The sequence below is a fragment of the Mangrovivirga halotolerans genome, assembly GCF_026241165.1.
In the GTDB taxonomy this organism is placed as follows: Bacteria; Bacteroidota; Bacteroidia; order Cytophagales; family Cyclobacteriaceae; genus Mangrovivirga; species Mangrovivirga halotolerans.
Genome location: NZ_JAPFQN010000009.1, coordinates 1 through 57,671, shown reverse-complemented (window position 1 = coordinate 57,671; position 57,671 = coordinate 1). Strand labels below are relative to the sequence as shown.

The 57,671-nt window shown below is 34.0% G+C and carries 49 protein-coding genes (1 of these 49 running past the window's edge); 11 read left to right on the top strand and 38 right to left on the bottom strand.

What is annotated here, in order from left to right; all coding sequences use genetic code 11:
• From OO013_RS15190 to dapA, 4 genes are all read left to right on the top strand, one after another.
• Positions 1-1,771, top strand: partial view of a M1 family metallopeptidase gene (locus OO013_RS15190; RefSeq protein ID WP_266057778.1) — the 3' portion only. It extends 11 nt beyond the left edge of the window; 1,771 of the gene's 1,782 nt are visible here — the last part of the coding sequence; the start codon falls outside the window, past its left edge; its stop codon occupies positions 1,769-1,771.
• A 136-nt stretch (positions 1,772-1,907) separates the two neighbouring features.
• Entirely contained in the window at positions 1,908-3,920 is a 2,013-nt protein-coding gene (gene ligA / locus OO013_RS15185) for an NAD-dependent DNA ligase LigA (RefSeq protein WP_266057777.1), read from the top strand.
• Between the two features lie 3 nt (positions 3,921-3,923).
• Entirely contained in the window at positions 3,924-4,448 is a 525-nt protein-coding gene (locus tag OO013_RS15180; RefSeq protein ID WP_266057776.1) for a DUF6913 domain-containing protein, read from the top strand.
• Positions 4,445-5,332 (top strand): 4-hydroxy-tetrahydrodipicolinate synthase, encoded by an 888-nt coding sequence (gene dapA / locus OO013_RS15175; protein WP_266057775.1) that lies wholly within the window; start codon positions 4,445-4,447, stop codon positions 5,330-5,332. Before OO013_RS15180 ends, dapA begins: the two co-directional genes overlap by 4 nt.
• 79 nt (positions 5,333-5,411) lie before the next feature.
• On the opposite strand, the gene OO013_RS15170 is transcribed toward dapA, so the two are convergent.
• The 8 genes from OO013_RS15170 to OO013_RS15135 form a co-directional block, all read right to left on the bottom strand.
• Entirely contained in the window at positions 5,412-7,355 is a 1,944-nt protein-coding gene (locus OO013_RS15170; protein ID WP_266057774.1) for a polysaccharide biosynthesis protein, read from the bottom strand.
• 24 nt (positions 7,356-7,379) lie between these two features.
• Positions 7,380-7,592 (bottom strand): hypothetical protein, encoded by a 213-nt coding sequence (locus tag OO013_RS15165; RefSeq protein ID WP_266057773.1) that lies wholly within the window; start codon positions 7,590-7,592, stop codon positions 7,380-7,382.
• A gap of 79 nt (positions 7,593-7,671) precedes the next feature.
• Complete coding sequence (locus tag OO013_RS15160; protein ID WP_266057771.1) at positions 7,672-12,423, bottom strand: T9SS type A sorting domain-containing protein; 4,752 nt, start codon at positions 12,421-12,423, stop codon at positions 7,672-7,674.
• Positions 12,424-12,516: 93 nt separating this feature from the next.
• On the bottom strand, positions 12,517-13,638 hold the full coding sequence (locus OO013_RS15155) for a DegT/DnrJ/EryC1/StrS family aminotransferase (RefSeq protein WP_266057770.1): 1,122 nt from the start codon (positions 13,636-13,638) through the stop codon (positions 12,517-12,519).
• Entirely contained in the window at positions 13,625-14,071 is a 447-nt protein-coding gene (locus OO013_RS15150) for an exosortase F system-associated membrane protein (protein ID WP_266057769.1), read from the bottom strand. The genes OO013_RS15155 and OO013_RS15150 overlap by 14 nt, the downstream gene beginning before the upstream one ends.
• A complete protein-coding gene (xrtF, locus tag OO013_RS15145; RefSeq protein WP_266057768.1) occupies positions 14,068-14,625 on the bottom strand; it encodes an exosortase family protein XrtF in 558 nt (185 codons plus the stop codon). Before xrtF ends, OO013_RS15150 begins: the two co-directional genes overlap by 4 nt.
• Before the next feature lies 1 nt (position 14,626).
• Positions 14,627-15,265, bottom strand: a complete 639-nt coding sequence (locus tag OO013_RS15140; protein WP_266057767.1) for an acetyltransferase — start codon at positions 15,263-15,265, stop codon at positions 14,627-14,629.
• Complete coding sequence (locus tag OO013_RS15135) at positions 15,262-15,870, bottom strand: sugar transferase (RefSeq protein ID WP_266057765.1); 609 nt, start codon at positions 15,868-15,870, stop codon at positions 15,262-15,264. The genes OO013_RS15140 and OO013_RS15135 overlap by 4 nt, the downstream gene beginning before the upstream one ends.
• A 1,096-nt stretch (positions 15,871-16,966) precedes the next feature.
• Between OO013_RS15135 and OO013_RS15130 the strand changes: the two genes are divergently transcribed.
• Complete coding sequence (locus OO013_RS15130) at positions 16,967-18,172, top strand: glycosyltransferase family 4 protein (protein WP_266057764.1); 1,206 nt, start codon at positions 16,967-16,969, stop codon at positions 18,170-18,172.
• Here the strand turns inward: OO013_RS15130 and OO013_RS15125 are convergent.
• The 4 genes from OO013_RS15125 to OO013_RS15110 all read right to left on the bottom strand — a co-directional run bounded on the left by OO013_RS15125 (position 18,164) and on the right by OO013_RS15110 (position 22,352).
• A complete protein-coding gene (locus OO013_RS15125; RefSeq protein ID WP_266057763.1) occupies positions 18,164-19,165 on the bottom strand; it encodes a polysaccharide deacetylase family protein in 1,002 nt (333 codons plus the stop codon). The two genes, OO013_RS15130 and OO013_RS15125, sit on opposite strands and share 9 nt — an antisense overlap.
• Positions 19,166-19,370: 205 nt before the next feature.
• The gene (locus OO013_RS15120) at positions 19,371-19,781 is read right to left on the bottom strand and encodes a hypothetical protein (RefSeq protein ID WP_266057762.1); all 411 of its coding nucleotides are present in this window, start codon (positions 19,779-19,781) and stop codon (positions 19,371-19,373) included.
• 366 nt (positions 19,782-20,147) lie between these two features.
• Positions 20,148-21,365, bottom strand: a complete 1,218-nt coding sequence (locus OO013_RS15115; protein WP_266057761.1) for a hypothetical protein — start codon at positions 21,363-21,365, stop codon at positions 20,148-20,150.
• Entirely contained in the window at positions 21,366-22,352 is a 987-nt protein-coding gene (locus OO013_RS15110; RefSeq protein ID WP_266057760.1) for a GNAT family N-acetyltransferase, read from the bottom strand.
• Between the two features lie 311 nt (positions 22,353-22,663).
• Here OO013_RS15110 and OO013_RS15105 point away from each other — a divergent pair, with 311 nt between their 5' ends.
• On the top strand, positions 22,664-23,041 hold the full coding sequence (locus tag OO013_RS15105) for a GxxExxY protein (RefSeq protein WP_266057759.1): 378 nt from the start codon (positions 22,664-22,666) through the stop codon (positions 23,039-23,041).
• Positions 23,042-23,480: 439 nt separating this feature from the next.
• Here OO013_RS15105 and OO013_RS15100 read toward each other — a convergent pair whose 3' ends face one another.
• Positions 23,481-24,596 (bottom strand): glycosyltransferase, encoded by a 1,116-nt coding sequence (locus OO013_RS15100; protein ID WP_266057758.1) that lies wholly within the window; start codon positions 24,594-24,596, stop codon positions 23,481-23,483.
• A gap of 149 nt (positions 24,597-24,745) precedes the next feature.
• Between OO013_RS15100 and OO013_RS15095 the strand changes: the two genes are divergently transcribed.
• The 3 genes from OO013_RS15095 (at position 24,746) to OO013_RS15085 (ending at position 28,266) form a co-directional block, all read left to right on the top strand.
• Positions 24,746-26,182 (top strand): MBOAT family O-acyltransferase, encoded by a 1,437-nt coding sequence (locus OO013_RS15095; protein WP_266057757.1) that lies wholly within the window; start codon positions 24,746-24,748, stop codon positions 26,180-26,182.
• A 6-nt stretch (positions 26,183-26,188) separates the two neighbouring features.
• Positions 26,189-27,064 (top strand): LB_356 family protein, encoded by an 876-nt coding sequence (locus OO013_RS15090; RefSeq protein ID WP_266057756.1) that lies wholly within the window; start codon positions 26,189-26,191, stop codon positions 27,062-27,064.
• Between the two features lie 152 nt (positions 27,065-27,216).
• The gene (locus OO013_RS15085) at positions 27,217-28,266 is read left to right on the top strand and encodes a right-handed parallel beta-helix repeat-containing protein (RefSeq protein WP_266057755.1); all 1,050 of its coding nucleotides are present in this window, start codon (positions 27,217-27,219) and stop codon (positions 28,264-28,266) included.
• 199 nt (positions 28,267-28,465) lie between these two features.
• On the opposite strand, the gene OO013_RS15080 is transcribed toward OO013_RS15085, so the two are convergent.
• The 21 genes from OO013_RS15080 to OO013_RS14980 form a co-directional block, all read right to left on the bottom strand.
• Positions 28,466-29,566, bottom strand: coding sequence for a glycosyltransferase (locus OO013_RS15080; protein ID WP_266057754.1), 1,101 nt, complete (start codon positions 29,564-29,566; stop codon positions 28,466-28,468).
• Positions 29,563-30,720, bottom strand: a complete 1,158-nt coding sequence (locus OO013_RS15075; protein WP_266057753.1) for a glycosyltransferase family 4 protein — start codon at positions 30,718-30,720, stop codon at positions 29,563-29,565. The genes OO013_RS15080 and OO013_RS15075 overlap by 4 nt, the downstream gene beginning before the upstream one ends.
• Before the next feature lies 1 nt (position 30,721).
• Positions 30,722-31,582 (bottom strand): sulfotransferase family protein, encoded by an 861-nt coding sequence (locus OO013_RS15070; RefSeq protein ID WP_266057752.1) that lies wholly within the window; start codon positions 31,580-31,582, stop codon positions 30,722-30,724.
• Positions 31,582-32,361 (bottom strand): polysaccharide deacetylase family protein, encoded by a 780-nt coding sequence (locus OO013_RS15065; RefSeq protein ID WP_266057751.1) that lies wholly within the window; start codon positions 32,359-32,361, stop codon positions 31,582-31,584. Before OO013_RS15065 ends, OO013_RS15070 begins: the two co-directional genes overlap by 1 nt.
• Entirely contained in the window at positions 32,358-33,224 is an 867-nt protein-coding gene (locus OO013_RS15060; protein WP_266057750.1) for a glycosyltransferase, read from the bottom strand. The genes OO013_RS15065 and OO013_RS15060 overlap by 4 nt, the downstream gene beginning before the upstream one ends.
• A complete protein-coding gene (locus tag OO013_RS15055) occupies positions 33,217-34,080 on the bottom strand; it encodes a sulfotransferase domain-containing protein (RefSeq protein ID WP_266057749.1) in 864 nt (287 codons plus the stop codon). Before OO013_RS15055 ends, OO013_RS15060 begins: the two co-directional genes overlap by 8 nt.
• A gap of 1 nt (position 34,081) precedes the next feature.
• Positions 34,082-34,954, bottom strand: a complete 873-nt coding sequence (locus OO013_RS15050; RefSeq protein ID WP_266057748.1) for a glycosyltransferase family 2 protein — start codon at positions 34,952-34,954, stop codon at positions 34,082-34,084.
• A 26-nt stretch (positions 34,955-34,980) separates the two neighbouring features.
• Positions 34,981-35,676 (bottom strand): CatB-related O-acetyltransferase, encoded by a 696-nt coding sequence (locus OO013_RS15045; protein ID WP_266057747.1) that lies wholly within the window; start codon positions 35,674-35,676, stop codon positions 34,981-34,983.
• Positions 35,660-36,763: a glycosyltransferase family protein gene (locus tag OO013_RS15040; protein ID WP_266057746.1), complete on the bottom strand. Its 1,104-nt coding sequence runs from the start codon at positions 36,761-36,763 to the stop codon at positions 35,660-35,662. The genes OO013_RS15045 and OO013_RS15040 overlap by 17 nt, the downstream gene beginning before the upstream one ends.
• Before the next feature lie 340 nt (positions 36,764-37,103).
• Positions 37,104-38,513: a lipopolysaccharide biosynthesis protein gene (locus OO013_RS15035; protein WP_266057745.1), complete on the bottom strand. Its 1,410-nt coding sequence runs from the start codon at positions 38,511-38,513 to the stop codon at positions 37,104-37,106.
• A complete protein-coding gene (locus OO013_RS15030) occupies positions 38,506-39,150 on the bottom strand; it encodes an SGNH/GDSL hydrolase family protein (protein ID WP_266057744.1) in 645 nt (214 codons plus the stop codon). The genes OO013_RS15035 and OO013_RS15030 overlap by 8 nt, the downstream gene beginning before the upstream one ends.
• A 10-nt stretch (positions 39,151-39,160) precedes the next feature.
• Positions 39,161-39,970 (bottom strand): cytidylyltransferase domain-containing protein, encoded by an 810-nt coding sequence (locus OO013_RS15025; RefSeq protein WP_266057743.1) that lies wholly within the window; start codon positions 39,968-39,970, stop codon positions 39,161-39,163.
• Positions 39,967-41,034 (bottom strand): N-acetylneuraminate synthase family protein, encoded by a 1,068-nt coding sequence (locus OO013_RS15020; RefSeq protein ID WP_266057742.1) that lies wholly within the window; start codon positions 41,032-41,034, stop codon positions 39,967-39,969. Before OO013_RS15020 ends, OO013_RS15025 begins: the two co-directional genes overlap by 4 nt.
• Entirely contained in the window at positions 41,035-42,081 is a 1,047-nt protein-coding gene (locus OO013_RS15015) for a nucleotidyltransferase family protein (protein WP_266057741.1), read from the bottom strand.
• The gene (neuC, locus tag OO013_RS15010; protein ID WP_266057740.1) at positions 42,068-43,171 is read right to left on the bottom strand and encodes a UDP-N-acetylglucosamine 2-epimerase; all 1,104 of its coding nucleotides are present in this window, start codon (positions 43,169-43,171) and stop codon (positions 42,068-42,070) included. The genes OO013_RS15015 and neuC overlap by 14 nt, the downstream gene beginning before the upstream one ends.
• Before the next feature lie 18 nt (positions 43,172-43,189).
• Positions 43,190-44,212, bottom strand: coding sequence for an N-acetylneuraminate synthase (neuB, locus tag OO013_RS15005; RefSeq protein WP_266057739.1), 1,023 nt, complete (start codon positions 44,210-44,212; stop codon positions 43,190-43,192).
• A 7-nt stretch (positions 44,213-44,219) separates the two neighbouring features.
• Positions 44,220-45,212: an NAD-dependent 4,6-dehydratase LegB gene (locus tag OO013_RS15000; protein ID WP_266057738.1), complete on the bottom strand. Its 993-nt coding sequence runs from the start codon at positions 45,210-45,212 to the stop codon at positions 44,220-44,222.
• A gap of 5 nt (positions 45,213-45,217) precedes the next feature.
• Positions 45,218-47,620: a GumC family protein gene (locus OO013_RS20305; RefSeq protein ID WP_266057737.1), complete on the bottom strand. Its 2,403-nt coding sequence runs from the start codon at positions 47,618-47,620 to the stop codon at positions 45,218-45,220.
• Between the two features lie 7 nt (positions 47,621-47,627).
• On the bottom strand, positions 47,628-48,419 hold the full coding sequence (locus OO013_RS14990) for a polysaccharide biosynthesis/export family protein (RefSeq protein WP_266057736.1): 792 nt from the start codon (positions 48,417-48,419) through the stop codon (positions 47,628-47,630).
• Positions 48,420-48,427: 8 nt separating this feature from the next.
• The gene (gene kdsA, locus OO013_RS14985; protein WP_266057735.1) at positions 48,428-49,255 is read right to left on the bottom strand and encodes a 3-deoxy-8-phosphooctulonate synthase; all 828 of its coding nucleotides are present in this window, start codon (positions 49,253-49,255) and stop codon (positions 48,428-48,430) included.
• 127 nt (positions 49,256-49,382) lie between these two features.
• Entirely contained in the window at positions 49,383-50,345 is a 963-nt protein-coding gene (locus tag OO013_RS14980) for an SDR family oxidoreductase (protein WP_266057734.1), read from the bottom strand.
• 616 nt (positions 50,346-50,961) lie between these two features.
• On the opposite strand from OO013_RS14980, the gene OO013_RS14975 reads away from it, so the two are divergent.
• The gene (locus tag OO013_RS14975; RefSeq protein WP_266057733.1) at positions 50,962-51,090 is read left to right on the top strand and encodes a hypothetical protein; all 129 of its coding nucleotides are present in this window, start codon (positions 50,962-50,964) and stop codon (positions 51,088-51,090) included.
• A 766-nt stretch (positions 51,091-51,856) separates the two neighbouring features.
• On the opposite strand, the gene OO013_RS14970 is transcribed toward OO013_RS14975, so the two are convergent.
• The 4 genes from OO013_RS14970 to OO013_RS14955 all read right to left on the bottom strand — a co-directional run bounded on the left by OO013_RS14970 (position 51,857) and on the right by OO013_RS14955 (position 56,359).
• Positions 51,857-52,657, bottom strand: a complete 801-nt coding sequence (locus tag OO013_RS14970; protein WP_266057732.1) for a TIGR00266 family protein — start codon at positions 52,655-52,657, stop codon at positions 51,857-51,859.
• Positions 52,658-53,067: 410 nt separating this feature from the next.
• Complete coding sequence (locus OO013_RS14965) at positions 53,068-53,445, bottom strand: GxxExxY protein (protein ID WP_266057731.1); 378 nt, start codon at positions 53,443-53,445, stop codon at positions 53,068-53,070.
• 105 nt (positions 53,446-53,550) lie between these two features.
• The gene (locus tag OO013_RS14960; RefSeq protein WP_266057730.1) at positions 53,551-53,931 is read right to left on the bottom strand and encodes a hypothetical protein; all 381 of its coding nucleotides are present in this window, start codon (positions 53,929-53,931) and stop codon (positions 53,551-53,553) included.
• A 1-nt stretch (position 53,932) separates the two neighbouring features.
• Positions 53,933-56,359, bottom strand: a complete 2,427-nt coding sequence (locus OO013_RS14955) for a penicillin acylase family protein (protein ID WP_266057729.1) — start codon at positions 56,357-56,359, stop codon at positions 53,933-53,935.
• Positions 56,360-56,536: 177 nt separating this feature from the next.
• On the opposite strand from OO013_RS14955, the gene OO013_RS14950 reads away from it, so the two are divergent.
• Positions 56,537-57,073, top strand: coding sequence for a KdsC family phosphatase (locus OO013_RS14950; protein ID WP_266057728.1), 537 nt, complete (start codon positions 56,537-56,539; stop codon positions 57,071-57,073).
• The last annotated feature ends 598 nt before the right edge of the window (positions 57,074-57,671 follow it).

Genomic DNA, 57,671 nt, shown 5'->3' with positions numbered 1-57,671 from the left:
ACCAGGATACTGGCAGCAAGAAGCTGATTATTCCATGGAAATTGATATGGATGTTAAAAAAAATCAGTTTACTGGAAATCAGACTCTAAAATATACAAACAACTCTCCCGATACGCTAACCAGGGTATTTTACCATCTATATTTTAATGCATTTCAACCTGGAAGCCAGATGGATGTGCGTTCAAGAAATATTAAGGATCCTGACCGTAGAGTTCAGGACAGAATTTCTATGTTATCAGAAACAGAAATTGGTTATCATAAAATCAATGAATTAAAACAAGACGGGAATAATCTTAAATTCCAAATTGAAGGCACCGTTCTTGAGGTAGTTCTTGATAAACCCATTTTACCTGGCCAATCAAGCACTTTTAAAATGCAATTCGAATCCCAGGTTCCTCTTCAGATAAGAAGGTCAGGAAGAGACAGCAAAGAAGGTATTAGATATAGTATGTCTCAATGGTATCCTAAAATGGCTGAGTATGACCAGGATGGCTGGCACCCTGATCCCTATATAGGCCGCGAATTTCATGGAGTATGGTCTGATTTTGATGTGAAAATCACTATCGACAAAGATTATGTACTGGGAGGATCAGGAAACGTTGTTAATGGCAATGAAGTTGGATTTGGCTACCAGGATGAAGGAAAGAAAGTAACTTCAAAAGGCAAAACCAAAACCTGGCATTTTAAAGCTGAAAAAGTTCATGATTTCATGTGGGCAGCTGACCCGGACTACGTTCATAAAACATTAACTACTGATTTCGGATTAACTCTTCATTTCCTTTACCAGGATGAAATCGATAGTGTTAAAAATAATTGGGAAAGGCTTCCTGAATATACTGCCAAGGCTTTTGAAATAATGAACAAAAACTTCGGGGTTTACCCATATGATGTATTCAGTGTCATACAAGGAGGCGACGGAGGAATGGAATATGCAACTTCTACTTTGATCACTGGTCGTCGTACTTTCGGTTCGCTTGTAGGAGTAACTGTTCATGAATTGGTTCATAGCTGGTACCAGGGTGTTTTAGCCACAAACGAAAGTCTTTATCCATGGATGGACGAAGGGTTTACTACTTTTGCTTCTGACCTTGTGATGTCTGAATTATTTAATAAAAACGGTCAGCCTTTGGCAGCAAGCTACCGAGGTTATTTATACCTTGCTAACTCGGAAGCTAACGAACCCATGTCAACTCATAGTGATCATTATGAAACCAACATGGCATATGGTATAAACTCGTATAGCAAAGGAGCGGTATTTTTAAATCAACTAAAATATATCGTTGGGGAAAAGAATTTCTGGAATGGTATGAAGAGATATTTTAATACCTGGAAATTTAAGCATCCCACACCATGGGATTTCATTAGGATCATGGAAAAAGAATCAGATCTTGTTCTTGACTGGTATCTTCAAGATATGCTTTTCACTACTAAAATCATTGATTATGCTGTAGAAGGTGTAACTGAGAAAAATGGAAATGCTGAAGTAATTCTTACCAGGAAAGGAACTTCAATCATGCCGGTTGAATTCACCGTAACATTAAAAGATGGTAAAAAATCTAAGTATTACATTCCTCTGGCAGTAATGCGTGGAACGAAAGATTTTAAGAATAAAGATGTGACTATATTAACCGATTGGGGATGGACCCATCCAACCTATACGGTTGAACTGGATATAGATCCGGAAAGTATACAGAAAATTGAGATCGATATTGATAATTACATGGCCGATATTAATCGGAATAACAATACTTTCACAAAATCAAATCAATAATTTAAAGGCGTCATAAAGGCGCCTTTTTTAGTATGCTTTAAATTTATAAACACGAATCAAATAATTCATACCACCAATATTTAGTGTAAACTAATTTTAAGTTAGATTTGTTGCTTTACAGAATTAGACGACAATTATGACGAAACAAGAAGCTCAGGGTAAAATTCAGGAACTGACTAAGGAACTCAACTATCATAATCATTTATATTATGTTGAGCATAACACTGAAATATCTGATCGGGAGTTCGACATAAAAATGAAAGAACTTGAAGAACTTGAAGAAAAGTTTCCTGAGCTCAAACAACCGGATTCTCCTACTCAACGGGTAGGTGGGGAAGTTACCAAGGAATTTGAAACTGTAAAACACCGATTCCCCATGTTATCTCTAAGCAATACTTATAGCAAAGAGGAAATAGTTGAATGGGAAAATCGGATCAAAAAGCTGATTGACCATCCATTAACCTATGTTTGTGAATTAAAATATGATGGGGTTGCTATTTCTGTAAGGTATGAAAATGGGATTATCAGCCAGGCCATAACACGCGGAGATGGTGTACAAGGCGAAGATGTAACAACCAATGTTAAAACGATCCGAACTATACCTTTGAAATTAAAAGATAATCCTCCGACAGATTTTGAAATTCGGGGAGAGATCTTTTTTCCTCTGGATAGATTCCGCAAATTAAATGAGGAAAGAGAGGAAGCTGGAGAAGAAACTTACGCTAATCCAAGAAATACTGCTTCCGGAACTTTAAAATTACAAAATAGTAGTGTGGTTTCAGAAAGAGGACTGGATTGCTATTTATACAGTGTAACCGGTGAAAATCTCGATATTGACAATCATTTCCAGAGTCTTACCAAAGCCCTTGAATGGGGCTTTAAAGCACCAAAAGAATCTGATAATATGATCAGAAAAGTAAACTCTATTGATGAAATTATGGAGTTTGTTGATTATTGGGATTCTGAAAGAAATAAATTGAATTTTGAGATCGATGGAATCGTTATCAAAGTTAACAACTATGACATTCAGTCTGAGCTTGGCAGTACCGCTAAATCACCCAGGTGGGCAATAGCTTATAAATTTAAAGCAGAACAGGTAACTACCGAATTAAAAAATATTGTATACCAGGTTGGAAGAACTGGTGCTGTAACACCGGTTGCAGTTCTTGACCCTGTCCTTTTAGCAGGAACCACAGTAAAAAGAGCCTCACTTCACAATTCTGACCAGATTGAAAAATTAGATGTCAGGATTGGTGATACTGTAAAAGTAGAAAAGGGAGGAGAAATCATACCAAAGATAGTTGAGGTCGAAATGTCCAAACGACCAGATAGTAGCCAAAAAGTTGAGTTCATAAAAAACTGTCCTGAATGTGGTAGTGAACTTACCCGAAAAGAAGGTGAAGCACAGCATTATTGCCCTAATGTTCATGGTTGTCCACCTCAGATAAAAGGAAAAATGGAACATTTCATTTCAAGAAAAGCTATGGATATCGATGGAATGGGCCCGGAAACCGTAGAACTTTTATACAGACATGATCTGGCAAAAAATATCGCTGATCTTTACACTTTAAAAAAAGAGGATGTTTTACCTTTAGACCGAATGGCGGAAAAGTCTGCAGATAAATTAATCAAGGGGATTAATGAATCTAAGCTAGTACCTTTTGAAAGAGTTCTATATGCTATCGGAATTCGTTATGTTGGAGAAACTGTGGCAAAAAAACTGGCTCGAGCATTCAAATCATTCGACAACTTATCTAAAGCCAGTTATGATGAATTAATTGAAGTTGAAGAAATAGGCGGTAAAATTGCAGAAAGTGTAATCGAATTTTTTGGTGAAGAAGACAATAATAAAATAATTGACCGGTTGAAATCCTATGGATTACAAATGAGTCTTTCTGAAGAAGAATTAGAGGGACAAACAGACAAACTTAAAGGAATGAATTTTGTGGTTTCCGGTGTTTTCCATATGTATTCCCGTAACGAATTGAAAGAGACTATTGAAAAAAACGGGGGTAAAGTAACAGGATCTATTTCTTCCAAAACTAATTATATTGTTGCCGGTGAAAATATGGGACCAAGCAAACTGGAAAAGGCTAAAAAACTAGATATCCCTGTAATTACTGAAGAGGATTTCAATGAAATGATATAAATAATGTTAGGCATAAATGTAAAATTACTTCAATTAAGAAATTCCCAACTGGTTAAATCACAATATTCTAACCGGCCAAATCCTTCATTTAGAAGCGCGAAAAACATTGGTGTAATATTCACAATGGAGGGAAAAGATAAGTTCAATGCCGTAAAATCATTTGTAAAGCGGTTGAAGGAAATGGATAAAAATGTTGAAGTATTGACTTTCGTTCCTAAAAATGAAGAGAATTACGAATTTAAATACGACTATTTTTCTGAAAACCACTTGTCTTTAACTGGTATAATTGAAGCTGAAGAGGTTAAAAAATTTGAAAAACAACCCTTTGATTATTTATATTTGCTTGATTTTAGTACTAACCCCTTCGTTAAAAATGTGGTATTAAAATCAAATGCAGTTTCAAGAGTTGGTTTTTATACAGATGAGAATAGTCAGATACTTGATTTTATGATCAATGCATCTGATAACAATTATCCCGGGGAATTCGAAGAATTATTAAAGTACACAAAAGACTTAAATCATCAATGAGCGATCAATTAAAAGGGACAGGTGTTGCTTTGGTAACACCAATGACCAGTGAGAAAAAAGTAGATTTTGAAGGGTTGGGTAAATTGCTTGAATATACTCATAAAAGAGGTGTTGATTATTGGGTAGTAATGGGTACGACCGGTGAAACGGCTACACTTAATTCAGAAGAAAAAGCATCTATCCTTTCTTTTGTTAAAGAAAATAATCCTGACAACGTTCCCATAGTGTATGGTATTGGTGGTAACAATACAGCAGATGTATTAGAAGAGATAAAAGAGACTGATCTTAAAGGAGTTGATGCAATTCTGTCTGTTAGTCCTTATTACAACAAACCATCACAGGAAGGCATATACCAGCATTATATAGCAATCGCAGAAACAAGCCCTGTACCTGTAATTTTATACAATGTACCTGGCAGGACATCTTCTAACCTTACGTCTGACACCACTCTAAGATTAGCTAAACATGAAAACATCATTGGAGTAAAAGAAGCCTCCGGAGATCTTTTTCAATGCATAAGAATAGCAAAACACAAGCCAAAAGACTTTTTACTTATATCAGGTGATGATGGTCTTACTCTTCCCATTTACAGTATTGGAGGAGTTGGAGTAATTAGTGTTTTAGCAAACGCCTATCCTGGAGTTTTTAAAAGGATGAAGGATGCTTATTGGAATTGTAACTTTGAAGCAGCTCAAAATGAAGTTTACAAATTAACAGAGGTTAGCCCGTTAATGTATGTAGAAGGAAATCCTGTAGGCGTTAAGCAGGCATTGAAAATATTGGGTGTTTGTGACAACTTTGTCAGATTACCCCTGGTCAAATCTTCTGATGAACTTTCAGAAAAAATAGAACAAGCAATGAGAGATGCAGGATTACTTGAGTAATAATTAAAAAAAAATAATAATAATTAAAAAAGGACATCATCTGATGTCCTTTTTTAATATCTATTAATCTGAATAATAATCAATTAATATTCAATCGATAGGAAATGTCTTTTTTATCGAGAATCTCAAATTTGGAAGAATTACTCTTGTATTCAGGAACAATAGCTTTCATCATACTCACTACAAGCATGTCATTTCTTTGGTCCACCGCCATTTGAAGTTTTTTGAATTGTGATTCAATCTTGTGAAAATCATATTCACGAACCTTTGCGATCATAATTTTATCATGATGAGTTGGCAGTGTGTTTTCCTTCGTATTTAACAATTCTTCATATAGCTTCTCTCCTTCTCTTAATCCCGTGTAAACAATTTCTATATCCACATTCGGCTCAAATCCTGAGAGTTTAATCATTTTTTTAGCAAGGTCTACGATCTTAACTGATTCGCCCATGTCAAAGAGATAAATTTCACCCCCATGTCCCATTACACCTGCTTCAAGTACCAACTGGCATGCTTCAGGTATTGTCATAAAAAAACGGGTGATATCTGGATGAGTTACAGTTACCGGACCACCTTCTTTAATCTGATTTTTAAAAAACGGAATAACAGATCCATTTGAACCTAGTACATTACCAAATCTTGTGGTAATAAAAGCCGTATCAGAAATCCCTTCACCATGAACATAGTTGCTCAATGACTGAACATATATCTCGGCTAAACGTTTGCTAGCACCCATCACGGATGTTGGGTTAACCGCTTTATCCGTAGAAACCATCACGAACTTTTCAGCCTTATATTTAACTGCCAGATCGGCTAAATTCTTAGTTCCAAATACATTTGTAATTATTGCCTCTACAGGATTATTCTCCATTAAAGGGACATGCTTGTATGCTGCAGCGTGAAAGATGATCTGAGGATTATGTTCATCAATTATATCTTCCAGTCTATCAAGATTGGAAATATCACAAATCACAGAACAGGCATTATTAAATTTATTTTTCTCCTTTACCTCTCTTTCAATTTCATAAAGTGGCGATTCGGCCTGATCTAATAGAATTATCTCTTTTGGAGCTAACCTTGTTAATTGTCTGACTATCTCAGAACCTATACTTCCGGCAGCTCCTGTTACCATTATTCTTTTACCAAAAATAGATTCAGCTACCTTACCATTATTTAATTTGATACTGGCTCTTCCTAACAGATCTTCGATCTTAACTTCTTTGATCTGTTTTACCGTTAATTCTCCTTTCACCCATCTTTCAACAGGTGGGATGGTCATTACCTTAATACCGTTTTTAAGAGCCAGATCAACTATATGGTTTTTCCTTTGTAAGGGAAGGTGTTGAATAGCAATGATTAATTGATCATACTTATTGGCTTTAAATTCGGGAGATTCAAAAAATTTATCAGGGCAGTATACACCTACTCCGTTGATTACTTTATTCCACATGTAAGAATCATCATCAAGGAAGGCCCCTACCCGTGTATTTTGTTTCTTATCATTGATCAATAAATCCTTCGTTGTACGTCCAAGCTGTCCGGCACCAAAGATTATTACATTTCTGATGGAAGATTGCTTGGTAGAAAGAATCGTAAAAATATTTTTTACCAATAAACGGTAAAAAAACAATAACAGAAATGAATTTAGAAATGTGATAATTATTACCGAAACGGGAATCACATTGGTTGCTTTGCCTAAAAACTTCTGGTAAAAGAAGTTGAAAAGAAAAGATATCCCCAGATTAATTAAAACTGCATAGAATATCCTTAAGCCATCATGTAAACCTGTATACCGAACAATACCAGCATAGCTTCGGGTTACAATAATAGCAACACATGCTCCAGCAACGGACACTAAAAGCCCAATGGTGAAATCGTGTGTGAGTAGTTGTTCAAAATAAAAATTGAACCTTAATAAGTAAGCTGAAAATGCGGCGATGGCTACAAGAGTCAAATCTATGACCAATATAATCCACCTAGGCAATATTCTCAGCCTGTCAAACAGAGTATATACGTTTCGCATAGCATGCGTTTTATAAGAAAAGAACTAATCTTTCTTTCTGGAGTCGACAAATTTCTTAATTCCTAAAGCTGCTCCCGCCGCCAGCAATAATTCCAACCCTCCAAAAGGTACTGCAGTAGGTGGTGGTGGTGGAGGTGGTGGTCCACCGCCCGGTTGTGCTGAAACAACATACACCGAAAAAACCATCATGAAAATCATGATAGTGATTATAAAATATTTGTTCGACCCTTTTTTCATGCACTATATCTTTGGTTGCAAGTTATGAAAATCACCCATATAAGCCAAACGGGTGATTTTCATTTATGCATTATACCAATTAATTTTTAATAAACCTGAAAGAAACTGACTCAGAACCTAGGTCTATGTTTAAAATATAGGTTCCGGCTTCGAATTCAGCTACATTAAGCTGAGTACTCCAAGACCCGTTCTGAAGATCAAGTTTAGATTTTCTTATTCTTTTTCCATCTATTGTAATAATCTCAGCCTTTACATTATAGAAAGACTCATGATCATTTATATTAACATTCAAGATATCAGAAGTTGGTACAGGATACAGATTAAATTCCAGATTTAATGCTTCATCATTAATACCAGTAATTACAAATACCTCTTCAATTTCACCGGCACACGTACCATTGCTCACAACGAGCTTGTAAGTGCCACTTTCTGTAAATTCAAGATATTTACCTGTTTCACCAGTCAACAACTCTCCGTTAAAGTACCATTGGTTTCCTTCTTCATAGTTAGACACCAGGTATCTGTCTTCAACAGTAATAACCGGTTCTATTTGATTATTTGAAACTGTGACAGTTTCTAATTGCACCCATTGATCACATCCAGGTCTTCGACCTTTAATAACAAATTGATTTTCTCCGGTTGCGAGATCACTTCCATTCACCGAAACAATTAACTCATTTCCAGTCCCCAGTATTTCTTCACTATATAAAGAATCAGAAGCGAATAAAGCATAGTAAGCATCAGCTTCCGAATCAAAAGAAACACTTGCTTCAGAATCATTACATGCTGATGAAACAGTATAATTAGTAGTCTCGCTAAATCTAGACGGAGCAAGTCTTATCTCAAATCGATTGTCTCCGTATGAAGTTTCATCGTCAGTCACATTAAAACTTAACGAGGTACCTTCGTTTATATTTTCCGAAGCACCAGTATAGTTGTCAACAAGCTCAACTGTATATCCGGCGGCAAAATCACTTATTCCATTGAAGGTCAACGTATATGAACCAGGATCAGCATTCCAGACTGTCAAAGGTATTGAACCATTACATCCCGGTTCTGGTGTATTATTCACTGCCAGATATTTTCCTTCAGGAGTACGGGTTGACAAATTAAAAATTGAGTTGGAAAGTTTCCATGCATCAATTGAACCATCAAATTCTGGGGTCGATTCGGGATCCAGTCTTAAAATTGTTTCATCTGAATTCTCGCCATCAGTCATGGTGATCATCAGTTGTCCGCCTATCTCAGCTTTACGTTGGAATTCACCAGATGTATTTGTTGTTTTATGAGCTTCTTTTAGAGTTAATGATGGCGTTCCTGTTCCATCGGTATACACCCAGAACCCTTGCGCTTTAGCTATATATTGCGACCCGCCATTAGTTGAGCTACCGCCAGCAGTATAGGTAGAGTAACTACCTGCTCCCGGATCCCAAACATAAATAGTATTCGCTAAATCAGTATCACCATCTGCAGCGATAAGTTCCCAATCTAATGTAGCAGGAAATGAGTTTCCTACCATATTCCATCCATCAGCATCAACATCACCGGTATTGGTATAAGTTATATTCACTGGAAGGTTTCCTGAGTGAACTGAACCTCGAGAATCTGCAATAATCGCACTTGAATTACCATAAACGAAAGTTGCATATCCAACTCCCTTTTCTAACACTTCAGTATTAGAACTTGATGGGTAAGCAATATATCCTTCTTCTTTTGGACCGGTTACAGTTTCATCATAATAGTATAAAGATGGCCTGTTATATGAAGTTCCAGCCCCTGTAAAATTTCCTGTTATTTCAAAATCATCCTGCCATTTTGCTACCGTATTATTATTGGTAAATGCAGTCATAAAATGGTAATAATCTGTACCTCCATTACCCGGTATATATCTTTCAACAGTAACTTGTCCAACGACAGATGCTCCTGTTGGAAGCGTGGATAATTCAGACTCATTGGTTCCGTCTGAAACCATTACAAAAACACCATTTCCAGCTGATCCATCTGCATCGAAACGGTCATTAGCAGATAGAGTTAATCTTCCTAATAGCTGATGAGTACCCGATTCAACAAATACATCAGTTGTTGAAGCAGTTGTGCCTCCAGCAACTTCTATATTAAAAAATGATGTTGGAGAAGTTCCTAAGATTTGTTGTCCTCCGGAAGGACTATTAAACAGAACTGTATTGCCACTGGCATTAAATGTTCCATTATTTTCAAAATTACCACTCAATTCAAGCGTTGCAGGCCCCATTACAGTTCCTTCAATTCTAATATCGTGAAAAGAAGGTAAACTTGATCCACTGAAGCTAGTGCCTCCATTAAATACTACGATACCATCTACAGGATCGAAGGTTCCATTATCAACAAAATCTCCAGCTACCTGTAATTCACCTCCGTCAGCTTCTGGAATCGCAGTTAATGAACCTGTTATTTCAAGTCTGTTTAAAGCAGCGATACCAGGACCACTCATAACCGTAGTTCCTGTAAAAGTTGTTGTACCAGCAACAGTAATGGTATTATTCACTTCAAAGTTGCCGGCAATTGTGATATCGGTATCATTTGATGGGATATTTACAGGAGAATACACATTTAGCTGGCCAAAGTTAACTGTAGCTAAACCAGTAACCGTTGAAGCTTCTGCATCGCCTCCGGCAAACTCAAAAACACCATCTATAAAGTCAGTTCCTGCTGAAATAATTAAATCACCTCTTAACCTGGCATAATTAGTTGTGATATCAAAAACACCATTGGTGATTTCCATATTACCATTTACAGAAAACGTTTTATTAGTTGATAGTCTGGCAGAGCCTCTCTTAGTCAAATTATTTAAAGCTAATGCATTTCCAGTTAATTCAGGTCCGGTTATGATATCCAGTGAATTATTATAAATAAGATTATAAACTCCAACAAATAAAGGCTCATTTGTAATAGAACCATTTTCCCATCTTTCAATATATCCCTGATCTGAAATATTATAAGTAGCGGCAGAATTGTCTACAATTCCTGCATATAAATTTAATGTATCAATAGTGATTGAAGCATTAGTGGCGAGGGTAGCACCATCTCTGCTCATAGTCAGAGTATTTAAAGATTGATTGGTTCCAAATGCCATTGTTCCTGGCAATGCTCCTGCTCCAGTTATTCTTAAGTCAGAATTTGAATTAGAAAAGAAAGTACCACCAGTTCTTGTATAGTCGCCGTTGATATTAAAGGACGCATCATTTATTACAAAATTTCCTGCTAACTGATCGAACGTGCCTAAAACAGTAAGGTCACCTCCGAGGGTTACCGACCCACTAGATGTTCTATTTACTGTGAAATTATTTAACAGGGATGTTTCAACAAAAGGAATCACTCCTAAAGCACCCGTTCCACCTATTGTCAAGTTTGAAGTAGCTCCTCCTCTTAAAGCGCCATTAGTAGTTTCTACATTTCCATTAATTTCCAGAGTATTAGGCCCAATATCAAGGATCCCACTTGTTAATGAAAGCATTCTATTTGATCCTATTGTTGTAATTGCATTTAAACTTACCTCCGTAGGATTATCAATCTCAAGATTAGAATCTGTAGGAAAGCCATTACCAATTACCTGACTAGAAGTTCCGTCATATACTATTAATGAACCTGCAGCATACGTCCTGGTGCCAGAAGTTCTAATATTACCACCAGCTGTTCCTGCTTGAAGGGCTCCAGAAGCATTTGTTGAACCTAATCTTAAAGTAGAAACGTTTAATGTGAAATCTCCCGATCCATTAAAAGCACTTTCATCTATCATAGAAACATCTGAGCCAGAGGATATAACAAAATCAGGATCATTGGTTCCATCAAAAGATCCGCCTGTAATATTAACAGATTGTGGATTAGTTCCATCAAATATCAAACTCCCTGATCCAGTTGGATCAAATATGCTCAAATTTCCAGAGGTAAAAGATAGGTTACCAGCTAAATTGATAATCCCATTTCCAACATTTGAAAAATAGGAGTTTTGAGTCGAAGAATAATCAAAATTCCCATTTACATCTAAAGTTATATTACCATCATTTGTAAGTGCTACTACGGAAGAACCCGTAATCGTTAAATTTCCTGACACTAAAATTGTAGTGGAAGCATTAGATAGAACTAATAAATCAAAGCCTGTGCTTTCTATTAAAAATTCACCTCTTACTTCCGTTGAAGAGGTCATTCCCACATCATAAAGTCCCCCTGTATTTAAGGAAGGAGTATTCCAGTTTAAATTACCAAAAGATTGTCCAAGTCCAGTTGGTCCGGCTGTTGTACTACCACTTACAATACAAGTTGAAGTGATATTCCAATTCGCTGAAGGAATAACACCGTTATTTACCTGATGATCGTAGGTAGAACCAGCGCCAAATGTCAATGTATTTAATGAAGCACCAGAAATTGTACCTTGATTATTCAATACCCCATTAACTATTACTTGTGCAGATCCTCCAAACCCACTAGCGATACTTAATGATCCTTGATTTAATAAGGTACCATTTAATAATAGGTCTGTGGAAGTACCACTTCTTCTAATTGATAAAGTATTACCAGATATTACTGTTATTTGAGCTCCTGTTTCAACTATAGTCTGATCGGTATTTCTATTAGCTGCAACAGTAACTACATCTCCATTTAATATAGAAATTTGCCCATCTGTATTATCAGGTACTTCAGATGCTGCAACCCAGCTTGTACCATTGTAAGTTTCCCAGGTGGAAACGTCACCCCAATTCCCTGACTGGGCTGAACGATAATCTCCAGCAGATTGTGCCTGAGAATATATTGCTGTAATAAAAAATAAAAATGTAAATAGTATACGTGTTATCATAAGGCCCTATTATAATAGTTCTTAATTTATATATACTTATCAGGTACTTATTGTAACCTAAATTAATATATATTACCCAATAATGTCAATTATTTATAAAAATCTTACTATTGTTTGAAATATTCGCTCTTTTTCTTCTTCATCTAACGATGAACAACTTGGCAAACATACACCTTTTTCAAACAAATACTCAGAAGTTTTATCGCCATAATACGGATACCCTTTAAAAACAGGTTGTAAATGCATAGGTTTCCACAGTGGCCGGGCTTCAATATTCTCTTTTTCAAGCTCTATCCTGAGCTCTTCTCTATCAAATGAAGTTCCATCAAGCAAAGCTGTGGTTAACCAGTAATTACTAAAATAACCTTCTGGTTCAGTTAGAAAATCAAACCCTTTATCTGAAAAGTTTTCTTTATACCATTGGTTAACACTCCTTCGTTGGTTAATTCTTTCATCCAGCACTTCCATTTGTCCTCTTCCTATCCCTGCACTAATATTGCTCAACCTGTAATTGTATCCAATTGTAGAGTGTTGATAATGCGGCGCCTGATCTCTTGCCTGAGTAGCTAAAAACTTAGCTTTTTCAACCAGGGCTATATCTTCACTCATTAAAGCTCCCCCTCCACTGGTGGTGATGATCTTGTTCCCATTAAAGCTAAATATTGCCAGATCACCAAATGTTCCTGTCTTTTTCCCTTTTATGGATGCCCCAAGTGCCTCGGCAGCATCTTCAATAACAGGGATTTCATATTCCCTGGCTATCTTCATGATTTCCGGCATATTAGCGGGCATACCATATAAATGAACCGGAATAATAGCTTTTACTTTCTTTCCTTTTCCCTGCCTGTCCTTGATCGCTTCTTCCAGGGCCTCAGGATTCATATTCCATGTATCTTTTTCGGAATCAACAAAAACCGGAGTGGCTCCCTGGTACATAATTGGATTGCAAGTACCTGAAAATGTAAAAGTAGAACAGATTACCTCATCTCCTCTTTCAACTCCTAAGAGGATCAACGCGAGGTGAATTGCTGCTGTACCACTTGACAATGCGGCTACATGATATCCTCCTCCATGGTATTTTGAAATGCTTTCCTCAAAAGCCTGCAAATTTGGCCCGACAGGTGATATCCAGTTAGTATCAAACGCTTCATTAACATATTTTTGTTCAGCTCCCCCCATGTGAGGTGCCGAAAGAAAAATTCTACTTTTCGTCATTATCTCTTTTCTGTTTTATATATAATGCCGGTATCAACAAGATCATTAGAACCGGATTTAATATTAATCGATGAATAAAATTGATCATCGGACCATTATATGTGGGATAGTAAATTTTTAATATGACATAAGGTATAAAAAATACAAATAATCCGATCAATTGAACTAAAACTGCAAACACAACAAAATCCCTTCGTCCAAACGATCCTGCAATAATTGTTATTGCAAAGATATCATTCAATACAAATCTAATTGCCCTGTTGACCAGGAAATGCGAAAGCTTACTCCATGTTTCTGTCTCAATTCCTAATGTAGTGCCTATTAAATTCACCCATCCGTATTTTTGAGTGATATAAACGATTGCCAGTCCCGATAAGCCAACTATTATCCAGACAACGCGCCATGGATAAGAAATTTGTGATTCTTTACTCATACACGTTCACTTCCCTTTCTGGTTGAAAGCTGAAACTTTTTACCTGTAACCCACCACCACCACAATCCAAAAACGGACAAATAAATTATAGCAGTAAACCCAAATTTATGCATAAAATACATTTGATCAGGATAATGCTGAGTAATAAAAAATAACAAACCTATCCTTCCTAAATTAAAAATGTGAATTACAATTAATCCCATTGGAATAAACCATATCCATTCTTTTTGAGGAGGCCTGAAAGACAATACAAACGACACAAAAACAATGAATACATTCAATCCATTGCAGCCTTCATAGACCGATAACACAGAATGATCGCCTTTATTTATGTAAACATATTGTCCTTTATCACTGCTGGATGTTTTAATTTCTTTTCCTGTATCATTAAATAATGAAATCACTTTGGCTGTTTGACGACTGACATATTCAGTCATCGGATCAGGTTTGTTTTTAAAACTCTCTACATAATATCCATAGATGATATTTAGTACAAAATAAAGGATTAAAAATTTACCCAGAAAAAGTATGACTGGCTTGAATTCTTTTATCATATCAAATTTCTTTTGCAGGAACCCCAACTACTGTCTTTCCGGACGACACATCTTTTGTAACGACAGCCCCACTACCAACTTTTGATTCAGTTTCTATTTTACAGCCATTAATTAGATTTGCTCCACTGCCGACAAGGCATCTTTCTTCAAGTGTGGTATTACCTGCTAAATTAACTCCTGGCATTATAGAGCAAAAGTGACCAATTTTAACATCGTGTCCGATAGTTGTATTTAAATTTATCAATACAAACTCACCAATTAAAACATCTGTGGTAATCCTGACCCCGGAACAAATGATCGAGCCCTCTCCTACCTGAACTTTTTCATTACTCGAAATATCGGCTTTGGGATGAATTAAATTAGGATAATATAAATTTGGCTGCCCCTTTAGGCGATCAAAAATTTTAAACTTTGTAACAGGATCACCAATAGCTAATACAACTGCCAGGGTATGATCAACTTGGTTCAATTGATCAATATCACCTAACACATGTAAACCGGCTATGTCTGTACCTTTTGAGATACCATCATCGTAAAAACCAATGACATCCCAGGTTTTACTGACCTGGTTAATATTTTCTATGAGGGAATGAATTTCTTTCCCAAGCCCTCCTGCACCGATTATTGCTAGTTTACTCAATTTTCAGATCCTTTAAATTTTTCCATTGTTACCGAGGTATCACTATTGATACCTTCTGCAACAAATACTTTTTTTATTGTTAAAATAAGAATTTTAACATCTAATGTAAAGGATAAATTATCAACGTAATACACATCGTAATCAAATTTCTTTTCCCAGCTAATCGCATTTCTTCCGTTTACCTGTGCCCATCCAGTTATTCCCGGACGAACATCATGCCTTCTTGCTTGTTTTTCATTGTATAGTGGAAGATATTCTACTAGTAGCGGACGAGGCCCTATTAACGACATATCGCCTTTTAATACATTAATCAATTGAGGCAATTCATCAAGGGAAGTTTTTCGAACAAATTTACCAAGACCATGGAGACGTTGATCATCGGGCAATAAGTCTCCATTCTTATCTTTGGCATCCGTCATGGTTTTAAATTTAACCAACTTAAAAACTTCTCCGTTTTTGCCAGGTCTGGGTTGAACGAAAAAAGCTTTGCCATTTTGATTGACGGCTAGAAGAAACCAGACGATCAAAAATATCGGTGAGGCAGTAATGAGTCCAATCAGACTCATGATAAAGTCAATTATTCTTTTGAAAAAATCCCTGTACATGTTCAGGACAAAAGTAAGGAATTGGGGGGAAAGTGTATAGTTATTGGTTATTAAGTTATTGGAGATTAGTTATAGGTTAGCTGATTAATTAATAATAAGACATTCAAACAAAAAATAAATTAAAAACACTTATAGTGATATAATTAAAAGAAACAGCAAGCTGTTACTTAATATTAACCACAGAGAACACGGAGTACACAGAGAAAATTGCTGCGCAATAAAAAAAACACCGCTAAGACGCGAAGGTCGCTAAGAAAAAACAGCAAGCTGTTTACATTTTTGATCACAGAGTTCACAGAGGCAATTGCTGCGCAATTAATAAATACACGGCAAATCCTTAGACTCTGACATCAACGTTAGGAGATCGTCACGGGATCGGAAAGTTCGCAAAGGAAATTGCTGACACAATTTATTCAGAATACGAGATTCAATAGTACAACATTTGCCACACTTAATTTAAATGTTACTTAGAAGGGCGCGGTAGGAATGACAATATCACGAGGGTGGGAAGGATTGTGGGTGAGGAGATTTGATAGTGTCTTGACTTTTTTGCTTCGTTTTTGTGTCAAGACAAAAATGAAGAGAATCTTTCACTTAATCCCAGATGACACCTAAGGTCTCTAGTACTATTAATACCATATATCCAGCTGATGATATGTTCCGCAGGGCATGTCGAACAGAAATATTTGCGAATTAAAATCGCATTTATTTTTTATTCCAGATGCGCTGCGCTAACATCTGGAACAGCAACAAATAAGTGAAAGAGATGGGTTAATAAGTGATTGGTTATTAGTACGCTTAACTCTAAAATGAAGAACCAGGATTTACAGGGATTAAAAATAGATTAACAGGATTGCTCCTGAGACAAAAAAAATACACCGCAGAGTCGCTAAGAACGCAAGGGGAAACAGCAATATTTAAATTTTGAGTCTAATTTTTATTCAGATACCACAACACTAATCAAGTATGCTAAACTAGTAACCATTAATTAATACCAATCCCTATTCACCAATCACCAATAACTATTCTCTATTTTCTAATCACTAATAACTACTATCCAATAACTATTCTCCAAATCCTTCCTTATCTTAGCACCATGAATAGAAAACCTCGTATTCTTAGAGTAACAACAGTTGCGTTATCATTAAAAACCCTTCTGAAAGGTCAGATGAAATTCATGGGTGACAATGGTTTTGAAGTGCTCATGACCAGTGCGCATGATGACGATATAGAATCCCTTGAAGAATACGAGAACACTAAGCATATTTCTATCCCTATGACCCGGGAGATCACCCCTTTTCAGGATTTGCGAGCGCTAAGAGAAATGGTTTCTCTTATAAGATCTTATAAACCGGATATTATTCATACGCATACACCTAAAGCGGGACTTATTGGAATGTTGGCCGGTAAATTTTGTGGAGTACCTATAAGGCTTCATACTGTTGCAGGAATGCCTTTAATGGAAAAGAAAGGGGTTTTAAAGTCTATTTTGGTTGCAGTAGAAAAAATTACTTATAAAGCTGCAACAAAAGTCTACCCTAATTCAAATACTCTTGCCAGGTACATTATTGATAATAATTTCACCCGAGCCTATAAGATAAATGTAATTGGAAATGGCTCCAGCAATGGAATCAATACAGATTATTTCAAACCTTCTGAAGAGATCAATACTGAAGCAAGAATCTTAAAATCAAAATATGAGCTGGATGGAAATCTCGTTATTGGTTTTGTCGGAAGATTGGTTGGGGATAAGGGAATAAATGAATTGGTAAAGGCATTTGATGAGATAAACAGGCAAAATCAAAGAACAAAATTATTATTGGTTGGTCCTTATGAAAAGGATTTGGATCCTTTAAAAGAAGAAACTGAAAAACTAATCAACAACCATCCGAATATAATTACTACAGGATTCCAAAAAGACATCAGACCTTATTTAGCATTGATGGATATTTTTGCTTTCCCTTCTTACAGGGAAGGGTTTCCGAATGTGGTGATGCAGGCAGGGTGCTTCAATCTTCCTTCTGTTGTTTCTGATATCAATGGATGTAATGAGATTGTAGTTGATGGTAAAAATGGAATTATTATCCCACCCAAAAGTATTGAAGCACTTCAGAATGCATTATTAAAACTAATAAATGATGCAGCTTTACGTGAAATGATGTCCGAAAAGTCTAGAGAGATGATTACCTCCAGGTATGATCAACAAGTTGTCTGGGATAAAATAATTCAGGAATATGACAAGGTATTATCTGAATCAGGGATCAAGAGAAATATATTAGTAGAAGATCAAACATCAAACTGATACTTTATTCATTTCTTCAAGTAAAATCGATGTTTCCTTCATATTCAGGCTAACCATTCCATACCTTTTTTTGAGATCCAGAAAATGATTTAAAATCTCCTTTAAGTCCCGCATATTTTCTTTTGGATGATGACCGAAATTATGAGGATGCCACCAAAGGTGATACACTTCATTATTCTTTGCTGCTACAGTCATTTCCTTCTTGACCTTATTGATCTTAAACCGGTTAAGCTTTTCTTCTTTTGGAGACCATGCTCTTAAAAGCCTGCTGGCAGGTAACAGGTAAGGTATATTATTAGTATCAATAGATTCTAATGAATAACTTGATTTTTTACCTAAAGGAAAAAATGCATCCAGACCTCTTACTAAGCGTTTTAATTTGGGTTCGTTATGCGTATTAATATTCCAGAACCAATCATCGGGATTCGAACGAACTGAAGTAATCCCTTCTTCTTTACATATTTTGAGATAATCTTCATTAAACTGATTACGAGGAAAAACAAGACTTTTCAATTCAATTCCAAGTTCTTTAGCAATGGCTTTATGTGCTTTCAGATCAGCTCGGAATTGTTCAGGTTGCTGCCCGGGTTCATTACAATAATAGTGAGCAAAAGTATGGGTAGCCATCTCCTGGCCGGGGACATTACTGATCAATTTGATCAGGCTTTGTGCAAAATGGATCGGATCATTCATTTCAGATTCCCCTAAATCATTTTCTTTAATATAATTGTATGCTGAAAGAGCTTGATTTTCATATCCGGGAATATTTTCCGGAGTATATTTTTTAATATCTTCAATTCCATCTGCAAACAACATTCCTACAGTAGCCCAGGTAACATGTGTTTCATGTTGCTCAAAAATCTTAAGGTAGTCAGGAATGATCCTGCGCGTTACCATGAAATATTTCTGAAGCTTATTGAGATCCCATTTCTCGAATCCACCCCAGATCAATTCAAAATCAAGGCTTATTGTAAAAATTCCATTGTTAATCATAAGGCAAAGATAGTGGTTACTGGTTGATTAAGTTATTAGTTGATTAAGTTATTGGTGATTGGTTATTAAGTTACTAGTTATTAGAGATTGGTTACTGGAAATTAAATGACTAGCGATTGGTAATTGGTTATTAGTTCGCTTGACTGGAAGGGAAGGTAATTGATGTTTTAAAATACACCACAAAGACGCTAAGATCGCAAAGTTCTTAAAACAGAGATTGATTGTCAGAAAAATCAGCAAGCTGTTTAATCCTTAACCACAGAGTTGAAAACCCTGACACCGACAATGGAAGGTCGTCATGGGAGCACAGAGGACACAGAGAAAATTGCTGACGAAATTTATTGTGGATATGGGCATCAATAGTTCTTTGTGGTTTCAATTTACAATAATAATTCTCTAATCTCACTCCCACACTCACTCTGCTTTCGGGGGTCGATATTGTCTTGATTCTTTGATCCTGACATGCGATAGCATCGTCATGGGCTTTTTGTTCTGCCCTGATATTTATCGTCATGGGTTCGTTTCTTGGATGCTGACATGCGAAAGCATCGTCAGTATTTGTATCAAGACAAAAATGAAGAAGAAAACATACTTCACATATAAATAGAGGATTCATAAAATAACTGAATAGCCCTTGACTCGAATAACAAAAAACACACCGCTAAGACGCTAAGATCACTAAGAAAACAGCTAGCTGTTTTATTTTTTAACCACAGAGATCGCAGAGAAATTAGAGAAAACAGCAAGCTGTTTAAACCATAAACCACAGAGTAAACGGAGGTTTCAGAGAAATTGCTTTGCAATTATTTAACACCTCTAAGATCGCAAAGTAAATAGAATTAATTAAGAAAAGTTTTGAACCGTGAATGACTGGGGCTTTAAAACTAATAGTCAGCATTACATTTCACTCAGTTGATTCTCGCTATTAAATGAATCTACCAATAACTTAATCTACTAATCACTAATAACAAATCACCAGCCATTACTCCACCTTCATCGCTTCCATCTGCGCCTTCATTCTGGCCTTCCGTTGTTTTTCTTTCCAGACAGCATAAGCAGCTTTCATTTTCTTATCATCCAGCATTTTAACGATAATAAAAAGAAACAAAAGCATAACCTGGCTTTTTTGCCTGATAGCTATACCAAGGTTTCCGGAGATCTGTGCGAGGGCGATAGAAACAGTAATAAAACTTAAGAAAGCAGTTTTAACGGTGAAGTCCCCGGTAAAAAGATATTTAAGACCACCTTTAGCAAAAAACATAATTGTCACAGCAAGCAGAAATACATTTTCAAAGGATACAATGAGACCAAGCATTCCCGGAGCATCAAAGAAGAGCGGTCTGTATAAAAATGTAAAAACCTGTAATGGAAGAGAATAACTCGAAATATCAATTCCAGAGGTGGCCTTTGCTAATTCCGCGGCTCTATGATCTAAGTTCAATCCCGAGGCAATTTCTTCGCCTTGTTCTATACCAACCATCGCAAGTACATCCTGGTAAATAAAAGCAAATGCCCCAGCTGCAATAATAATTACCCCTATTTTCATTCCTGTAGTCACCCCTTTATTACTAAATGTAAATCCAATTATTGCCGATATTAGCATGACAAACATAATATGAGGACGAATATGATAGATTAACAACCCTGCCAATAGCAATATTTTCCATCGTCCTTTTATATTATTCAGACCATAAAAGAAAAGCCCGATACCAAAAAAAATTATTGAACCTTTTCCAAATGATCCGGACCAGAAATGCAGGTTAGGTAATAGGAAAAATAAAGTAACCAGATCAAACCCAAAAAAAGAATGGTTAAACTTTATTCTTTCTTTAAAAAAAAGGTAAAAATAAATAAAGCCAAGCATCCCAAAAAAGGAGAAAAGAGCCATCATGGCTTCATAGCTAAAACCAAACCATTTCACAAAAGGATACCCGATCCATTCGATAAATGTAGTACTGGTTCCGTAAAAATCCATCCATTCAGGCCCTCTAAAATTATACAATATTTTTTTGTAATAATATTGCGAATCTGATGGATTAAATACTGCATACAAATAATATGCAAAAGATAGAAATAGATGATAAGGAATTAAGTTCTTTAAAAAATTAAGATCAATTTTAGGATGCTTGCTTTGATAATTATTAATAATACTCAAGCTAATCCCCCAGGTTATTGCTATGATCAGTAATCCGTATATCATTTAAAAAAGTTCAAGATCTCCAAGTGACGGACTCCATTGATTAAAATCCAGCCATTCCTTTTCATTCACCTCCTGAATATGTCTCCAGGTCACTATGGGGCCAATTGATGGATTCATCGTCGCACTAATTAGTTTTTTACCAGGATAGTGTTCTACGCTGCCAAAAGTTATCGCTACTGCTTTAATATTTTTTGCTTCTGATTTTATTGCCTTATTGATATCAGACTTGTTGACACCTTTAGCTGCAAAGATATCACAAATCCTTAACTCTTTACCCCATCTGTTTTCTTTAACTCGATAATTGATATATAACCCACTATCAGTAATCGAAAAATATTTTGCAACCGGAACCTTTGCGTATCTCCACTTAATATATTCATTTGAATAATCAGTTCTCCATATTCCTGGCAGGTATCCTGTTGAACCAATATATTTTTCAGGATTTGAATGATCGATCACATCAATCAATTCTTTATTTTCTTTACCCAGTAATTCATATCCGGATCCGGATGCTTTTTTATTCTTAAGATAATTGATGGCCATTTTAAAAGGGGAAAGAATTCTGATCCCAATAGGAAGCTTTCCTGCTTTTACCCAGCCCATTTTAATATACCCGGGCATGCTTTTTTCATTGGGAGTATTAAATACCATATTGATCCCCATTTCTTCACAATGATCAAGAGCAGCTAAAGTCAATTTTTTGAATATCCCTTTCCCCTGATGATCCGGATGTGTTGCAGTATCCACCGCCCTGATCGCTTCAACAGTTTCAATCCCATTCGTCCATCGCCATCTCATAAAGGCTCTTACTCCAACTAATTCTTCACCTTCAAAGGCAAGTAAGACAGGGGATTCACCAAAAGGATTATCTACATGCTTCCATTGCCAGTATTCCTCTGACTTAGGCATTAGCCCTTCACCAAGAGAAAGCTTAAGAAGATTGATTATAGCAGGAATATCTGAATGAGTACCGGGGCGAATTGTCATGAGTTAATAGTTATAAGTGATTTGTTAATAGTTATTAGTCTGATGACCTTTAATCTGAAAATAATATTTAAATAGGAAAAATAACCACAATAACTTTAAAATATTGAATGGCGAAATTAAACTTTAATTTACTGCTTAGCTAATTTCATTTTTCAATAAATTAGAAATCAGCATGCTGATTATTTTTTTGAACCACAGAGGGCACAGAGATCACAGAGAGTTTTCTTACGAAAACTATTAATTCGTAAAAATATTCGGACATTTGATGAATTGGAATTATCTATTATGTTTTTTAACCAAAACTAAGTGTTATGTCTGAAAATGAAATTACCAGTGAGGTTATTCGCTGTTCTATTGAGGTTCATAAAGAATTAGGCCCAGGTTTGCTGGAATCAATTTACGAAGAATGCCTGATTCAAGAATTAATTTATAATGATATAAAGGTACTGAATCAAGTATCTCTTCCTGTTTATTACAAAGGAAATCAAATTGATACCAAGTTAAGACTGGATTTATTAATTGAAGAAAGTGTAATCGTAGAGGTGAAATCGGTAAAAGAATTTGATCCTGTCCATACTGCTCAAATAATGAGTTATTTGAAATTAACAGATCTTAGGGTTGGGCTATTAATAAATTTCAATGTCTTACAATTAAAGAGTGGCTTAAAAAGAATTGTAAATGGTTTTTGATGCCCTCAAATTTTACTTTTATTAATATCAAAAAACTGCTTGCTGTTTTCTCTGTGCTCCCATGACGAAGCTATCGCTTGTCAGAATCTAAGACTCTACGTTCTTTGGGGTTAAAAATATAAAACTGCCGGCTGTTTTTCCTTCACAACGATATAAGCTTTTAGGATTCTGAGGTCAGTTTATTTAATTGCTTTAGCAATTTCTCTCTGTGTTCTCCGTGCTCTCTGTGGTTAGAAAAGAACAGCTTGCTGTCTTCTTAGCGACCCTAGAGTCTTTGCGGTGTACTTATTTTTAAATTTAAAATGCGTAAGCATTTCTTTGCGTCCTCTGCGCCTTTGCGGTGTATTTAAATTTTATAGGGAAGCTATTTTAAAAATGCGCAAGCATTTTCCTCTGTGATCTCTGTGCCCTCTGTGGTTTATGTATTTTAAGCGAAGCGTTATTTCCTATTCAGTGTTTCTAAGTATAAATCCTCTAGCTGTGAAACCATGTTTTGCAAACTAAAACTCTCCACTACCCTTTCCCTTGCTCCTTTTTGAAGTAATTTAAGTTTATCCCGATTATTCACGAGCTCATTGATTTCACCCGATAATTTCTGCCAGTCTTCAACTTTGACCATACTACCTGACTTCCCATCTTCGATCACTTCCTTAATACCTCCGGCATTGGTGGTAACCACAGCACATTCCATGCTCATTGCCTCGAGTAAGGCAATCGGAAGTCCTTCAAATTCTGAGGTCATCATAAAAACATCCATCGCTGAAAACCAATCAATTGTATTGGTTTGAAGTCCGGGCATAAATACTCTATCTTCCAGCCCTAGCCTTTGACGTTCCTGAAGAATCTCCTGTTTTAACGGGCCATCACCAACAATGACACCATAAAGGTTTTCATTTTGTTCAGACGCTTTAGCAAAAGCCTGTAACCATTCCTTTAATCTCTTTTGAAAGCGAAATACAGCTACAGTTCCTACAAGTAAACCATCGTCAGGTAATCCAAGTTTTTTTCTTATAACATTTCCAGCTTCGACATTTTTTTTAAAAGCCCTGGTATTGACTCCATTTAATATAGTTTTGACTGGAACGGATGGGCGAATATTATTTTGAATAGAATCCGAAACATCTCCTGAAACAGCTATTCCGGTATTTTGCCAATTGAAAGTTAGTTTATTTAAGAAATAGGTGATTTTATGGTATCGTTCCTGCTTGTTATGCTCGGTGTAAAGAACGGGTATACCTGAAATTTTATGAACTACCCGACCTAAAAATCCTGCCCAGGGTAAATGGCAATGGATAATATCTATATTATACTCTTTGCAATAGTCAACAACGCGCTTTGCCTGCAACATAATCTTAATATTATTAGAAGCATTAAAACAGGTTACTTTCCCCTCACCTTCCTCTATTGCGCTTACCATTTGATCTTTCCATGGCAGAAAATAGATATAATGAAATTCGAATTTTTCTGTGTTATGAATCTTCAAAGTTTCAGGAAGAAGCATTTCCGCTCCGCCCCTACCTAAAGACTTAATTATATGCAGGACTTTAATTTTCATTTAGCGAAGATAAATAATGAGTTCTTGCGCTAAAAAGAAGTTTAGCTAAATATTCTTTTTACTAAGATATTATTCCATCTATATGTTTTTCTATTTATTTTATATTCTATTTTTGCACGAGAGATAATAGCAACCCGTTCAGGAAAATAATGATTTTTAATTCTTTAGAGTTTGCAATTTTTTTACCCCTGATTTTTTTTCTTTATTGGTTTGTTTTTAACAAATCTCTAAAAGCTCAAAATATATTATTAGTTGTATCTAGCTATGTGTTTTACGGTTGGTGGGACTGGCGATTTCTTTCCTTAATTCTTTTTAGCACACTAGTTGATTACTCTATTGGATTACAACTTCGAAAAGAAGAGGTGAAGACTAAAAGAAAGGTTCTTTTATGGACAAGCATATTAGTTAACCTGGGATTTCTTGGGTTTTTCAAATATTTCAATTTCTTTCTTGACAATTTCAAACAAGCATTTACTTTTTTCGGATATCAAATTGATGGCTATAGCTTAAATATCATACTCCCCGTCGGGATTAGCTTCTATACTTTCCAAACATTAAGTTATACCATTGATGTTTATAAAAGAAAACTTGAACCTTCTAAAGACTTTATCTCTTTTACTGCATTTGTTAGTTTTTTCCCACAATTAGTAGCCGGACCTATCGAACGTGCAGTTAATTTACTTCCTCAGTTTTATAAAAAAAGAACCTTTAACTATACTAAAGCAGTAAACGGATTAAGACAAATTTTATGGGGATTATTTAAAAAAGTGGTAATCGCAGATAATTGTGCAGTGGTTGTAAACAAAATATTTGCTAATTATGAAAACTATAATGGCAGTACTCTTATTTTAGGAGCTGTATTTTTTGCTTTTCAAATTTACGGAGATTTCTCTGGTTATTCAGATATTGCTATAGGCACTTCCAGATTATTTGGATTTGACCTGATGAAAAACTTTAACTTCCCATACTTCAGTAGAGATATAGCAGAATTTTGGAGACGATGGCATATTTCGTTGTCAACTTGGTTTAGAGATTATCTTTATATTCCATTAGGAGGTAGTAAAGGAGGAACTTGGATGAAAGTCAGAAATACATTTATTATCTTCCTGGTAAGTGGATTTTGGCATGGTGCTAATTGGACTTTTATAATTTGGGGTGGATTAAATGCGTTATACTTCCTGCCATTACTATTAACTAAAAGAAACAGAAAAAATACAGATGAGATAAGTAAGGGACGTATATTACCCTCAGTTAAAGACTCTGTCTCGATATTATTTACATTTGCCATTACAGTTTTAGCCTGGATATTTTTCAGAGCTGATACTGTGGATCACGCTTTAAATTATTTGGCTAACATTCTTTCTTATGATCTTTTCTCTCTGCCCCAAATAGCCCCATATAAAACTTTAGGATTACTTTTTGTATTTCTAACTATAGAATGGCTGGGTAGAAATAATAATTTCGCAATTGAAAAATTTGGTGAGCGTTGGTATAAACCTTTGAGATGGGCTACATACTACTTGTTAATTTTTTCGATCTTTTATTTTGCCGGAGATCAACAGGAATTTATTTACTTTCAGTTTTAAAAAACTATGAATAAATTTATAAAGCAAGTAATTAATTTTCTACTAATTATAGTGATATATTGTACATTCACAGGAGGATTCAACTATTACCATGCTTTTATTAAACAATTAAAATTTGAACAAACTAATATACTTATAGCCGGAGATTCTCATACTCAAAAAGCCTTAAACCCATCTTTATTTAAATCAGCAAGAAATGTTAGTCAACCTGCTGAACCATATGTGATCACTTATTGGAAATTAAATAGAATATTTAAAAGCAATATTCCGGATACCTTAATTTTGGCTTTCACTCATCATAGTATTTCTGGTTTCAACGATATTAAATTTTCGACTAATAAATGGGCTGCTAAGGAAATGTTCAATAGATCTTATTCAATAGAAAGATTTGCAGAAATTCAAAACGATGTTAAAATTGACTGGCACCTTAAAAATATAATTAAACTCAAAAACATATTACTATTCCCTAAAACAAACCATCATTCTAATTTTATTGGAAAAGGTTATAATAATTTTTCAAAAAGCGATATAAACGACTTCAAAACTGCTATAAATAGACATTTTTATAATAATGATTCTATATATAGCTTCTCTAAAACATCTATTGAATATTTAAATAAAATCATTCATCTATGTAATGAAAAAAATGTGAAGATTATTCTGGTTTCACCTCCAGTACATGAAAAATATTTTAATCTAATCCCGGATATATATCTCAAAAAATTTGATAGCCTGAAAACTTCATTTAAAAATCAACAAATAAGTGTTTTTGACCAATCTGATATTTCCCTTCCAGAATCAATGTATTTAAATTCAGATCATTTAAATAGCGAAGGTGCTGTATTTTTCACAAGTAAAGTGAAAGATTACATTCAAGATTAAATAAGAAATAACAATAAGTATTATAAATTTCATACAATTCCCTACACTACTAAAAATTCATTTAGTCGGAAATCATATTGAATTTTATTTAATGACCAACCCTATCAGAAAAGTGGCATGATTTTGGCCAAGTAACCTAAAAAGAGATAATTATGAGATTTATATTAATATCATTTATAACAACATTATTGATCATCTCCTGTAAAGCTCAAAAAGGAGTTTCATTATCAAAGAATTCTGATCTACAAGAATTTATTACCGAATTAGAAAACGGGACAGAATACACATTTGAAAAGCAATCTTTCAATAGAGAAGAACCTTTAATAATAGAAGGTAAAGAAGGGTTAGTACTTGATTTTTCAGGATCAACAATCATATCAAATACCAGCGGTGAAAATGTAAAGCCTTTGCACAAAAAAGAAAGAAATTGGCCTCGAAACCGATCCCACGTAATAATAAAAAATTCAAAAAACATTAAGATTTTGAATTTAAATATTGATGGACCACATTCAAATGGTGGAACAAGTGAAAAAGCATATGTTAGAAGGTTAGAAGCTCAACATGCGTATGAAATTATTAATTCTAAAAATATAGTTATTGAAGGAGCTAATATTAAAGAAATTTATGGTGATGGCATTTACATTAGTAAAAGATCTTCGCAAATTTTAATTCAAAATTGCAATATCTCTAAAAATGGAAGGCAAGGTATAGCAATTACTGAAGGATTTAATATTGAAATCAAAAACAATGAATTTAATGAGATAAGAAGAGCCCATATAGATCTTGAGTGTAACCATAATTCGGATACCATAAAAAATATTACAATATCAGGTAATGTTTTCGGGAGTAAAAGATTAAAATGGATTGCTGCAGCTTCTTCAAAAGGTATTGTTACCGAGGTGACGGTTAAAAATAATAAGATTAATTCTACGGCTGACATCTACTTGGGAAATGTTAAAAATAAGAGAAAGCAAGGCCCTTACTACTTTTACGATAACAGTTCTCATAAAGGATATGGAAATCCACAAGGAATCATTTGGAAATTATTTAATGTTAACGGATTTACAGCAGAAGGAAATCAAATTAGAGCACAAGCTTATAGAGATATGCATCTAGTAGGTGGTAGAAATGTTACAAATTTACACCTAAACAATAATTTTGTTTCACATGGCTCTCCAAGTTTTAAAAAATTAGGCAATTAATAACTTTATAATTACACTTAAAATTGATGACACTAAGCCTTACTTATCAATTTTAAGTGTAATTGTTTTTATATTAATTAACTTTTAAATGTCGTTGAATAAGAAAGAATACTTTTATTTTAGTTGAAATTTAATTTCTATAGATTTTATTTTAGAGAGTCTTATTAAATATAAGTTTTAATATTAGAAAGAATCTAAATCAGATAATTTTATTATCATCATTCAATGCCTTGAAATAAAAGCTGATAAATTCATCAGAGATTTTAGAATTATTGTATTTCAATTCTATTAATGCTTTTGCATTAGAAACTATTTTGTTTCTTAATTCAGGGTTATTCATGAGGATAATTATACTTTCAACAAAAGTCTCCTCATCATTTTTTTTAATTAATTTCCCGGTAATATCTTCTTTAATTATTTCTTTAATTCCTCCGACATCGTATGCAACTACAGGAATATTACAAAACATCGCTTCAAGTATAACGCCAGGTAATCCTTCAATTATACTTGGCAACACAAATATATCACCTCCTGAAATATAATCTAATGGATTATTTACATATCCATAAAAAGTAACACTATGTTGTAGGTTCAATTTCTCAACTTCTTCCTCTGTTTTTTTTCTCAAGGGACCATCTCCAATAAGGTGAAGATGTGAATTATTCTTTTTCAATAACCGATCAAAAATTCTTATTAAACCTTCATGATTTTTTTCAAATGTAAACCCGCCTACGTGGATGATGTTGAATTTCTTAGTTTCATACTTGGAAGGTGTAAAATTGATTTTATCTATATCCAATCCAATAGGAATTACTTTAGTCTTTTCCGTAGTTGAAGGAAATAAATTATTAAGGTCTTCCATGGAAGACTTAGATACAGAAGCTATAATATCGGTATATCTATAAAAAAATGAATTGATAAATTTTGTAATTGGTGATTTAATATAATTACTCACCATGCTGGCATTTCTAAAACAGATTGGTTGTTTCCAGGTGTGCAACAATTTAGATAAAACAGAATACTTTAGTGTATCACCTGCATTAGCCTGCACAATATCCGGGTCAAATTCAGAGATTATTTTATTTAGTGTACTGTATGCTTTAAAGTCCCACCACCTTTTACTCTTTTGACCATTTAAGGAAACCAATAACTTTTCAGATACCGGCATTTCTGCATCCCCATCAAATAAATAAACTATTAAAACATCATGACCAGAATTAATTTGATGCTGTGCTAATTGACAGGTAAATATTTCAGCTCCTCTTCGTTGCTTTTTTTGTATAAGGTGAAGGATCCTCATCTTCTGCTTGAATCTATAATTTCCTGATAATAACTAAATACTTCCTGATGAATATCCTCAATCTTAAATTTACTCCTAAATCGCTGAAGACTTTTCTTTCCCATTTCAGCTCTTAGCTTTTCATTATTTATTAAATGAGAAAGCTTATCTGACAATTCCAAATGATCATTCTTCTTAAAAAGCAATGCATTACCATCCTTATCAACCACCTCATTTAACACAGGTATATCAGTACAAATTATCGGTAAAGCTGCTGCCTGTGCTTCTATTAAAGACCCCCCAAGACCTTCGTAAAAAGAGGGAAAAACAAATATATCTGTAACCGCTAAAAACTTTGCTACATCATTTCTATGCCCCATCCAGTGTATATCAGCACCAAGTATGTTTGCGTTTAAAAATGATTTTATATCTTCACTTACATTACCTTCCCGGCCAAAAAATAAAAAAGAGACTTTTGATTTATCATTTGCATTAAGGCTTTCTATTGCTTTTAATAAAACCAGATGTCCTTTTTGAAACTCCTGTCGCCCCACATGGGTTATTATAATATTATCTTCCGGGATGCCTAACTCCTTACCAACTTTATCTTTTAATTTCTCTTTAGATTGAATTAATTGGTTTTCTTGTCTCCCACGATAAATAACGTTCATCTTATTTGGATGAATTCCCAATTCATTTTGATAATGATCATGGACAACTTTAGTAATGGGAATAAATTTATCAGTAAACAACTTACCGGTGATATTGTCAAGATACTTATAGAAGTAAAATGCTTTTTTTGATATCCTACTATCAGTTAATCTAACTGTATCATAAGTACAATTCACAAGACTTTCTATATGAACAAATGAAGTGAAAAGTTTAGCAAACCTGGTTCTTAGAGTTGCTTTAAACAATACTGTATGTACTAAATCAGGACTAAACTCCCGTATTAAGCCAGCAATTTCTTTCGACTGGTTAAAAAAATCTTTTTCTTTAACAAAGTGCACATCAAAACCAGCCTTTAATATTTCTTCTTCAATCCCTACTTTTCGATGTTCCAGGACAGCTATTTTTAATTCAACACCTTTATCTCTCAGGTAATACCATAAATGAGCGTTTGAGCGTTCAGCCCCTCCAGTGCCCAGGGAATCCTGTATAAAAAGAATTTTCATATTATAGCTTTACAGGTTTGAAATACCCAAATTCTTTTAGCTCCTTTTCAGCTAATTCATTTATTACTTTCCAATCATTTAAATCTAATCGATTATAACTTTTCTGATTCTGATTAGATATTCTTGCAGTCTTACCATGAACTTGAAAAGTATCCGAAAAATCACTTTCACTTAAATTTGAGACACCTAAAAACTCTGTTACCCGATTCATCTCGCTTTTAGGATCAGCTGTTAAACCTTCATAGGTGATTTCTATAAAATTAGGTATCTGGTTTTTAGCTTCATTCACTTTGTTAACACTCCTTTTCCATTGTTCAATAGCAAATGAGATATCGTATTGATCCCCAATCTCATCTTTTATTTCAGGCATCACTTCTGCTTTTCTTCTAATTCCTTCAGCAGAAGCATATCCATCTCTGACTAAATGGATTACGTGAACATTATCTAAATTCCTGGTAAAAAATTCTATTCGGGCTGTATTAGAGATAGATTTCTCTACAATAATTTTGTTTGACTTATTAACAAAATGAGACCAATGCCTGATCATCCGGTTAATAATCCGGTTTGAATTTGAAGGAACTACCATATCCTTTTCACACTTCACCCACATTCTTCTCCAGCCAAAGTCTTCAGGCCTGGGAAGTACATCAGTCAGCATCACCCCCTCATCCGGTAAAACTGTAAGTTCGCTTGATTTGGATAAAATTTCAGTTAAAAGAGTTGTGCCTGAATTATAACAACCAACTATAAAAACCCACTTTTCAGGATTAAGGTCATACCCTGTTTGATAAAAAATATCACTGATTACTTTATTTTTCCTGAAACGAGTGAAAAACCTATGTTTAATTGTCTTTTTAGCCACTAATTTAAAAGCTTATGTCCGGCTTTGATCAAGGGGAGTAATTTACTGTGCCACCCCGATAAAATAAACTTAAACTTAGCCATTGGCGTTGAATCATTCACGCTTAAGCGAGATATTCTTAATGGGTTGTGGTTTTCTCCGTTTATTTTATGATCAAAAAGAAATGCATACTTAATACCAAATTCCTTTAGAATTGATTCGGCCTGGTCATTATAATTTCCATTTGGATAGGCAAAAATATCAAACCCATTCAAATTATTTCTATCAAAGAAGTCTTTGGTTTTACTCAATTCTTCTCTTAACTCATCTTCTGTACATTGATCAAACATCGGGTGACTATAGCTGTGGTTTGCTATAATTACTCCATTATCTTGCATTTCTAATAATTGATCGACCCTCAATTGTTTCTTTTTATATATAGGTTTGCTGCTGTTTTGCTTTAATGTCTCTAAAAAGCTTAGCCGTTCTATATTTGGAATTGACTTTAACCAGTTTAATTCATTCTTGTCACCCTGCTTTTCTGAATAATATTCATATTCATCCCACCAAAATGGTTTATCCGTTTCGATCAGAGAAGGAATTATAAAAAGGATAGAAGGAATATTATATTTTCTTAAAAGTGGAAAAGCATTTTCATAGAATGATAGGTCTCCATCATCTACAGTAATGAGAACATCAGTTCTATTCTTAATTAATTTCAGGTGTTTAGTAAACTCATTTTTAGCACTAAACTGATGATAAGCTAATATTTTAGATTTTAAAGTGAAATCAAAATTCATCTTTCAAATTTAAAAGTTGCAGGATTCAATGATTTCCCCTTAACACCTAGAATTCCATCTAATAAACCAATTATCCGATATTTAAACTTTTTCAGATTCCCCTTTAATAGGGTCCCGATAATTCTCTTAGACTCTATTACCAAAAAATCAAAAACCTCAAATGAATTAGCGTGCAATTTCAAATAATGCACATGATTTCGAGTCTGGTAATAGCCACGCCATAATGAACTAGTTTGTCCCATAGCACCCGAATGATCAATTTCATGATAAATATTTTCAATACAATGAATTTTATATCCGGCCTTTCGAATTCTTTGACAATACTCAATGTCATCATACATCATAAACCAATCTTCAACAGGAGTACCCACTTTTTTAATGATTTCAGCCTTAAATATGCAACCATCAAAAAGACCAAAATCTAATTCAACTAATTTTGAATTAGAAAAATCGGGTTTAGTTCTTTTCCCTAGCTTAATACTAAACCCATCCAAGCACAAAAAATCAGAAGAATATTTATAAAAATTCTTTATAACATATTCGCTCAACTCCGGACTAGGAACGCTATCGTCTTCAAACAACATTAGATTATCAGAATCGATAAAACTATCAGATAAATAATATTTAAAACCATAAGCTAATGCAGCACCATGTCCAATATTATTTCCTGTATTTAATATTTTAAGGTTATCAAAATTGCGATATTGATTAAGCACTTCGTCTGTATTATCTGTACTCCCGTTATTAATAATATATAAAATTGAAGGCTTAATTGTCTGATTCAGAATAGATTCTATGACATTGCTCAATCTATCGCTACGATTAAATGTTACTAAAAACGCTTTATATTTTATTTTATCCATTATATTCTTTCCAGGGAACTGAAACAATATTATTCAATGAACTAATATCATTACTAAATATCTTTCGATACTTTTTCTTTTCAGAAATAGATAATGTTTCCTTCTTAGTCCCTAATGTTTTAATATTTGTATTATAAAAATGAAGAATTTTTGTCTTTGTCTTTTTAGGAAAGGAATTCCAGATCAGTTGCAAAGGTTTAAATTTGCTTAATACAGGAACAAGTCTATTGAAAAACTTTCCATCCTTTGATTCAAAATGTTTTTTAGTAACGTCAACTTTTGATCTTGAATTGATATTCAGAAAACTATATAATTTTTCCATTTCAAAGTGAGGATTCGCTTCTAATTCCTCAAGAAACATAAAATGGAAGTTTTCGATCGGAAAAAAGTCTAAATATTTTTTAATATTGGAGTAATATAAACTATTCCCTAAAACTCGTTCTTTTATTTTATTAAAAGATTTTTCAGACGATTCTTTATAAAGTACATCATCCAGGGTCAAACTTATTTCATCAATCCTTTTTATCATTTTATAATGAGAAAATGCTCTTTCAACAGGTTCTCTCATAATAACAATCAATTTAAGATCTGGATTATAATTGTATAATCTTTCAGGAACAAGATCATTGACAAAATACCTTGAAGCTACTTTACCCTTTAACCCTTCAAAATTATCAAAATAATTATTATGATAAACATCAACTTTATCCGGATCAAAATCTTCAGCATTAAAATAATGCAATTCTTTTTCAAATGGCATTTGAACCTCTGGATTACCCTTTAGATAATGAAAAAGACTTGTGGTTCCTGACTTAGGAGCACCTAAGCAAATAAAGTTTATTTTATTACTTTTCATTTTATAAAATCCTTAAATACCATTTAAAAAAGTATTTTAACCTGGTAATTCTAAACTTAATTGAATTTGGATATTCGGCCTTTCTTATGTTAAACAAAGCTCTCCTGTAAGCTAATATATATTTTGATTTATAATCCAGGCTGCTCTTAATATTGGAAAAATACTCATACTGAATATTAGCTAAAAATGATTTTGTTTTAAAATTACTTGTTGAGATACGGTTTTCATCATGAACTCTTATCATCGCTGTGGGTTTTTCCCATTTACCAGGAACAACATTATAATGAAAACATAATCTACCCCAAAGTTCAGAATCTTGATGCAATCTTAAATCTTCTCGAAAAGCCTGAATTTCATTAAATATATCTTTCCTGATTGTTATACAATTTGTACAAAATGAACCAGCTCCTGGTATTAATAATTTATGAAATAAGTTAATTCCCGAATAAGGTTGATGAAATCTTGCAAATTTGTTTAATGATTTGACTTTCTTTTCAGAATAATATTGCGCACAACTGTAAACTCCATAGACATTCGAATTATTAAATAATTCAGCCTCATTACTGAATCTTCCTGGCAAATACCAATCATCAGCATCTAAAAAGGATATATATTCACAATTAGCATATTCAATCCCCAAGTTTCTACTTGGGCCTGCGCCTTTGTTTTCTCTATTTGGATGTGTGAATAATTTTACTTTGTCATATTTATCAGCTAAACTTTTACAAAGTTCTAATGCATTATCAGGACTTCTATCTTCTATTAATAATATTTCTCCAACTTCCTTTTGGTTAATTGCAGATTTGACAGCATGCTCTAAATACTTTTCTGCATTATAAACTGGAATAATAACAGAAACTTTAAAGTGGGACATAACTAAATTTAAAGGATGAAACAATACTATTTATCAATATCAATTTGATTTACAGGCAGTTCAAATAAATTTCTTTTCTTTAAGATCTTCTCTGTTGACCAATTCCACCATTCAAGTTTTTCTATCCTATCTATTGTTTCCTGATTAAATCTATATTTAATAACTTTTGCAGGGGATCCCCCTGCTATAGCATAAGGGGGTATTTCACTGTTTACAACGCTATTTGCAGCAATTATTGCTCCATTCCCAATTTTGGCTCCGGACAAAATAACACTTTGAGTACCTATCCATACATCATTTCCAATGATTATATCTCCTTTAGAATAAATATCATCTTCAACCTTACCACCCAATATATTTGTATTTATATAATAACTTGTTAATCTATCAAAATGATGATTAAATTCTTGAATAGAAACATTTCTTGCTATGCTACAGAAAGAGCCAATATTTACAGAGTTTACACTTGCAAGAATATCCATGTTAGGCCCATTAAGTGAAGTATACCTGCCAATGTTAACGGGAGATTTACCAGTAATTTTAACTCCTCCTATTATTTTACAACCTTCTGCAATATTAACCTTACCCTTTATTTCAGATTTTCTTATAATAGCATTTTGGTCTATGGAGTATCCTTTTTCTAAATTTATATGGTTAAATCTTTTAAATTCAAAAAACAATTTATTTATAATCCGGTATTTTAATTTAGCTAGTAATCTCATCTAATATAACTTTATAATCTTTTTCTGTGTTAGTTTCCTTTTTAACATTTTTCCCAAAACTAATTACAGTTTCAATTAAAGATAAAACTTCATCACTATTTTCAAGGCAACCATTAAATATAGACTGATTGAGTTCAAGATCTTTATATATTTCCAAACCTATTTCATCACATATTATTGAAGGTACACCTACCATTGATGCTTCAGATATTGAACCGCTATAACGTGAAATATGAACGGAGGCAATTTCTAATAATTGTGGCAACTCAAGTTCATTAGGGATATCAAAATTAACCTTTTTTAGAATATTAAATTCCTTCAACTCCGTTTCAAAATCGTTTTTCTCAGACAAAGTCATTCTAGGATGATACCTGATCCACCATTCATACCTATCACTACTTTTATAAATAACTTCAAGAATATCTTTCTCTAGAACAGGATTAAGAGGTTGAACCGTGATTAATATTACAGGTTTATCTATATTAATTAAAATAGATTTCTCTTTTAAAAAATCAATCCATGGATTCCCCCCATAGATTACTTTTTTATTTGGACTAATCCAATTTTCAATATTTTTTCCAGAAACTTTATCCCAAACCCAATAGATATCAGGAAGCATTTCAAAATCACTTAAAAGTTTACGATTATAAGTGTACATTGGATGAAGTTCTCCCTGTGCTCCATGCTGCATGTCAATTGACTTTACCCCCATACGAGAGGCCGCTAGATTCATGCCCAACATTTCATTATTATAATAACATAATCCAAAACTTAATTTAGGATTAACCTTTTTAAAAATAAATGAATAAATCCTGGTCCAAACAATTACAGTAAAAAGAATACTTAAAATTTTATTTAGAAGTAACTGTTTATCTAAATCATATCTTTCTTGGACTTCTAATAAGATATTATTTAAATCCGTGTCATCATTTGTTAAAGAAACTGAAGGGAAATTTGTGAAAAATTTAAAAAAGGGAAACAAATAAGTTAGTTTAAAAATCCTTTCTCTTCTATAAAGATTTGAATTACTGGTTGCTGAATACTCAAACAAATAACCTCTTTCCCCATGAATTTCCAGTTGATCCATAATTGGATCAAAATACCTGTTAACAGATTGTTTATTGTAAAATACGCGATGTCCTTTCGCTCCAGAGAATACAACTTTTGAATTACTCAAATTGTAATAAAACAGGAGATTAAAAATTGAGTAACAAAATCTAATTAGCGACAGGAGCTTGTTTCTTAATTTTTCGTATAAAGTATTTCTTACTTTATTATGAGAACTCTTTCTTTTGTTTCTATTGAACTGAAGAAAAAAAATCGACTTCTTAATAATTGGCCATATTTTAATCCCCTCAATTTCAATTCTTTCAACTTTATACTTTTGTTCGAGATTTAAAAGAAACTTCACTAATGCAATCCGGTCTTTATATTGCATGTATTTTATTGTTAATTTTATAAATAAATAACGTGCCTATACCAAGAGTTATTAAGGAAATAAAAATTTTGTATTCCTGCTCAAACTCAACAGTTATTTTGGCAAAAACAGTTAATATAATTGTTAAGAACAACCAAAACATAGGATAAAATTTAGCGTCAGAATTATCCGAAAAAACTTTAAAATAATATCCTGAATAACCCATTACCATATAAGAAACAAAGGTTGTATATGCTGCAACCTCAAATCCGAAAATTGGTATAAAACATATGTTCAATAATAAATTAATAATACCTGCTCCAAATGTCACTCTCCAGAGTAAATTGGTTTTTTCTATATACATTAGTTTTGCGTTAGCTCCAAAATACATTGGTCTGTAATTATAAGCCATAACAATTATGACCCCCAAATAATACATCGATGCCAATTCTACATTTTTAATTAGTAATCCGAATAACTCTTTCATCCATATTGAAAGAATAAAAGTTATTATCAGGAATGAGATCTGAAGAATAAATATTAAGCCTGCGGCTGACTTATCATCATTTTTTTTATAATATCCATTTAACAGTGGACCAACGGCTAATCCACTGGCGGTACCCAATGAATTCGTGAATTTCCCTACAGTATATGCGATATTATATCTTCCAATATTTGCAGTAGGAACTTTCATCACATCCATTATCAATTTGTCACTACTTTCCAGTAAATACGAAGAATAGTAATGAGGAACCATGGGTAAACTTATTTTCAAAGCAGAACGAATATACCTCCATTTAAAATTAAATATTGGAGTTAATTTCAATATATAATTCAGAGGAAAAAAATAGGATAAATTACGTAATACACCAACTATAAATGATGACCAGAACCATCCCATATATCCCAGCTTATAATGAACTATAAATAAAATGTTAAGCCCCACAGATAAAACACCTAAAATAATTGTTCTGATAGCTATTTGTAAAGGCATTTGCTTTAGCTGATAGTATGTGCTACACAAATTTGATGTTGGACCAAAGAATAAAATTGGGCCAATGTTTAGAAATACAATTAAATATCTATTATTAAAGGCTTCCTCCGGAACAATAAAATATATCAAAGTGGCTAATAAAAAAGAATATATAATATTCCATAAAGAAAGAAACCCATATATTTGTCTCCAACCCCATTTGTAAAAATTAGGTGATTTGAAAAAAGAGTTAACCAAGACCACCCTTAAGCCAATCATTGAAAATACCGATAATGCTGAAGTATAAGCAGTTAAAACACCTGCAACTCCATAATCTATATCAGTTAATTCACTGGTGATCAACGGTAAGGAAAAAAAAGAGGCAACTTTCGTTACCTGGGGAGCCAAACCATAAATTGCCGTATGAGAAAATAGCTTTTTAAGCATTTGATAATCTTTCCAAAATTAATTCGTAAATATATTTTTGGCCTTTAGAATTTAGGTGAATAGAATCAGACATAATAAACTCTCTAGGAATATCATTTAGGTCAATAAATTTATCTAAATAAAGTTCCTTTAAAATTGAGTTGTATTTTGCTATACTGTGGGTTATTCCAGGAACTTTCTTTTCATAATCTTCAGATGAAGGCAAAATTGATAATGGATAGATTTCGCTATCATTTAAAATCATTTTTATCTGACTTAATTTCTTTTGAAATTCTTTTGGTGGAGTATATCTGACTCCACGGACTTTGCGTAATATTTTTGAATTCTTCTTTATCAGCTTAAGAATAATATTAGATATAAAAGGGACTCTTTTTATAAAATCAAGCTCAAAATGATTTAATGACCTGGGAGCACAATCTACAATTCCACTTTGAATAATTACAATATCTGGCTTAAACATTTTATGATAAGAAACCTGCCTAAATAAATCATTTATAGTTCCTCCTCCTATAGAAACTTGATGAACTAAGAATTTCTCTTTCAGTAGATATGGCCAAGTATCCTCAAATTCGCAAGTCTCTGGTAATTCTCTTGGTAGGCCTAGTGAATCTGTTAAAACCAAAATTCTTTTTACCATTCAACATTAATTAAAATTGATTTTTATAAATCTTTTCCTTCCGCTTTATTATTTGGTCATGATTTTTCTGATAAAAATCATTTATCCTCGCGATAATGTATTCATCAACTGTTGCTTGAACCTTTTCTGAATTAATGAGTTTTAAATCTGGATCTTTTTCAAATAAGGAATCAACATCATAAATATTGGGAATATAATCAGATGAAAAGTTTTTAAAAATTTCATTGATAAGAATAAAATCTTCTTGATAATCTATGGTCAATCTTAAATTTGAATCAATATTTTTCAAAGTTTGGTTTATGCATTTGACATTAAAAACCTCCGGTCTATTTATTAAGTAACCCCATATTTCAGTATCAACTTCCTCTTTAATCTCACAAATTAGTTCCAATGCTTTAACATTAATCCCATATACAGAACAACCAATAGGTAGTCCTTCTGTATAAATAAAATCAGTATTAAAATCATTTTTGAACTCATTAACTACCTGATTCGCATTTTCAATTGAAAACAAAGGATTCTCACCGGTTATACTCACTATATAGTCCAACCCAAAAAATCTAGCAGCATTATACATTCTTCCTAACACATCTTCTTCTGATCCTAAAAAATAATGAATATTATTATCCAGGCATATATCGGTTAGAATGCTATCCTGCGAATTAGTTGAAGTACACAAAACTACCTTATCAATATTCCTGATATTCTTAGTTCTGTTTATAACATGTTCAACCACTGATTTACCATTTAAATCCATAATTAATTTAAGTGGTAATCTCGAAGATTTTAGTCTTGCTGTAATTAATACTCCTATTTTCATTTCTCCGTTACAAAAAATTGTGACACATCTGGTTTTTTATATTTATATTCTATCAGGTTATAATTAATAGGAGTATCCTTATCTATATTTTGTTTGGTAACTGCACCCAAAATGGAAAATATTTCATTTTGCTTTACAGGTACACTATTGTTTGTTCTTTTATATGCTAAATCAGTAATTTCAATCTTTTGTCCTTTCCCTATATCTTTTGCCGCTACTAGTGCTTTTTTCATTGGCCCCACGTTACCATAAGCCTTTTCACTATCACTCATATCCAATCTTTTATGATATGAAAAAGCTTCAAAAGCTACATTCATTAAGTTTCGAATCTCTTTTAATTGATCTACACTTACAGCTGCCTGAGAATCAATTCGTTTTTTACTAGTATCTAGTGTAAAATGCTTTTCAAGAATATTGAACCCGGAAGCTACTCCCATTGTGCTGATAAACGAATTATATTTATCGTTCGGATCTGTATGATCAGCATATCCTACAGGTAATTTATATAAGTCTCTCAACACTGATAACTTTGATAAAATAGCATCTTTATAGTTTGTTGGATATGACTGAAATCCGTGCATTAATATTAAGTTTTCAATACCTTTATTTTTTAAATATGATATTGCAAATTCTATTTCATCAAATGTTGAACCACCAGTGCCAAGAAATACGGAAGAGGTGAATTTTGATGCTTCCTCTAATAGAAATATGTCATTAATTCCAGTAGCATGTATTTCTATACCTAAAACACTATTTTCATCCTGCTTCTTTACCCATCTTATTGCTTTTACATCATTACATAAGTAAATAGGTTTGATTCCTTTTTTTAAACAATAAGAATGAATCTCATTCCAATCATTTTCAGGTATAATCATATTTTCGAGTACTTCGTATGCTTCATGATCTTTAATGAAATAATCATCAAGATCAAACAATAAATGAAACTTTAAAGCATCTACTCCTGCATTGACTCCTTCATCAATCAACTTAATTAAATAATTCAATTCTCCTTGATGATGAAAAGCAGTTTCTCCTATTAAAAATGGTTTATTATAATTATTCATCTATATCTTCAATTTTATAATATCTTGTTGGGCTTTATTGTAATCTTCATGTTTACCTATATCCAGCCAATATCCTAATAAAGGATATGAATGAACTTTGTTGGAGCTTTTTATCAGTTTTTCCATCAAATCAGTCGCATTGAAAAATTCATTTTCAGGAATTAAGTCTAATACACTTTTTTTAACCAAATAAATACCGCCATTTGAATAGTATGTATAAGTAGGTTTTTCTTTAAAATCATGAACCTGACTATCATTAGTTTCCAGTACTGCATAGGGTATGTCTACCTTGTAAGGAATTGTTACAACAGACATATCAGCCCCGGATTCTAAAAATTGCATGTAAAAATCTTCGTAATCCAGATCAGTTAGTAAATCAGAATTTGTTACTAATACAGTATCATGTTTGAAATTTTTTATTGATTTTACTGCTCCAATGGTTCCTAACGGTTCACTCTCCGTAACATACTGAATATTAACACCTTTCTGGGACCCATCATCAAAATATTCTTTTATTTGATCTCCAAGATATCTGATAGACAACCACAAATCATCAATACCAAAACTATTAAGCCTGTCAATATTATGTTCAATAATAGGTTTATCTCCAACTTTCAATAAGGGTTTTGGAGTATTATCTGTAAGTGGTCTCAATCTCGAGCCCCTGCCTCCTGCCATAATCACTGCATCAATTGGAAGATAGGATTTCTTTTTTCGAAAGTTAACCACATTAACAACGGTATGATCACTTTCTACTACAGGAATAATTTTATAATTATTTTTTCTATAATTAATTACTTCAGAAATATTATTTTCACCCTTTTTGAAGAATTTCGGATTAGATTGAATAATATCATCTACCTGAGCATCTATCTGTATCCCTTTAATTAACCCCCTTCTTACATCTCCATCAGTTAAAGAACCGATCAATTTATTACTATCGTCAACGACAAACAAAATTGCATCACTTGCTAATTCATTTAACTGTACTAACGCATCCTTTATTTTTGTTCCTTTAGGAATTAAGTGCCTTTTAAAATCCGTCATAGTCTTTTATAATATTGATCACTTTTTGGATTGAATTCTCTTTAAAATATTTGTTATCCCCTTGATATTGATCTAAAGAATTAATCTCTTTAACTTTTGCTATAATCCTGTTAAAATTAAAATCAACATCCAGTGTGTTCGAACTACGAATTCTTCCTTTCTGTCTATCACCAACATTAATGACATATTTATTAAAGGAAGCTGCTTCAATAATTCCACTTGAACTATTACCCAGCAGTAACTTGGAGTACTTCATTGCTGCATAGTAATTTTCAGCTCCAAAATTTTCAATTAATGTAACACTATTTGGAAATACAGTTTTTAATTCAGCCCATGCATTTCTATATATTGACCCTAGTGTATCACTATTTGGCATCGTAATCACAATGTGATAATCTTTCCCGAGATTTTTTAGTGCCTCATAGATCTCTAAAGAATACTTCTTATTAGCATCAACATTTTTTGTCTCTGGGTGGATAGTAACTAAAATATAATCCTCATTAGGAATGTTATATTTATTCCTGAATTCATCATTAGATAATAATTTTAATTTACTAATCTTATCCAAAGCAATCGAACCTACATTATAAACACCTTCTGAGGTTCCGATTAATTCAACTACTCTATTATAATAATCTTTTGTAGCTGTAAAATGGATTTGTGATGCAAGAGTTATTTGATGTCTGTAAATATTATCAATCGCACCAAGTGATTCTTCACCACCATGAAAATGAGCGAATTTAACATTATAAGGTATTCCTGCCTGTAATGCAGCATTCATTTCATATCGATCACCTAAACATAATACAAGATCAAATGAGCTATTATTCCAAAAGTCAGCAAATTTCTGGACAGTTAAGCCATAAGAAGAAGCAATTGAATTGACATCATCATTAGCTAAAACCGTATTAATTTGATGAATTGGCACGGTAAATTCTGATCTGATTTCATCTATTGTAAACCCATGAAATTTAGAAAGATGAGTACCAAATGCAATTATTTCAAAATCTATAAGCTCCGATATCTCTTTCAGAAGCTGTTTATATATTCCAAAGTCAGCTCTTGAACTAGTTAGTACGCCTATTTTCATAAATTACAGTTTTTGAGATCAATTAGAAATATCTCTCCAATCCAGCATATGATTAGCTTCAAGATCAGTCGTCACCTTTTTACCAAGGATACGCTCCCATTCCATGGGAGAAATACCGTCACCAGGTCTTAAGCTTATTAAGTTGGATTCAATAATTTCTTCCCCTTTTTTTAATGGTTTTATAATATGAATACTTTTACGCGCAATTTGTTTATTCTTTATTTCACTTGGTGACACCTCTTTAATTCCTGATCCTGATGTAGCTTTTTCTATATTTCTAATGGCCCGAACCATATCTTTTAATTCATTTGGCTCAAGTGAGGCTACATGATCCGGCCCTTCCATTGTTCGATCAAGAGTAAAATGTTTTTCAATAACTGAAGCACCTAATGCAACGGCAGCCGTAGGTACTTCAATTCCCAAAGTATGGTCTGAATATCCTACATTAACATCAAAAGCAGCTTTAATAGAATTCATCGCATGAAGATTAACATCTTCCATTGGGGTAGGATACTGAGTATTACAGTGTAAAACTGTTAGATTTTCTTTTTTCAATCCATGTTCAATTAATAATTGAATGGCAGATTCAATTTCCCCATAATTAGCCATACCTGTTGAAAGAATCAATTTTGAACCTGTTTGAGCAAGAGCTTTTAAATAAGGGTAATTAGTGATTTCTCCACTTGGACATTTAAATAAATCAATACCAATATTTTGTAAATAATTTATACTCTCAACATCAAAAGGGCTTGAAGTGAATTTTATACCTTGCTTCTCTGCATATCCTTTTAATTCAATATGATCTGAATGAGAAAGCTCTAACCTTTTCAACATTTCATATTGCGAAATTTGATCATCATTAAGATTCAAAGATTGATAATCAGCCTTCTTGGCTTTATAACTTACAATTTTTTCAGCCTTAAATGTCTGAAACTTAACATAATCAGCTCCTGCATCAGCTGCGGATACTATGAGTTGTTTAGCAATCTCAATATCACCGTTATGATTTACGCCTGCTTCAGCAATTATCAATGTTCTCATCTAAGTTTTATATATTATATATATCTGCTTTATAATTCTTCAAGTTTTCCTCTTGTGAAAACCACTCTATAGTTTCAGCCAATCCTGTCTCCAAGGTATAATTCGGGGTCCAATCAGTAAGTTCTTTAATTTTCTTTGCCGAACCAAATAACCTGTATACCTCACTTTTTTCCGGTCTCATCCTTTCATTATCGGTAACAATTCTAGCTTCAGGATTAATTTGATCTATCATAGTCTGAGCCAATTCTCGCATGGATATTTCAGATTCAGTAGCAATATTTATATGCTCACCGATTGTTTTGTCAGATTTTGCTATCTCTATAAACCCTCTTGCAGTATCCTTCACAAACAATAGATCTCTGGTTGGCCTTAAGTCACCTAGTTTTATTTCATTCTTATTATTTAGCAACTGCGAAATAATAGTAGGAATGATTGCTCTGGCTGATTGACGGGGTCCATAAGTATTAAATGGCCTGACAATGGTAAGTGGCAGATCAAAACTTCTGTAAAAAGATTCTGCTATACAATCTGCACCAATTTTTGATGCTGAATATGGTGATTGTGGTTGTTTCGGATGATCTTCAGTTATTGGAACAAACTGAGCAGTTCCATATACTTCTGAGGTAGAAGTAACCAGAATTCTTTCTATTCCCAGATCCTTTGCTGCTTGAATAATGTTAAGAGTACCTTTAACATTAGTATCAATATATGAATCAGGAGAATGATAACTAAAAGGGATAGCAATCAGAGCTGCAAGATGAAAAACCACATCAACACCTTTCATAGCGGTCCGAACACCATTAGGATCACGAATATCCCCAGAGAATATCTCTACTTGAGATAAAGTATCTTTTGACAAAGTATCAAGCCAACCCCATGAATTAAATGAATTATAATAAACAAATGCTTTTACCTGGTAACCTTCTTTAATCAATAATTCAGTTAAGTGGCTACCGATAAATCCATCAGCTCCAGTAATCAAAACTTTTTTATTCTGCATATGTTCTATTCTTCGTAATATCCGCCTTGTGATGATTTCTTATTATTATAACCATAACCATAGCCATAACCATAGCCATAACCATAGCCGTAGCCATAGCCCATACCCCCTTTTCTAATATCATTAAGTATGATACTCACATTTCTTAGCAATCCTTTTTCATAAATTTCCTGAGAGGTTCTAAGCACATTTTTTGGAGAATAACCCTGCCGGACTATATAAAGAGTATGATCAGCATGTTTAGTAATTTCCAATGCATCAGCAACTATTCCAACTGGTGGTGTATCAATTATGATATTATCAAAATCATGGTGTAATTCTTTTAATAAGCTACCGAATTGCTTGCTCATTAACAATTCACTTGGGTTTGGTGGTACCGGTCCACCTGAAATAAGGAATAAATTTTCAATCTCAGATTCCTGAATAACATTTTGCAGTTCAGACATACCTGACAAATATGTACTTAAACCCTGATCATTTGATAAATTTAAATCCCCATATATTCTGGGCTTCCGAAGATCAGCACCAATAATTACTGTTTTCCTCCCCGCATAGGCCATAATAGTTGCCAGGTTTAAACTAGTAAAAGTCTTCCCTTCCCCTGCTATGGAAGAAGTGACCATAATAATTTTTTTATCCTTCTGACCAATGAAATAATTTAAATTGGTCCGAACGGACCTGAATGCTTCTGAAATGGCTGATTTTGGTTTTTGAGCCACTACTAAAGATCCTTCGATGTCGGTATGACCAATTCCTCCTATAACCGGAATTGTTGTAATACGATCGATATCTTCCTTAGATTGGATCTTATTGTCTAACAATTCAAGCAATACGAATAAAGCTAATGGAAGAATTAATCCAATACTTCCAGCTACAGCATAATTACGGGTTGGTTGGGGCACTATTGCTCCACCCCTTTGCATTGGAGGATTGACCATCTCTACATCAGCAGTAGTACTAGCAACTGAAATTCCTGCTTCAGCTCGTTTTTGCAATAAGTATGTATAAAGTCCTTCAAGTAAATTATAATTTCGTTGAATATTAATCAATTGCCGTTGGGCGATTGGTAATTTATAAAGTTCTTTATCTAATCTTGAAATAAGAGTATTTAAATGGTTGACAGTAATATTATTAGTCTGTCTAAGATTACGCACACTTTCTAAAATATTGGATTGAATATTTTTTATTCTTTGCTTACCCTGGATATATAACGGGTTCTTTTCTCCTCCATTAACTAGGGCCGTGTTCATTTCTAACTGAATATCTACAATCTTGCTCACCAAACTGGTCAATAAAGCATCATCAATACCTACTGAAGATGGTAAAATTATCTGGTCTAAATTCTCTCCATTTTCTATATATTTCACCAAATAGTTATAATAGGTTTCTTTGGCTATAATTTCAGTTTTTCTGGATTCAAGATCGTCTATTTTTTGGTAAATTCGTTCTGCTTCAGCATCCAAATTTGTAATACCATTACTTTGTTTAAACCGTTCTAATTGTCCTTCAAAAAACACTAGAGAATCAGAGATATTTTCTAATTGCTCATCAATAAATTGTATCGACCTACTAGCAGCCTGGCTCTTTTTCCGTATAGAATAGTCTACATAATTCTCTACAATTCCCTTTATAAATGCAATATCCTTATGTGGATATGGTCCGGTCATTGAAATGTCAACCACCCCACTACCTTGTTCTGCCCAGTCAACTTTAAGCCTTTTAACATATCCCCAAACCATTTCTGAAGGTTTTTTAAAGCTTAGAGTATAACTTATATTCTTGTAAGAACTTATAGATATATTTGTTTTACGCCCAATTAGCTTAACCCCCCTATATTTTATTGTATCACCGATATTAAATTTGGTGAGATCTTTTTTGCTTAATTCTTCTCCATTATTAGGGGCAAGTCCAAAATGCTGATCATCAATCAGAAATAACTTAAATGATTTACCATAAGCCTTCTCTTTATTTCCCACCAGATAAAATTCAAATGGGAAGTTATTATGAAAGTCTTTTGTTTTAAAATCACCCACCCTTAAAACTGAAACTTCAAAATTAAGATTTTCAAGTGTTTGATTCACCAGTGGATAAGAACGTAAAATATATAATTCATTCAAGTAGTTTTTGTAATTATTTACAAATGGATTATTATATAAAAGTTTTGCTCCATTTAACTCAGATTGAGTCTCTTTAATAATTACTGACGAAATTACATTATAAATTCTTACTGTATATAAATTGATAAAGTAGGCTATTGTTAATGCTGCTAATACAGATAAGATTATTATATACCAGAATTTCAAGGCTCTGGAGAGAACTCTTTTTATATCTATATGCAGGCCACCTCCTGATGATTTCACTGGAGTGGATTGTTCACTTTCAAACTCTTTAAAATCTATATCAGCCACAGTATCTTTAATTGATTAAGTTAAGAGCTAATAAAACAACCGATACAGTAGAGACAAATAATGCGAGGTTCTGACCGAAATATCTTCTCATTGGACGTTGTCTTAGTGGAGGAACAATTAAAATGTCTCCTTGATGAATATAATAATAAGGAGATGTCATTATATCCTCTTTAAGCATATCGATATAAATCACATTAGTCTCTCCCCCATTAGATCGAATTAATTTTACCTGACTTCTATCTGCCAGTTCACCAAATCCCCCTGCTAATGCTATAGCTTCAGGTAAGGATACTCTATGATTTTGTACTGTTACCGTCTGTTCATTATCAACTTCTCCTAAAATTGAAAATCTAAAATTTAAAACGCGAATTCTCACAACAGGCTCAGCTACATATTGTGCAGCCAATTCTTTAATTTCATCTTGCACCTGAAAAATTGTTTTCCCGGAAACTTTAATCCTCCCTACTACAGGATAATCGATCATACCTTCCGGATCGACCAATTCACCGATCATACTCTGATTTCGAGTTGCTCCTCCTTGATTTCCTTGATTTTGAGCTCTGGCAAAAAAGTCATATTCTTCACCGGTTAAACTTTGGATTCTAATAGATAATACATCCTCAGGCTGAATCAAATAAGTATAATCAGGAAGGTTATAAGTACGTATCACTGTATCTGTTGCCAGTGAATGCTGCCTTACATTTACATCATCATGCTGCATGTATTGCACCTTTTTATTGGTAACACACGAGCTGGTAAGTATGATCAAAAATAAAAATGCCGTATTAAAAAATTTCATTTACGGATCTATTCGTTAGTCAATGACCAAATGGTCTTTAATTGTGTTAAAAATTTCGCCATCTCTGCTAATGGAACCATATTAGGTCCATCGCTTAATGCTTTTGATGGTTCGGGATGAGTCTCGATAAAAAATCCGTCCACCCCGGCAGCTGCGGCTGCTTTTGCTAAATATGGAGCAAATTGTCGCTGCCCGCCACTGCTACCTCCAAGTCCTCCCGGTTGTTGTACACTGTGCGTCACATCAAATACTACCGGAGCATACTGCCTCATAATTGGTAATGATCGCACATCAACAACCAGGTTATTATAACCAAAAGTTGTACCTCTCTCGGTTAAAAATGCCTTATCTGAATTAATTGAGTTTACTTTATCTGCAGCGAACTGCATACCCTGCGGATCCATGAATTGGCCCTTCTTAATGTTTACTGCTTTTCCACTTTTCCCTGCTTCCATTAATAAGCTGGTCTGACGGCATAAAAAAGCCGGGATCTGAAGTATGTCAGCAACCTCTGAAACAGGCGCTACCTCATGAGTTTCATGGATATCTGTTACGATCGGCAGATCAAACTCATCCTTGATCCTCTGTAAAATCCTCAATGCTTCATCCACACCAATACTTCTGAATGAATCAGCACTGGTACGGTTTGCTTTATCATAAGAAGCTTTGAACACATAACTGAATCCGGTTTCTTCAGTAACCCTTTTCATGTGCTCGGCAACTTCAGCACAAATATCCCAGTTTTCAACAGCACAAGGGCCTGCCAACAACACTGGTGAATCGCCACCTAAAATTACATTTTCAGTTATCTTTACGGGATTCTTATATCTTTCCATGCAGTTTATTTTGAGCAAATCTAACTGATTTTGGCTTTAAATACTAATAAGCCTAACGTCAGTATTTTAATTGAAATATAATTATTTAGCAGGTTTTTTGAAAATCTTCATATAAAGATCCGGCAAATCAAGAATACTTCTCTTCATACCATTGATACACCTTCTCCAACCCTTCTCTGAATTTCACAGTTGGGCTATAATCTAATTTGTCTGTGATCTTTGATATATCTGCCTTACTATGTTTCACATCTCCGGGTCTCTCCGGTCCATAATTAGCATCAATATCCTTTCCAGTGATCTCCTGAAGCATCTCTACCATTTCACTTAATGTGGTTTGTTCACCACAAGCCATATTGTAGATCTGATTTAAGGCAGATTGATCTTCTGTAAATATTCCTTTAATATTGGCCTGGACTGCATTATCTACAAAAGTAAAGTCTCTTGAGGTTTTTCCATCACCATTGATTGTTGGCTGCTTTCCATCAATAAATGCTTTACAAAATATAGGAATTACCGCTGCGTATGGGTTATCCGGGTTTTGCTTCGGTCCAAATACATTAAAATATCTGAATCCTATGAAATTCAAGCCGTATGCCTTATTAAAAACATCTGCGTATAACTCTACTGCATATTTTGTTACTGCATATGGGCTTAGCGGTTTTCCGATATTATCTTCTACTTTAGGTAATGCTTTACTATCGCCATAAGTGCTTGAAGAACAGGCGAGGATTACTCTGTCAATATTATTTGTAACTGCAGAATGAAGGATATTGATGGTTCCATCAACATTAACTTCATTGGAAAGCATGGGATTTTCAATCGATCTTGGTACCGAACCTAATGCAGCCTGGTGCGAAATTGCATCATATCCGGCAGTAAGCTCTACCATCTTCTCATAATTCCTGATATCTTCTTTCTGAAATTCGAACTTTGGATGGGATTCAAATGGTTCAATATTTTCATAATATCCATTAGAAAGGTCATCTATGACTAACACTTTTGATACCCGCTCATCATCCAGTAGTGCTTCAGTAAGGTTTGATCCAATAAAGCCGGCGCCTCCTGTTACTACAATTTTCTTTCGATTCATTCTTTCGATTTATTCCTGTAAAAAGCAATTCCCAATCAGCACTTACCTCCCACTCTTCTAACCAAATGACAAACTTATTAATTATTAATGAAAAATGGGTACAAAGGTGAGTTATTAGTTAATGGTTATTTGAGATTAGTTATTGGTTATTGGTACTCTTAAAGCAAATCCAAAAACAGACCTGTACATTATACAGACAGATTTCTCCTTGCAGGTGCGCCTTTCGGCGACCAGCACAAGACGAGCGAAATGACGAGTAGAGTTTGGTTAGTGCTTTTAGTAAACTCATTATAAACTATGTAATAGGCCTGATGCTTTTCCAGGTGTTAGCACAGCGCATCTTGAACCATAAATGAATGCGATTTAAATCGCAAATATTTTAGTTCGACATGCCCTTCGGAACATGTCGAACAGCTGCTGTTTGTCTGAACTAGGATTTATAGGATATAAAGATTATAGGATGAGTTTTCTTCGTGGTTGTAAAATTCACCAAAACTGCCTATTCTTTTAATTTTGAATCTTCTATTAAATTTTACTAATCATTCCTCCTCTTCATTTTTGTCTTGATACAAATACTGACGATGCTTTCGAATGTCAGCATCCAAGAAACGAACCCATGACGATAAATGTCAGGGTAGAACAAAAAGCCCATGACGAAGCTATCACTTGTCAGGATCAAAGAATCAATACAATATCGACCCCCGAAAGCAGAGTGAGTGTGGGAGTGAGAGTGGAGAACCATTAAATTAAATTGGAACTGTAGAGGTCATATTAAACTCGTGATGTAAATAAATTGCGTCAGCAATTCTCTGCGTCCTCTGTGTTATCTGTGGTGAAAAATAAACAGCTTGCTGTTTTCCCATGCGACTTTTGCGTCTTTGCGGTGTGTTTTTTTATTCGTCTCAGGAGCAATCCTGTTAATCTATTTTTAATCTATGTAAATCCTGGTTCTTCATTTTAGAGTTAAGCACATTGATAACCAATCACTTACTAACCAAATAACTATAATTTATGCTGTTCCAGATGTTAACGCAGCGCATCTGAAATCATGAATGAATGTGATTTTAAATCGTAAATATTTTATTTCGACATGCCTTTCGGAACATATCGAACAGCTGCTTGGTATAATTGGTGAAAATAAATTTAAACAATTTATAGATTAATAAGATACTCTTGATTTAAATCAAAAATATCCTAATAGATTTCACAAACAGATTTCTCCTTGCAGGTGCGCCTTTCGGCTACCAGCACTAGACGAGCGAAATGACGAGTAGAGTTTGTTTAGTGCTTTTAGTAAACTTATTATAAACTATGTAATAGGCCTGATGCTGTTCCAGATGTTAGCGCAGCGCATCTGAAATCATAGATGAATACGATTTTAAATTGCAAATATTTTAGTTCGATATGCCTTACAGAACATGTCGAACAGCTGCAATCTTAAAACTTTGGAGCATAAAAAAATCCCGGTCAATGCTGCCCGGGATATGATTGGTTGTTAATTAGTATTTATATTAAAAGTTATTGTCTCCATCAAGCAGGTTTCCGATACCTCCCAGAATACTACCTTCTCCTTTTTGTTTTCCTCCACCTTGAGGTGCTGCAGCAAATACTCTTGAGGCTAATCTACTAAACGGTAATGACTGAATATAAACGGTACCAGGTCCTCTGAGTGTTGCATAAAACAGTCCTTCACCCCCGAATATCGAATTTTTAATTCCTCCGATAAATTCGATATCATAATCAACTGTCTGAGTGAAGCCGACCAAACAACCGGTATCTACTTTAAGTACGTCTCCGGCCTGAAGATCTTTTCTAACAATTGTTCCTCCTGCATGTACAAAGGCCATTCCATCACCTTCGAGCTTTTGCATGATAAAACCTTCTCCACCGAAGAATCCACGCCCTAACCGCTTAGAAAATTCAATACCTACTGTAACTCCTTTCGCGGCACAAAGAAAAGCATCTTTTTGGCAGATGAATTTACCGCCTTTTTCAGCCAGATCAATTGGTATAATTCGTCCCGGATACGGTGAAGCAAAACTTACTTTTTTCTTTCCACTTCCCTGGTTCAGGTAGGCAGTCATAAACAAGCTCTCACCGGTAAGCAACCTCTTTCCTGCAGAAAACAATTTGCCAAGTACCCCAGAATCCTGGTTCGAACCATCTCCAAAGATTGTCTCCATCTGGATTCCCGTTTCCATCATCATAAAACTTCCTGCTTCTGCAACAACAGCTTCCTGTGGATCTAGCTCGATCTCTACAAACTGCATTTCTTCTCCAAAGATCTCGTAATCTATTTCGTGTGACCTCATTTCTATTTTGGTTTTGGTTTAATTTTCAACTAGTCTTAAAAATAATAATCAGGAAGAAATATTGATAATATTGAGGTGGTTTTTACATGAATGGTATGAATCATTGATTCTATCTTAACAAATATAAAATTAATAACACACCGCAAAGGCGCAAAGTTCGCAAAGGAAATGCCTGAAGCCATTTCTTCTTATCTAGATTTTTATTGATCCAATTTAATAGCGAAGCTATCTTAACGTCCCTTGCTCCTTTGCGGTATATTAAAAAAATAATTCTATTTTTTTAAAGATCAGACATATCCTCTATTAATCTTTATTTACAGAACGAATAAAAAAACCAAAGGCGAAAGCTTTCATACTGACTGAATGAAATTCTTCATGAGGTCGCAAGGAATATATTTATTATTTAACCGTTAAAGGTGATTTACTATTCTTTTTATTCCATTTTTCATTAATGGCACATTAAAGTTCAGAAGTAAACCTAGCTTCAGATTTGTGAGTTTTAAATATGTTAATAGTTGAGCAGTATGAATAGGTTCTAATTCTTTTACTGATTTAATTTCTAGTATTAATTTATTCTCAATCAACAGGTCTAATCTAAATCCAGAATCTAATTTTTCATTTTTATAAGAAATAGGGACTAATATTTGACTTTTAACTTCTAAGCCTATTTTTTCCAATTCATAGATCAAACATTTTTCATATACTGATTCTAAAAGCCCTGCACCTAGCTGTTTATGAACTTCAATTGCAGCTTGCAAAACCACTTTTGAAAGTTGATTTTCATTCATTATATAGTTGATTGGTTGGATAGTATTAGAATGGTTTAGCATTCACCTTCGCGATCTCTGCGTCTTTGCGGTGTATTAAGAAATTAAATGCATTTTTTTAGTAACTTATCTTCCACCGTAATACAAATTATCTTTCCTTCGCTTCACGAGCATTCTACGGAAAGAATAACCAAGAAAACCGCCAAGCATACCACTTATTCCGGCTATTAAAGCTGTAATAACATGTAAATATATGCTGGAAGTTAAATCAAAGATACCTGCCATTCGGCTACTTAAAATTGCTTCATTCGCGGTATCTATCTGAAATGTTAAGATCAAAGAAGCCAGTACAGAACCAAAAAAAGCGGCAGCAAAAACATTCCCCAATTTCATTTCAATAGCAGCGAAAACGATTATTGAAAAAATCATCGGGCTATACCACGGCAGAAATGGGTGTAAAAAATAAACCAGCACGCCGACTAATATGGTCATTCCAAATGTTTTCATCTTAATTCTGATTAATATTTAGCTCTAATTTACTTCCTGTCAACTCTTCTTTTGTCTCTGCAAAATTCAACTGATAGTACTTACCCATTGCCCAGTCTCTAATGTACTCATTATATCCTTTGCTACCCGGATTACCACTTTGTCCTCCGGCAATAATGGCATGTGCCTCGACATTTCCCGGCTCCAGTGAAACGATCATTCGCCAGGCCGGACCATGATTCTTCTTTGTTGCATTGACGATATTACTACCTCCCCCGATATTAAGATGTTCTTCATTAAAACCTTTAAAAGCAGGAACTAAATGTTGGGCATAGGTATCTTTATAAGAAGCCCAGGTTAACGAGTCATTTCTTTGGGACATCAAGGTGTCAATAACAGTTACTGATCGGATAAAACTCGCCCTGATAGAATCATTTAAAGCTATATTAAATGTATCGAGATAAGGCTTAATTGTGCCGTTTTTCAACAATGAAGAAATAACTCCGTATTCAGGCATTTGTACCGGACCATCAAAATCTTTAACCGGCTTCCAGATCATATCATCAAGTGTATCATACCACACATTGAAATATACCGGGGCAACGAGTTCCGGATCATTCATGAAGTTCCATTCCTTAAGGGTATTGTACACTTCCATTTGTCTGTCATTTAAACCTGACTGATCAAGAGTGTCTAATAACCAGGGTAAAATCTCTTTAGCCTTCAAATTGAGATTATTTTGCTGCAGCTTTTTCATATCATCGATAGTGATGTCATTCATTGAGGTTAATTCCTCATTGATCACCCTGTTGCGATAATACTCAAAATCACCGGCTAAATACCAGTATGGATAATCAGCTGCTGTAGGAACCTGGTTAGCTGAGCTCACAAAACCTCTCTCCGGATTTAATGAAGAAGCATTATGTTCCATTGGAATATAATTTGACCAGTCATAAACACTGGAAGTTCCATCCATTACAAATTTACCTTGCTCAGGAAATTTCACAGGGAATTTACCCTGAATAGTCATTGCGATATCTCCATCTGTAGATGCAAAGACAAAGTTTTGCGCCGGTGATATATAATGCTTTAAAGCTTCCCGGTAGTCATCATAATTAGTTGCAGCATTTAATTCAATAAATGTTTTCAACTCATTACTTTTCTCATGAGAGATCCATTTCATCGCAAAACCTATTCTTGAGCTATCTCCTTTAAAGGAATCATCATACATTACCGGTCCGTGATGGGTGTAAATTACAGTATCCTTGTAGTCGTCCTTCCCTTTAACTTTGATAGTTTCAATCTTCGACCGCGTGGGATAATATTTTCCGTCGTGATAATATTGCTTTCTTTCCTTATTCTTGAATTTGATTGAATACCAATCCACTAGATCTCGACGTGCATTAGTTACTCCCCAGGCAATATTTCTGTTAAATCCACTAATCACTGCTGGAGCTCCGGGTAATGATGCTCCCATTACATCGTACCCAGGTGATTGCAAATGGATCATATACCATATTGACGGAAGCCTGAGTTTTAAGTGTGGATCATTTGCCAGGATAGGGTAACCGGATTTGGTCTTGGAGCCTGATACAGCCCAGTTATTTGAACCATTATCTTTATCTGGTTGATCCAGCATATTCTCAGGATAGATATTCACTATCGAATCAACCATTGATTGATTATATTTGTATCCATCAAAATCCCATTTCCTATCCGTATTGATTACCGGATCTTCAGATTCCAGTCTTTCAGGATACAATAGATCGAACAGTTCTTTCCCTAACTTACTATACAGGTTAGTAAACTGAAAATCATTATTTCTGTAAGCCAGATCATTGGCCATCATTTTAAGTAATAAGGCCGTTTTAAGTGGTGACCATTCCTCCGGTTCATAATTTAATATCTTATATTCTACCGGGTAATCCTTTTCTTCTAATTCAGATATATATTCATTTACGCCGGAGGTATAGGCTAGTACTGCTTCTCTTGTTTCAGGATCTCTCAACAGTTCCTGTAGCGCATTATTAGCAGAATAAGGCAGACCTTTTCTTCTCATTGACCGGTCATACTCCAATGCTATATCTCCAACAATTTCGGATATTCTTCCTGCAGCACCTCTAACTTGAAAGTCCATTTGCCAGAGCCTGTCACGCGCAGTAACATATCCCTGCGCAAAAAACATATCATATCTATTCTCTGCAAAAACATGTGGAATATTCAAGCTGTCATAAACGACTGTAACTGTACCTTTAAGAGAGTCAACCTTTATCTCGATTGTTTTTTCATTAGTATCCACAGGCTCTGAATTTTGCCAGAACCCTTCATTTAAAGACATAATCTTTCCCGGAGGCGGGACATTTGTATCACCTAATGAAATTGGATTTGAAAGGAAATATACCCATGCAAGGCATAGAGCGAGAGCGAAAAAAAATCTTAGCCAGTTCATATTGTTCTTTGATCCCTCATTAAATTGCGTAAGAATTAACAAATAACAAAAAAAACCTATTTTGCTTTTGTAAACTCTTTAATAAGTATCACAAAATATTCATTTAATACATCTTAAAAAAGTGAATTGATTTTAATAAAGAGTTAAACTACTTATTTTCCATCAAAAGAATAAATTATGAACCATTCAATTTATAGTAAAGCAAGAAAAATCAAAGTTGTATTATTTGATGTTGACGGTGTTTTGACAGACGGAGGCATTATATACAACAATGATGGAATGGAGTACAAAAGATTTCATGTTCGCGATGGACAAATAATTCGATTTTTAAAGGAATCTAATATTACTGTCGGTGCTATTACAGGTAGAAATTCAAAGGTTGTTAAAAACAGATGTGAAGAATTAAAATTAGATTTCCACTATCATGGAGCTAAAAATAAATTGGATATTTATAAAAAGATAAAGCTCGATCACAAAGCTGCCGATGATGAAGTCTGTTTTATTGGTGATGATGTGATAGACCTGCCAATACTTTCTATGGTTGGCCTGGCAGCTACCCCTCAAGATGCCCCGTCGTATATGGATAAATATGTAGACTACAGATGCGAAACAAAAGGCGGGTATGGCGTACTGAGAGAAGTGGCAGACCTGATCTTACTCAGCCAGGGTAAATTGCATGATATTTTGGATCGAATGGCGACTAAAGGAGAGTGAGAAGGAAGAGTGAGAGTGTAAGCGAGAGCGCGATTACAATTAAATATATTTGAATCTTAATAAACAGCGTTACAAACGCTGACCTCAAATCCATCCTCGTTACCCTGTGCTAAACAAGGACGATGGGAACACTTTTTAATTTTGCTACCTACGGAGAGAACAATCGTCCTCGTTTAAACCATAAGAGAAACGAGGATGCTTGAGATGGGCAATTCTATTGCTTAATTAATGCCTCTGCATGCTTGTGTCTCCACTATTAATTCGGATCACAGATCCTATGATAATAGTACGACATTGCAAATGTCGAACAGCTACTTTTTATTATGAAGATTCTTAAATAAAATAATATAACATAATTATTCAATGCTCTTTGGAATTTGTAATTCCGAAGCCTTATCCATGGATTTGCAATCCATATATACCTGAAACAGCTATATCAGCGTTGCAAACGCTGATCTCAAATCCATCCTCGTTACGCTGCCTTTACTTTACAATAAAGATAAATCTTAATAATTTATTCTAAAGGAAGACAGAGGTGAACTATGTTACGCGCAAGGAATCAAGACCTATCTCGCGCATTAGTCCTCTGTCATTCCTT

Excerpts from the sequence above, each read along its gene's own strand:
- ligA (WP_266057777.1), top strand. The coding sequence starts at position 1,908 with ATGACGAAACAAGAAGCTCAGGGTAAAATTCAGGAACTGACTAAGGAA.
- OO013_RS15180 (WP_266057776.1), top strand. The coding sequence starts at position 3,924 with ATGTTAGGCATAAATGTAAAATTACTTCAATTAAGAAATTCCCAACTG.
- dapA (WP_266057775.1), top strand. The coding sequence starts at position 4,445 with ATGAGCGATCAATTAAAAGGGACAGGTGTTGCTTTGGTAACACCAATG.
- OO013_RS15170 (WP_266057774.1), bottom strand. The coding sequence starts at position 7,355 with ATGCGAAACGTATATACTCTGTTTGACAGGCTGAGAATATTGCCTAGG.
- OO013_RS15165 (WP_266057773.1), bottom strand. The coding sequence starts at position 7,592 with ATGAAAAAAGGGTCGAACAAATATTTTATAATCACTATCATGATTTTC.
- OO013_RS15160 (WP_266057771.1), bottom strand. The coding sequence starts at position 12,423 with ATGATAACACGTATACTATTTACATTTTTATTTTTTATTACAGCAATA.
- OO013_RS15155 (WP_266057770.1), bottom strand. The coding sequence starts at position 13,638 with ATGACGAAAAGTAGAATTTTTCTTTCGGCACCTCACATGGGGGGAGCT.
- OO013_RS15150 (WP_266057769.1), bottom strand. The coding sequence starts at position 14,071 with ATGAGTAAAGAATCACAAATTTCTTATCCATGGCGCGTTGTCTGGATA.
- xrtF (WP_266057768.1), bottom strand. The coding sequence starts at position 14,625 with ATGATAAAAGAATTCAAGCCAGTCATACTTTTTCTGGGTAAATTTTTA.
- OO013_RS15135 (WP_266057765.1), bottom strand. The coding sequence starts at position 15,870 with ATGTACAGGGATTTTTTCAAAAGAATAATTGACTTTATCATGAGTCTG.
- OO013_RS15130 (WP_266057764.1), top strand. The coding sequence starts at position 16,967 with ATGAATAGAAAACCTCGTATTCTTAGAGTAACAACAGTTGCGTTATCA.
- OO013_RS15125 (WP_266057763.1), bottom strand. The coding sequence starts at position 19,165 with ATGATTAACAATGGAATTTTTACAATAAGCCTTGATTTTGAATTGATC.
- OO013_RS15120 (WP_266057762.1), bottom strand. The coding sequence starts at position 19,781 with ATGAATCCTCTATTTATATGTGAAGTATGTTTTCTTCTTCATTTTTGT.
- OO013_RS15115 (WP_266057761.1), bottom strand. The coding sequence starts at position 21,365 with ATGATATACGGATTACTGATCATAGCAATAACCTGGGGGATTAGCTTG.
- OO013_RS15110 (WP_266057760.1), bottom strand. The coding sequence starts at position 22,352 with ATGACAATTCGCCCCGGTACTCATTCAGATATTCCTGCTATAATCAAT.
- OO013_RS15105 (WP_266057759.1), top strand. The coding sequence starts at position 22,664 with ATGTCTGAAAATGAAATTACCAGTGAGGTTATTCGCTGTTCTATTGAG.
- OO013_RS15100 (WP_266057758.1), bottom strand. The coding sequence starts at position 24,596 with ATGAAAATTAAAGTCCTGCATATAATTAAGTCTTTAGGTAGGGGCGGA.
- OO013_RS15095 (WP_266057757.1), top strand. The coding sequence starts at position 24,746 with ATGATTTTTAATTCTTTAGAGTTTGCAATTTTTTTACCCCTGATTTTT.
- OO013_RS15090 (WP_266057756.1), top strand. The coding sequence starts at position 26,189 with ATGAATAAATTTATAAAGCAAGTAATTAATTTTCTACTAATTATAGTG.
- OO013_RS15085 (WP_266057755.1), top strand. The coding sequence starts at position 27,217 with ATGAGATTTATATTAATATCATTTATAACAACATTATTGATCATCTCC.
- OO013_RS15080 (WP_266057754.1), bottom strand. The coding sequence starts at position 29,566 with ATGAGGATCCTTCACCTTATACAAAAAAAGCAACGAAGAGGAGCTGAA.
- OO013_RS15075 (WP_266057753.1), bottom strand. The coding sequence starts at position 30,720 with ATGAAAATTCTTTTTATACAGGATTCCCTGGGCACTGGAGGGGCTGAA.
- OO013_RS15065 (WP_266057751.1), bottom strand. The coding sequence starts at position 32,361 with ATGAATTTTGATTTCACTTTAAAATCTAAAATATTAGCTTATCATCAG.
- OO013_RS15060 (WP_266057750.1), bottom strand. The coding sequence starts at position 33,224 with ATGGATAAAATAAAATATAAAGCGTTTTTAGTAACATTTAATCGTAGC.
- OO013_RS15055 (WP_266057749.1), bottom strand. The coding sequence starts at position 34,080 with ATGAAAAGTAATAAAATAAACTTTATTTGCTTAGGTGCTCCTAAGTCA.
- OO013_RS15050 (WP_266057748.1), bottom strand. The coding sequence starts at position 34,954 with ATGTCCCACTTTAAAGTTTCTGTTATTATTCCAGTTTATAATGCAGAA.
- OO013_RS15045 (WP_266057747.1), bottom strand. The coding sequence starts at position 35,676 with ATGAGATTACTAGCTAAATTAAAATACCGGATTATAAATAAATTGTTT.
- OO013_RS15040 (WP_266057746.1), bottom strand. The coding sequence starts at position 36,763 with ATGGATCAACTGGAAATTCATGGGGAAAGAGGTTATTTGTTTGAGTAT.
- OO013_RS15035 (WP_266057745.1), bottom strand. The coding sequence starts at position 38,513 with ATGCTTAAAAAGCTATTTTCTCATACGGCAATTTATGGTTTGGCTCCC.
- OO013_RS15030 (WP_266057744.1), bottom strand. The coding sequence starts at position 39,150 with ATGGTAAAAAGAATTTTGGTTTTAACAGATTCACTAGGCCTACCAAGA.
- OO013_RS15025 (WP_266057743.1), bottom strand. The coding sequence starts at position 39,970 with ATGAAAATAGGAGTATTAATTACAGCAAGACTAAAATCTTCGAGATTA.
- OO013_RS15020 (WP_266057742.1), bottom strand. The coding sequence starts at position 41,034 with ATGAATAATTATAATAAACCATTTTTAATAGGAGAAACTGCTTTTCAT.
- OO013_RS15015 (WP_266057741.1), bottom strand. The coding sequence starts at position 42,081 with ATGACGGATTTTAAAAGGCACTTAATTCCTAAAGGAACAAAAATAAAG.
- neuC (WP_266057740.1), bottom strand. The coding sequence starts at position 43,171 with ATGAAAATAGGCGTACTAACTAGTTCAAGAGCTGACTTTGGAATATAT.
- neuB (WP_266057739.1), bottom strand. The coding sequence starts at position 44,212 with ATGAGAACATTGATAATTGCTGAAGCAGGCGTAAATCATAACGGTGAT.
- OO013_RS15000 (WP_266057738.1), bottom strand. The coding sequence starts at position 45,212 with ATGCAGAATAAAAAAGTTTTGATTACTGGAGCTGATGGATTTATCGGT.
- OO013_RS14990 (WP_266057736.1), bottom strand. The coding sequence starts at position 48,419 with ATGAAATTTTTTAATACGGCATTTTTATTTTTGATCATACTTACCAGC.
- kdsA (WP_266057735.1), bottom strand. The coding sequence starts at position 49,255 with ATGGAAAGATATAAGAATCCCGTAAAGATAACTGAAAATGTAATTTTA.
- OO013_RS14980 (WP_266057734.1), bottom strand. The coding sequence starts at position 50,345 with ATGAATCGAAAGAAAATTGTAGTAACAGGAGGCGCCGGCTTTATTGGA.
- OO013_RS14975 (WP_266057733.1), top strand. The coding sequence starts at position 50,962 with ATGACGATAAATGTCAGGGTAGAACAAAAAGCCCATGACGAAGCTATC.
- OO013_RS14970 (WP_266057732.1), bottom strand. The coding sequence starts at position 52,657 with ATGAGGTCACACGAAATAGATTACGAGATCTTTGGAGAAGAAATGCAG.
- OO013_RS14965 (WP_266057731.1), bottom strand. The coding sequence starts at position 53,445 with ATGAATGAAAATCAACTTTCAAAAGTGGTTTTGCAAGCTGCAATTGAA.
- OO013_RS14960 (WP_266057730.1), bottom strand. The coding sequence starts at position 53,931 with ATGAAAACATTTGGAATGACCATATTAGTCGGCGTGCTGGTTTATTTT.
- OO013_RS14955 (WP_266057729.1), bottom strand. The coding sequence starts at position 56,359 with ATGAACTGGCTAAGATTTTTTTTCGCTCTCGCTCTATGCCTTGCATGG.
- OO013_RS14950 (WP_266057728.1), top strand. The coding sequence starts at position 56,537 with ATGAACCATTCAATTTATAGTAAAGCAAGAAAAATCAAAGTTGTATTA.